Origin of the sequence: Bradyrhizobium sp. USDA 4538 (assembly GCF_024171045.1) — a bacterium.
In the GTDB taxonomy this organism is placed as follows: domain Bacteria; phylum Pseudomonadota; class Alphaproteobacteria; order Rhizobiales; family Xanthobacteraceae; genus Bradyrhizobium; species Bradyrhizobium australafricanum.
The window spans coordinates 2,697,633-2,753,230 of sequence record NZ_JALJZE010000001.1 but is presented as its reverse complement, the minus strand read 5'-3'; the positions used below and the strand labels follow the sequence as shown (position 1 = coordinate 2,753,230).

Sequence of the window (55,598 nt, the reverse complement as noted above, 5' to 3'; positions counted from 1 at the left end):
GGCCTGTTCCAGTAGCCCGCCATCACCTGCGGGCCCTTGGCGCAGATTTCGCCGGCCTCGCCGATCGGCAACTCATTGCCGTCATCGTCGCGGATCGAGAGCCAGGTCGAGGGGACGGGAAGGCCGATCGTCCCGGAGAACTCCTCGATCGTGGCAGGATTGCACGTCAGGGTCGGCGACGTCTCCGACAGGCCATAGCCTTCCGACAACGAGATGCCCGTGACCTTCAACCATTTCTCGGCGACCGGCCTTTGCGTCGCCATGCCGCCGCCGTTGGCGATCTTCAGCTTGGAGAAGTCGAGCTTGTCGAATCCGGGCGTGTTCAGCAGGCCATTGTAGAGGGTGTTGACCGCCGGGAAGAAGCTGACCTGGTACTTCGACAGCTCCTTGACGAAGCCCGCCATGTCGCGCGGATTCGGAATCAGCAGATTGGTGCCGCCGGCCCGCATGCCCAGCAGATAGCAGGCGGTGAGCGCGAAGACGTGATAGAGCGGCAGCGCGCAGACGATGACCATCTGTTCGACGATCGGCGGCTTCGCCAACGCCGGCTGCAGCCAGGCGTCGTTCTGCAGCACGTTGGCCAGGATGTTGCGGTGGAGCAGGGTCGCGCCCTTGGAGACGCCGGTGGTGCCGCCGGTATATTGCAGGAAGGCGACGTCATCGAGCGTCAGCGTCGGTTTGTTGAGCTTGGCGGCGCGGCCGGCCGACAGCGCCTCGTTGAAGCCGACGGCGCCGGGAATCGACCAGGCCGGCACCATCTTCTTCACCCGGCGCACCACCAGATTGACGATCACGCCCTTGAGGCCGAGCAGGTCGCCCATGCTCCCGACGATCACGTGCTTGACCGCGGTGTTGGGAAGCACCTTCTGCACGGTGGTGGCAAAGTTCTCCAGCACGATGATCGCCTCGGCGCCGGAATCCTTGAGCTGGTGCTCGAGCTCGCGCGGGGTGTAGAGCGGATTGACGTTGACCACGGCAAAGCCGGCGCGCAGCACGGCGGCGGTCGCGATCGGATATTGCAGCACGTTCGGCATCATCAGCGCGACCCGTGCGCCCTTCTGCAGGCCCTTGCTCTGCAGGTAGGCACCGAGCGCCGTCGACATCCCGTCGAGCTCGCGATAGGTGATCGCCTTGTCCATGCAGATGAACGCCTTGCGATCGGCGAATTTCTTGAAGCTCTCTTCCAGCAATTCGACCAGCGACGAATATTGCGTGACGTCGATATCCGCGGGCACGCCGGCCGGATAATGCTTGAGCCAGATGCGCTCCATGATGGTCAATCCCCTCTCTCAAATTTGGCTGATGTCCCGGATTGCTTCCGGGTTTTCCGACCTTTGGCCGCGTTATTGCAGGCAGTATTGAGCGATGCCGCGGCCAATGGCAAGCCGCTGCGCGTTATCGACGCATTAGAGGAAATGACTGCCGGAAATGACGGGCGGGCGCTCTGCTAACCGGCCGGCTTGGCGTCGGCTTTCGGCTTGTCGGCAGCCTTGGGTTTGTCGGCCGCAGTCTTCGGCTTGGCGGCCGGCTTTGCCGCCGCCGGCTTGCCGGCAGGCTTTGCGGCGGCGGGCTTGTCCGCCGCGGCCGTCTTCGCAGCTGCGGCATCCGGCTTGGCGTTGGCGTGACGGGCGGGCTTGGCCGCCGGCTTGCTATCCGACTTGGAGGCGCCCTTGGTGTCGGCCTTCGCGTCATCGGCCGCATCGGGCTTCTTGCCTGCGACGCGGCTGTGCTTGCCCTTGGCGCGCTTGACCGGCTGCATCTTCTCGGTGTCGGCCTCGACCGCGGCGATCAACGCAGCACCGGTCTTGGTCGGCCCCGTATAAACCACGACCGGCTCGGAGGCCGCGGCCGGCTGCGCCAGCATGTCGGCCGGCTTGGTCGGCATCGCAGCCTGCAGGCCCGAGGCGAAGAAGCTGACGCCGCCGTCGCCATTGGTGCTGGAGCTTCCGGCGCTGGCGACGGTGTCTTCTGCGTCCTCGTCGCTGGCGGGCCGCTTGTGCTTGGGACCGCACATCTCCTCGCGCAGGTTCGGCGGCGTGGAATCGATCGGCACCAGATTGTCGACGGTGCCGAGCGAGGGCCGCAGCCACGCCATCCCATTGTTGGCAAAGCCGCGGTCCAGGAGCTGCGCGGCGCGGATCGCGCGCATGCGGCCCGAGGAGGCGCCGAGCACCACGGCGATCAGCCGCTTGCCGTCGCGCGTCGCCGACGCCACGAGATTGTAACCGGAGGCGCAGATGAAGCCGGTCTTGAAGCCGTCGGCGCCGGGATAGCGGCCGATCAGCTTGTTGAAGTTCTGGGTGATGCGGCGGCCGAAGCGGATCGACGGGATGTGGACGAAATACTCGTATTCCGGCAGGTCGCGGATGATGGCGCGGGCGAGGATCGCCATGTCGCGCGCCGAGGTGATCTGGCCGTCGGCGGGCAGGCCGTTCGGATTGACGTAGCTCGTTTGCGTCATGCCGAGCCTTTGCGCGGTCTGGTTCATCATCCCGGCAAAGCCGTCGATCGAACCGCCGATGCCCTCGGCCAGCACCACGGCCATGTCGTTGGCCGACTTCACCAGCATCATCTTCAGCGCGTTGTCGACGGTGACCTGGGTGCCGGGCCGGAAGCCCATCTTCGATGGCGACTGCGACGACGCGGTCGGCGACACCGTGAGCAGCGTGTCGAGCGAGACGCGGCCGTCCTTGACCGCCTTCAGCGTCACATAGGCCGTCATCATCTTGCTGAGCGAAGCCGGGTACCACGGCATCGTCGCATTGTCGGCCTGCAGCACCTTTCCGGAATCGGCCTCGACAACCAGCAGTGCCTCGGCTTGCGCCATTTGCGGCGAGGCGATGGCGAGCATCGCGACGGCCAGAATCCATTTCAATGACGGGCGAGGAAGGTGCACGAATCCGGTTCCGGTCCTTTGAGACCCGCCTTGAAAAAAGGAGGTCTTGCGATTGTGACGTACGGGTTTCAAGCGTGTCCGGCGCCGCATTGCGGCGATGCAAACCCTATACCGGCTTGCCAGCAGAGAACAGAGGCCGGGGAATTATATCGTGGACGAAATCGGCTGAATTTCGGCAGCCGCCTCAATTGGAAAGGCGGGAATTATGGTGTCTCGATGCCGGCGCGCGCCTGTTCCTGGACCATGAACTGGGCCCGCGCCAGCTCGGCAAAACGCCCGCCTTTCGCCACCAGTTCATCGAAAGTTCCGCTTTCAATCACCCGCCCCTGGTCGAACAGCAGGATGCGGGTGGCGTGGCGGATGGTGGACAGGCGGTGCGCGATCACGAAGGTCGTACGGCCCTTCATCACTTCGTCGAGAGCGGCATTCACCTTGGCCTCGGTGACGGCGTCGAGGGCGCTGGTGGCCTCGTCGAGGATCAGGATCGGCGGATCCTTCAGCAGCGCACGCGCGATCGACAGCCGCTGGCGTTCGCCGCCGGACAGCATGCGGCCGCGTTCGCCGGCATGGGTATCGAACTTCTTTTCGCTGCGCTCGATGAAATCCAGCGCCTGCGCGCGCGCCGCAGCGGTGCGCATCTCCTCATCGGTGGCGTCGGGCTTGCCGACGCGCAGATTGTCGGCGAGCGAGCGGTTGAACAGCAGCGCCTCCTGGAACACCACGCCGATGTTTCGCCGCAGCGCCGTCAGCTTCAGCGCGCGTATGTCCATACCGTCGATCCTGATGATGCCCGATTGCGGATCGAACGCGCGATGCAGCAGCGCGATCGCGGTGGACTTGCCGGCGCCGGTCGAGCCGACCAGCGCGATGGTCTGGCCCGGCAGGGCGGTGAAGCTGAGATCCTCGATCGCCGGCCGCTTGCCGTCATAGGAGAACGAGACGTCATCGAACTCGACGAGGCCGGACAGCCGTCCGGGATCGACCGCGCCGGGCCGGTCGCGCACCGCCGGCACCGCATCGAGCACGTCGAAGAACTCCTGCAGGCGCGGCGCTTCCATGAACACGTTGTTGATGAAGCTGACCACCTGCTCGAGCTTCTGGATCAGCATGGTGGCGAACGAGACGAACATCACGATCTCGCCGACCGTGGTGAGGTCCTGGTTATGCAGCGCGATGCCGACGGTGAAGATCGCGAGCACCGTGATCGTGGTCGAGGCGCGTGTGATCACGGTGACCAGCGCCCACCATGACAGCACCGGCATCTGCACCGCGAGCAGCTTGTCGGCGACGTAGCGCAGGCCCTGCACCTCGGAATCGATCCGCACGAAGCTCTGCACCAGCGCGACATTGCCGAGCGCGTCCGAGGCGCGTGCCGAGAGGTCGCTGTAATAGGCCTCGACCTCGCTCTGCATGCCGTAGGTCTTGCGCACCACCAGCGTGGTCAGCACGGTGAACACGACGCAGAGCCCGAACAGCAGGATCGCCAGCCGCCAGTTGATGTAGAGCGAAAGCGGTAGCAGCACGATCAGCGACATGATCGCGGCGAAATGCTCGCGGAAGAAGCCGAGCCAGAGCCGCCACAGCGCGTCGGTGCCGTTCAGCATCACCTTCATCAGCCGCCCGGAATGGGTGCCGGAATGGAAGGTCAGCGGCAGCTGCAGGATGTGCTCGAAATAATCGGTCAGCACCGCCTGGCGCTGGCGGTGCGCCAGCCGGTCGGCCTGCAGCGCCACGATCGCGCTGCAGCCGATCGTGAACAGGCCGAACGCCGCCCAGGCGACGAGCAGCGGCCATGCCGAGGAGGTCGCGAACAGCCCGGTGACCGGCCGGCCCGACAGCACGTCGACGATCTTGCCGAACAGCACCGGCTCGGCGAATTGCGCGCCGGCGAGCAGCACGTTGGCGATGGCCAGGATCCAGCCGAGCCGCGCCTCCTTGCCGAGCAGTTCGAGGACGCGGGTATAGAGGCGAAGCATGGACATGCCGGCGGCACTCGTCAGCGGTGGGCGCCCGATCAGGCGGGAATGCAATTTAATCAGGGTTCGCGATGCAGGGCCAGCGGTGACAGCGCGTCATGCTCAGGGTGAGGGTGCTTGTGGCGAGCGGCTCCCTACGCCGTCGTCCTGGCGAAAGCCAGGAGGTGGATTCACATCCGAAGTGCAACACTTGAGCAAAGGACTCGGCAGGCGTGCGGTAGTCAAGGCATTTGCGCGGGGTGTTGTTGTAGGCGGCGATGAACTGGCGGAATCTGGCGGTCGAGAGGGTTACGAGATCCGTCTTGCGGGGAATAAAGCGGCGCATCCTGCCGATGGCGTTCTCGATGCCACCCTTCTGCCAGGGGGCATGGGGATCGCAGAAGAAGGTCGCGATCGAGAGGCGGTGCAGCGCCAGGTGACCGGCGAACTCGGTGCCGTTGTCGAAGGTAACGCTCTGGCGCAGCTCTTGTGGAAGGGGCGCGAAGAAGCCCACGAGATGGCGGGCGACACCGCGCGCGACCTTGCTGGCAAGGCGGATGCCGAGCAGCAGCCGCGAGGTGCGCTCGTGCACGGTCAGCACGGCCTGACCGTATTTCGAGAACATCATCAGGTCGGCCTCCCAGTGTCCGGGCACGCTGCGGTCGGCCGCTTCGAGCGGCCGATTTGCCAAGGAAACACGGCCTTCGATGAAGCTTGCGGGGCTGCCGCCCCGCTTGCCGCGGCAGCCGCGCTTGCTCTTGGCGCGCGGCAGATAGCGCCGCCAGTTGAAGTCCGTGGTGCGCCTGAGTTGGCCATAGATGAAGCGGTCGATGGTCTCGTGGGAGATCACCTTGCGCCCGCACTCGCGGGCCAGCCGGCCAGCGACCTGCTCGGGCGACCAGCCGCGGCGAAGGCGTTGCAACACCGCGCGGCGCAGGCCGGGCTCCCGTTCGAGGCGTCCGCCCGTCCAGCGCCGCGCTCGCATCTGGTGCTGGGCATAGCTCGGCTTGTAGCCGACCTGGCTCCCCCGATTGCGCCTCAGTTCCCGAGAGATCGTTGATGGCGAGCGATCCAGAGCTGCCGCGATTTGCCGGACCGAGCTGCCATTGGCCGATAGGCAGGCAATCTCGCATCGGTCGTCCAGAGAGAGCTGCTTGTAAGTCCGCCCCATGGCAACACCTCCTCAAGGAAGTGTTGCACTTCGTTTGTGAACTCAGGGGACCCATAGCCACCGAATTGATTGGGAGCGGGATAGTGGCCCCAGCGTCGCGCAACAACAAACGGCTGGGGTAATGGGTCCTGGCTTTCGCCAGGACGACGCTGAACATTTGGTGCCGCTTCGCATGCTCTCAATTCACCAGGCGGCCGTCGATCGGCGGCAGGAAAGCCTCGTCGAAGATGTCGGCGGCGTGCGGCCGCTTCTGGAATTTGAAGTCCTCCGCGAGCTGGTCGACCGCGCGCTCGAAGCGCTCCGCCTCGATTCCGCCGATGCCGTCGCGCTTCACCTCGCTGGTCAGGATGTTGTCGCGGATGATGGCGTTCAGCCGCTCCAGCTCCAGATCGCGCGAGCCGCCATCCATCCGGCTCGCGACCTCGCCGGCGGCGCGGGCCGGATCCTTGATCGCGAGGTTGGTGCCGCCGATCGCCGCGCGCACGAATCCTTTCACCGCATCCGGCTTCGCGGCGGCAAGGCGCGGGCTGACGATCACGGCAAAGCCGTAGGCCTCGCAGCCATAGTCGGCGAAGCGCAGCACCGCGAGATCGTCGGCGGGCACGCCGCGATCGCGCAAATTGATCGCCGAGAGATAGGAGAAGCCGGTAACGGTATCGACCTGGCCGGCGGAGAGCATCGGCTCGCGCACCGCGGCGCTGATTGTGCTCTGCTTCACGCTCGACAGCTTGATGCCGTTCTGCTTCGCGACCGCGGGCCACAGCCGGATCGAAAGATCGCCCTCGGCGACGCCGAGGCTCTTGCCCTGCATGTCGCTCAGCGTCCTGATGCCGCGGCTCTTGCGCGCGATGATCGCATAAGGCGCCTGGTTGAACAGCACGAACACCGCCTTGACGGGCGCAGCACCGGGCTTGTCGCGAAAGCGGATCAGCGAGTTGATGTCGACGAGGGCGAAATCGCTCGAGCCGTCGGCGACGCGCGCGATGGCATCCGCCGAGCTGGTCGCGACGTTGGTGCCGACCGCAAGGCCCTCGGCGCTGAACAGGCCGCCGGATAACGCCATCACGAAGGGCGCGGCGGCGGCATCAAGCGGACGGTCGAGCGTGAACTGGATGGTGAGCGGCGGCGGCGGATCGCTGGCGCGCAGCGGCGTCAATGCCGGCCACACGCCCCCCGAAAGGCCGATCATGCCGGCCAGTATCCAGCGGAGAACGGTGGTCCGACTTACCTGCATCATGACATCCGGGAGGCGAGACAAAGTGCCGCGCCGGCGCGCCTGCTTCATGACATCGAATGCGCCAGAGCAAGCGTCAATTTCAAGCGTTATTTGCAGGCATTTTGCCCCAGGCAAGGTGAACGGTCGATGACTGCCAGGCTTCGGCTTGCCATGTTTTCACCTCAGGTCGTTCAGCTTGCATTCGGTTTGGGGAACCTAATCTGGAGGCAGTGGGTTAGCTAACCAAGGCCCGTCGGGCCGGCTTCCACAAAGGATGACTGCAATGTTTGCGCGAAAAGGTGTTTTTTCGTCCATTGGCCGCGCAGCCACATTGGCAACGGTTGCCGCGGTGGCGTTGACGGCCGTCGAGCCGACGATGGCGTTCGCAGGCTCTGCTCAGACAGGCAAGGTGACCGCTGTGACGACGTCACAAGGCACGAGCGGCGCGACCGACATCAGTGCCCGCCGTCGCTACTATGGCGGCGGTGGCGCAGCGGCTGCGGCGGCGTTCGCCGGGATCGTCGGCACGGGCCTCGCGATCGCCGCTGCTCAGAGCCGCCGCGACTATTACGACTCCTACGGCTACTATGGTGGCCCGGGCTACTACGGTGGTCCCGTCTACTATGGTGGCGGCCCGGTCTATTATGGCGGCGGACCGTACTATGGTTACCGCGGCTATTACGGGCGCCGCTCGCAACTGCCGTATCAGCCGTACTGACGGCGGTCGGCGGTTCTCAGAACTGTCACAAAGCATCCAATCCACCGGCCGCGGGCCGGTGGATTTTTTCGTCGTCGCCGTTAACACGCTGGCGACGCGTTTCGATTAGGCTCGAAGCATGAGTGATTCGATCGAGCGGCTTTACCAGGCGGTGATCGCGGCCAAGGATCTTGATCCGGCTACGTCGCGCACGGCACGGCTGTTCCAGCGCGGCCCGGCCAAGATGGCCAAGAAGCTCGCCGAGGAAGCGATCGAAGTGGTGATCGACGCCGTGAGCGGCAAGTCGGATGCCGTCATTCGCGAAAGCGCCGACCTGTTCTACAATCTCGCCGTTCTCTGGGCGTCGGCCGGCGTGAAGCCGGAGGATGTCTGGCGCGAGATGGAGCGGCGCGAGCGGCTGCTCGGGATCGCCGAGAAGCTGCCGAAGTCGCCGGTCAAGCTGCCCAAACCCGCGCCGGTCCCGGTGGTTCGGCGCCGAATTGTCGCGCTGGAGAACCGGCTGCGCAAACGGTAGCCGTAAATCAACCAGATTCAGCTCAATCCCGGCATGGACAAATCCGCTCCATGATGGTTCATCGCGCCCATGTTGAAACGGATTTACGACTGGTGCGTCGACGCGGCCGACAGGCCCTATGCGCTGTGGATTCTCGCGGCCGTCGCCTTCGCTGAGAGCTCCTTCTTCCCGATCCCTCCCGACATCATGCTGCTGCCGATGTCGCTGGCGCGGCCGAAGCGCGCGTGGTGGTTCGCCGCGGTCTGCACGGTGGCGTCGGTTGCCGGCGGCGTGCTCGGTTACGCGATCGGCGCACTGCTCTACGACTCGCTCGGGCAGTGGCTGATCCATCTCTACGGCCTCTCCGACAAGGTCGACGCGTTCCGCGCCTCCTACGCCGAATGGGGCGCCGTGATCATCCTGCTGAAGGGACTGACGCCGATCCCCTACAAGCTCGTGACGATCACTTCGGGCTTTGCCGGCTACAACATCTGGCTGTTCATCCTGTGCTCGATCGTCGCGCGTGGCGGCCGCTTCTTCTTCGTCGCGGTGCTGCTCAATCGCTATGGCGATTTCATCCGCGCCGAGCTCGAGAAGCGGCTCGGCCTGTGGGTCGCGATCGGCGCGATCGTGCTGGTGCTGGGCTTTGTTGTCGCATTCAAGCTGATCTAGCGACCGACCGCTTGCGGCTTTGCCTGCGCGCGGCTTCGGGTTACGCTCAGCGCGATGGCTGATGGAATTGCGGACCTGCTCGATCCTGCCGGGCTCACGCTTGTCAGGCCCACGCGCGCAAGGGCGCGCATTGCGCTGGCCGGTCTTGTGCTGTCGGGTCTTGCGCTGCCGATGACACTGACGACCCTCGACCACAGCCGGGCCCAGACAGCGCCGCCGACGCTTGGCGTGCAGTCGCCGGCGCAGCCGATCGCGCCTTCGCAGGAGCAACAGATCGAGCTGCCGCCCGCGCCGGTCGAGCGCGAGAATCCCGGGCTGATCAACGAAATCGGAAAGCTGTTCGAGAAGTCGAAATCGGCGCTGCCGCCGCTGAAGAGCCCCGGCGAGACCATCAACGATTTGTCGAACATCGCGCGCCCCTCGACGGTGGTGACCGGACGCGCGGCCTGCGTGGTGGCCTCGAACGGTGCGCCGGACTGCAAGATCGGCGCCGACCGGCTGTGCCAGAGCAAGGGGTTTCGGGAAGGTAAGGGCATCGATACCGACGCCTCCGAGAAATGCTCGCCGCTGGTCTATCTGCCGGGCCACAAGCGCGGCCCGAACGACTGCAGGACGGAAAATTTCGTGACACGGGCGGTCTGCCAATAGCGGCGGCCAGGCTTTGCGTCTGGGATGCCAGGCGCCCGCGAAAACACGGTTTCAGGATGAGGATTTGTCATCTTTTTTGCAGCGCCAAAACGCAATACTTGACACTGGAAAGATTGCCTTGTTGGTATGACGATCAGCATTCGAGACCAATCAACGACCAACACTTGAGGATCCGCTTCAAATGTCCATGCCTGCTCTGTTCAAGGGCCGCCTGTCTCTTCCCGTGATCGGGGCGCCGCTGTTCATCATCTCCGTGCCCGACCTCGTTATCGCGCAGTGCAAGGCCGGCGTGGTCGGCTCGTTTCCGGCGTTGAACGCGCGGCCGCCGGAGCTGCTCGACGAATGGCTGTACCGGATCAAGGAAGAGCTCGCCGCCTATGACAAGGCGCATCCGGAGCGGCCGTCGGCGCCGTTCGCGGTGAACCAGATCGTGCACAAGTCGAACAACCGGCTCGATCACGACATGGCGCTTTGCGAGAAGCACAAGGTGCCGATGATCATCTCCTCGCTCGGCGCGCGCGAGGAGCTCAACCAGGCGGTCCACGGCTGGGGCGGCATCGTCTTCCACGACGTGATCAACCAGAAGTTCGCGCACAAGGCGATCGAGAAGGGCGCCGACGGCCTGATCCTGGTCGCGGCCGGCGCCGGCGGTCATGCCGGTACGCTGTCGCCGTTCCCGTTCGTGGCGGAGACGCGGCAGTGGTTCGACGGGCCGATCGCGCTGTCAGGCACCATCTCCAACGGCCGCGCCATCCGCGCGGCGCGCATCATCGGCGCCGACTTCGCCTATATCGGCTCGGCCTTCATCGCGACCAAAGAGGCAAACGCGGTCGAGGGCTACAAGGACATGATCACCAATTCGTCCGCCGAGGACATCGTCTACTCCAATCTGTTCACCGGCGTGCACGGCAATTATCTGAAGCCGTCGATCGTCGCGGCCGGCATGGATCCGGAAAACCTGCCGACCTCCGATCCCTCGAAGATGAGCTTCGGCACCGATGCAACCGGCGAGCGCGCCAAGCCGAAGGCCTGGAAGGAGATCTGGGGCTCCGGCCAGGGCGTCGGCAGCATCTCCAAGGTGGTGCCCGCAGCCGAGCTGATTGGCCGGTTCAGGAAAGAGTATGAAGACGCGGTCGATCCGGCGCTCGCCTGATGGAGCCGATCTTTCGCGTTGACGGCGACCGCGTCGTCACCAGTCCTGACGCCGCGGGTCCGTGGGATCCGCGGATGCAGCACGGCTCCGCACCGGCAGCGCTGGTGGTGTGGGCGGCCGAAGCCCTCCCGACGCCGGTGCCGATGCGCGTCGCGCGCGTCACCATCGACCTGATGCGCCCGGTGCCGGTGGCGCCGCTGACCGTCTCGAGCGAGATCTTGCGCGACGGCCGCAAGATCCAGCTCTGTGGCGTCAGGCTGCTTGCCGACGGCGTTCTCGTGGTTTCGGCCAGCGTGCTCAAGATCAAGCAACAGACGGCGGAATTGCCGCCCGACATCACCCCGCTTGCCGTTGATCTGCCGGGCCCCGACGAAAGTATGATCGAGCCGGGCAACCTTGCGAACAGTCCGTTCGTGAAATGCATCTCGATGCGGGCCGCGCGCGGCCGCTTCGGCGTGATGGGACCTGGCGCGATCTGGTTCCGCGTCGACCGCCCGCTGATTGCGGGCGCCGCCGTCTCGCAGGCGATGCGGGCGGTGGTTGCCTCGGACTTCTCCAACGGCACCTCGCCGGCGCTCGATTTCAGCCAATGGACCTTCATCAACGCCGATCTCTCGGTGAGCCTGGCGCGCGAGCCGGTCGGCGACTGGATCCTGCTCGACGGCCAGTCCTGGATCGGGCCCGACGGCGCCGGGCTTGCAATGTCGCGGCTCGCCGATCAGCGCGGCTATTTCGGCCAGGCGGTCCAGAGCCTGGTCATCGAGCGGCGCTAGGACGCGCTCGTTGATCCTGCGGCCACGGCCGAGGGGCAGTCCCAAGCGACTGCCCCTGCGGCAAAAATAACTCCGCTTCCCGGGAACGGTTGGCGGCAGGTGCGAGTTTCGCTCCCGTTAGGGGGTCCCATGATGCGTATTGATCCCGCCGCCGGCATCGTGGCCATGGCCGTCCGGCGGTTGTGTGATGTGCCGGACGGTGTCGACGCCCGGCCGCCGCAGGGACAGACGCGATGAAGCCTGGTCCGTCCTCGGAACGCGCGGTCATCCTCGCCGCGAGCGAGCGGGACGCCGTCAAGACTGCCCACCTGATCAAGGAAGCTGGCTATTACGCCAACATCTGCGGTGATCTCGCCGAGCTCGAACGCCAGATCGCAAGCGGAGCGGGCCTTGCCATCATTGCCGACGAGGTGATCAGTGCCGCCGATCTCGCCGGCCTGACGCACTGGCTGAACGAGCAGCCGTCATGGTCGGATTTTCCTATCGTACTGATCAGCGAGAAGGGGGGACCCGAGCGCAATCCCGAAGCCGCGCGGCTCGGCCGGGCGCTCGGCAATGTCACCTTCATCGAGCGGCCGTTTCATCCGACCACGCTGGTAAGCCTGGTCGCCGCGACGGTGCGCGGCCGCCGCCGCCAATACCAGACCCGTCAGATCCTCGAGGATCTGACCGAGAGCGAAGGTCTGCTGCAGACCGCGCTCAATGCCGGTCATCTCGGCGCGCTCGAGCTTCACCTGCCGGATTTCGAGCTCGAGGCGTCGCCGACCTGCAAGACATATTTCGGGCGCAGGCCGGGCGATACCTTCACCTATCAGGATCTCCTGGCCGCGGTGCATCCCGACGACCGCGCGCGCCGGAGCGAGATCGTCGAACAAACGTTGCGCACCGGCTCGGATTATCAGATCGAATACCGCAACATCTGGCCCGACGGCACCGAGCACTGGGTTGACGTGCGCGCGCGTGCGGTGCGTCGGCCCGACGGCGGCATCCGCTCGCTGGTCGGCGTTTGCTCCGACATCAGCGCACGCAAGACCGCGGAGATCGAGCGCGAGGCATTGCTGGCGCAGCTTGCCGCCGAGCGCACCGCACTCGCCGAACTCACCGCGACGCTGGAGCAGCGGGTCGAGCAGCGCACCGCCGACCTGATGAAGGAGGTCGCGGCGCGCGAGCGGGCGCAGGAACAGCTCCGCCATGCCCAGAAGATGGAGGCGATCGGCCAGCTCACCGGCGGCGTCGCGCACGACTTCAACAATCTGTTGATGGCGGTGATGGGCAATCTCGATCTGCTGCGCAAGCGCTTGCCGGAGGACCCACGCCTGCGTCGGCTGGTCGACGGCGCATTGCAGGGCGCCGAGCGCGGCGCGTCGTTGACGCAGCGGCTGCTGGCATTCGCGCGGCAGCAGGATCTGCGCGCGGTGCCGGTCGATCTCGGCGCGCTGGTGCGCGATATGAGCAATCTGCTCGAGCGCTCGCTCGGACCGCGCATCATGCTGCGGCTCGACATTCCCGAGGGGCTGCCGCTTGCCTGCGTCGACAGCAACCAGCTTGAGCTCGCGGTGCTAAACCTTGCGATCAATGCGCGCGACGCGATGCCGGATGGCGGCGTGATCGAGATCCGCCTCGCGGCCTGGCAGGCGAAGAATGATCCGGCGCTGCAGCCTGGCGACTATTTGAAGCTCTCGGTGATCGACAGCGGCACCGGCATGTCGCCGGACGTGCTGAAGCGCGCGATCGAGCCGTTCTTCTCGTCGAAGCCGGTGGGCAAGGGCACCGGGCTCGGCCTGTCGATGGTGCATGGGCTCGCCGTGCAGCTCGGCGGCGAGCTGGAGCTGTCGAGCGCGGTCGGCAAGGGCACCACGGCTGCACTGGTGCTGCCGGTTGCAACGGCGGTGCCGGAGGTCGAGAGCCCGGCGCCTGCAGCGCAGACGGTCAAGCGCTCGGCGGTGATCCTGCTGGTTGACGATGATCCGTTGATCGCGATGTCCACCATGGAAATGCTGGAGGACCTCGGTCACCGCGTGATCGGCGTCAATTCCGGACCGCAGGCGCTCGAAATCCTCAGGAGCGACCAGGAGATCGACCTGATGATGACCGATCACGTGATGCCCGGCATGACCGGCATCGAACTCGCCGCCGCTGCGCGCAAGGTGCGGCCGCAGCTTCTGGTGCTGCTCGCCACCGGCTATGCCGAACTGCCCGACGGCACCCAGGTCGACCTGCCGCGGCTGGCCAAGCCCTACCACCAGGATCAGCTGCGCGACCGGCTCGATCAGTTGCTCGGGCAGGGCACCGGTCAGCAAGCTGCTGCCGCCAGCGCCGACAGTCTCGCCACGCCTTCCACTCTGTCCCCGTCACCCTGAGGAGCCGCGAAGCGGCGTCTCGAAGGGCGCCGGCCCGGCTGCTGCCGCAAGCGGAGATAGCGCAAGCTGAAACATCGGGGCCGTGCATCCTTCGAGGCTCGCTCCGCTCGCGCCTCAGGGTGACGGTGCGCACAGCTCCATCCGCGTCATTGCGAGCGAAGCGAAGCAATCCATAGCCCGGCAGGTCGGAGAGATGGATTGCTTCGTCGCTTCGCTCCTCGCAATGACGGCGGAGCAAAAGCGTCTCAACCTCTCAGGATGACGGGACCAGCAATCGTCGTGCGAGCATCCTACCCCACCATGCGGTCGCGGCCGCTCCAGAAGCGCGCCTTCAGCACCTTCTTGTCGACCTTGCCGACGCCGGTCATCGGCAGCTCCTTGACGAACTGGATCTGCTTCGGCGCGTGCGCCGAGCCCTTCTTCGCCTTCACCAGTCCGATCAGCTCGTCGGCGTCGGGCGCAGCGCCCTCGCGCGCGACCACGACTGCGGTGACGGCCTCGCCCCATTTGTCGTCGGGCACGCCGACCACGGCGACCATCGCGACGTCGGCGTGTTGCGACAAGACATCCTCGACTTCGCGCGGGAAGATGTTGAAGCCGCCGGAGACGATCATGTCCTTCTTGCGGTCGAGGATGAACATGTAGCCGCGCTCGTCCATGCGCGCGATGTCGCCGGTGTGCAGCCAGCCGCTCTTCAGCGTCTCCGCCGTGATGTCGGGCCGTTTCCAGTATTCGGCCATCACATGCGTGGCGCGCACGCAGATCTCGCCGGCCTCGCCGGTCGCGACCTCCTCGTCGTCCTGATCGAGGATCTTGACCTGGCAGGCGGCGATCGGGAAGCCGCAGGACAGGAACAGGTTCGGTGTCTTCGGGTCATGATCCGCCTTGCGCAGCACCGAGACCGGATAGCATTCGGTCTGGCCATAAAGCTGCGAGAACACCGGGCCGATCCGCTCGATGCCTTCGACCAGCCGGCTCGGCGACATCGCGGACGCGCCGTAGAGCAGGAGTTCGAGCGAGGAGAGGTCGGTCTTGTCGAGCGCGGGATGATCCAGCATCACATAGATCATGGTCGGCACGAACAGCGTGAAGTTGATCTTCTCGCGCGCGATGGTCGTGAACACGGCCTCCGGATCGAACCCTTTCAGCATGTGCACGGTGCCGCCGCGCATCAGCGTCGGCAGCACTTTGGTGCCCGCGACATGGCTGATGGGGGCCACGGTGAGGTAGCGCGGCGTCTCCGGAATCTCGAAATCGGCGAGGATCGCGGCGGCGAAGCCGCCATATTCGCGGTGATAGCGCAGCGCGCCCTTGGATTTGCCGGTCGTGCCACCGGTGTAGTTCAAGGTCGAGATGTCGTCGGCGCGGGCGAAACTCTTCGCGCTTGCGCTGCCGGCGTCCCCAGCCACCTGCAACAGGTCGGCGCCGTAATCCGCCGGGCCGAGCGTGAACACGGTCTTCAGGCCCTGCGCCTTCGCCGTGAGCTCGCCGCCGCGATCGCGAAACGTGATGCCGTCGACGATCAGCATCTGCGCTTCGGAATCCTCGATCTGGAACAGCTGGTCGTCGAGCGAGCCCAGCGGATGCAGCCAGGTGATCGCGAGCCGCGACAATTGCGCGGCGACGCCGGCGCACCAACTGTCGGCGCGGTTGGCGGTGAGCAGCGCGACGCGGGTGCCAGGCGCAAAGCCGAGCCGCATGAACACGCTCTGCATGCGTCCGATCAGGTCGGTCGCGCCCTGATAGCTGAGCGAGCCGCCCGGCCATGCGAAGGCGGTGCGCGATGGATAGCGCGCCAGCGCCCGCAGGGTCTGTTCGCACACCGCCGGAAATGCATAGAGCGGATTGCTCATCTGGTTGTCCCTCCCGCCTTTGTCTTTGGCTTTTGTCGTGCCAATGTTGGCGGCAACGCTAACACAATGACGATGGGAAGAAACAACTTGTCCGCCGATCCTCTCGCGCGTTTTCGCGGTCGCCTGCGGCTGCCGCTGATTGCAGCACCGATGTTCCTGGTTTCCGGTGTCGAACTGGTGGTAGCGGCCTGCCGCAACGGCGTGATCGGTTCGTTTCCGACGGTGAATTGCCGTGAGACGGAACAGCTCGATGCCTGGCTCGGCGACATCGCGCGCCGCCTGCAGGCGCATGCCGATGCCAGCGGTAGAGCCGCGGCGCCGATCTGCCCGAACCTGATCGTGCATCGCTCCAACACGCGGCTGGCCCAGGATCTCGCCGTGCTGCTGCGGCACAAGCCCGAGCTTGTGATCACCTCGGTCGGCTCGCCCGCGCCGGTGCTTGGCCCTCTGCACGATGCCGGCGCGCTGGTGTTCGCCGACGTCGCCTCGATCCGCCATGCCGAGCGCGCAGCAGCAGCCGGCGCCGACGGGCTCGTGCTGCTCACTGCGGGTGCGGGCGGCCAGACCGGCTGGCTCAATCCGTTCGTGTTCGTCCGCGCTGTGCGCGGCTTCTTCGATGGACCGATCGTGCTTGCCGGCGGCATCAGCGACGGCCACGCGCTCCGCGCCGCAGAGGCGCTCGGCTGCGACCTCGCCTATATGGGCACCAAGTTCATCGCGACGCGCGAGAGCATGGCGGACGGCAGGTACAAGCAGATGCTGGTCGACTCCACCGCCGACGACGTCATGCTCACGACGGCGTTCACCGGCCTGCAGACCAACATGCTGCGGCCCTCGATCGAGGCCGCCGGTCTCGATCCCGACGACCTGCCGGCACGCGGCGCGATAGACATCGGCAAGGACATCGACATCGGCGCCCGCGAAAGCCGCCCCAAACGCTGGCGCGATATCTGGAGCGGCGGTCATTCCACCTCCGGGGTGACCGGGGTGCTCGGCGTCGACGAACTCGTGGCGCAGACGATCGCGGAGTATGAGGCGGCGAGCGCGCGGGTGCGGCTCTAGAGTCGCTGCTTTGACGCGTTCCCTTCGCGCCAACCGGTTGCTCGAAAGCGCGCTGGTTCGCGAAATAGCAGCACTCAAATCCCGCCCATCCGCTTAACGCGACATTAACCATGCCAGTCCCAACAATAGCGTCACGGGTCGCCACGGCTGGTCGCCCGGCAGTTTGTGGGAATGCGACATGGCCTTTGAGGCGCTCTCCAAGACCCCGGCATCGCTCGACGAGCTCCGGACCCGGGTGTTTTACGCCCTGCAGCGGCATCCGCTGTGCCGTCAGGTCGAATTCGACATTGTCAGCACGCCGCGCACCCGCCGCACCAACTGGACGGTCAGCATGCACACGGTCCAGCCCGGCGCGCTCTGGACGGCGCATGAGATCGTCGCCGATATCCAGGAGGCCTATGAGCTCGACGTCGCGGCCTGATTTTCCGGCCGTTTCGGGACAATTTCACCTATTTGGCGTCGTCACGGCACGGTACCGCCGCATTTCGCGCGCAGTTTGCGGTGACACCGGCCGGCAATGGAGTAGTTTTTGACCAGAGCCATCACCCTCGCCGCGCTGACATGCTTCCTCCTCGCCAGCGCCGCGGTAACAGCCATTTTGGGCCGTGACAGCCTGCCGGCGGCGCAGGCCGACATTGGACCGGTCGCCAACCGTGCCAGCAAGCAGGACAAGCTCGCGGTCAGCACGCTTGCCGCGGCCTCGTTTGAGGCACCCCAGCCGATTGAGCCTTCCGCCAATCCGTCTCCGCTCCTGTTGCGGGCCCAAGCCGCGATTCCGGGCGCGCCTGACACGGTGCGCCAGGCCTATGCCTCCATCGAGCCGACCGATGTCGGCCTGCCGAAGATCACCGACCCCGTCGATGCGGCTCAGCCGAAGATCGCCGAGCCCGCACCCGCGCCGGTCGCCCCGGCGCCGCCGAAGTCCAAGGCAGCCGCCAAGCCGGCGCCGCAGAAGAGCTACGCGCTGCTGAGCGACGCCCAGATCGCCGGCATCAAGGACCGGCTGAAGCTGTCGTCGTCGCAGGAATATTACTGGCCGGCGGTCGAGACCGCATTGCGCGCCGTCGCCCGCAAGATCCACGCCAAGCGCCAGGGCGATCTCGCATCCGGCAGCATGCCGATCGATCCGGACTCCGAGGAGGTCCAGCAGCTGAAGTCGGCGGCGATGCCGCTGCTGTTCCAGCTCCGCGAGGATCAGAAGAACGAGGTCCGTTCGCTGGCGCGCCTGATTGGCCTCGAACGTGTCGCTGCGATGATCTGAGCGGCAGGGTCCGGCCGAAGCGGATCTGCGCTCCTTGTGCTCTAGCGGGCCTCCAGCGGCCGCAGCTTCTCCACCTTACCCTGGGTTTCGACGAGCAGCTGTTTCATGAAGTCCTTGTTGCGCTTCAGCCAGGGCTCGAGCGTCTGCCTGACGTCGCTTGGCGACTTCTTCTCGATGGCTTGCGCCAGCCGGGTCTGAAACGTCCCCCAATCCTTGAACATCTCCTTCAGCAGCGCATCGTCGGAGATGTTGATGGCCGACTTGATGTCGCCGACGGTTTCGAGCTCGCGCATATTGCCCTGTCGCAGGCGGCAGACCACCAGCCTGCTGAGTGACATCCTCGAGGATGCCAAGCGGCCGCCATTGGATCGGCTGCGTTCGCTGGTGCACGCCTTCATCCGCTCCGAATGCGAGGAGGCCGCGGTGCGCGTCGCGCTCAGCGACGCCGCGCCGCTCTATCGCGATGCGCCCGAGGCGCGCGCGGCACGGGCATCGGGCGAGCGCATCGTCGAAGCGTTCATGCGCGCGGCATCGCCGAAAGCGTCCGGCGCGGTGCGCGCGATGGCCGGCGATTTGATCACGACGACGCTGAGCACGGTGGGCAAGGATTTTTCCGAGAGCCCGCGAACGCCCGCCGAGATCGCGACCTATGCCGACGCCATGGCCGACATGTTCTGCGCGTATCTGAGGAGTCTCGGAAAGCGCTGAAGTTCACAGATAGTGCTTGGCGACCAGCAGAAACCCGAGCACGCCGCCGGTCACAGCGAAAACCGTCACGCCATTGCAGAGACTGACGTAAGCGGCCGACCAGTAAGAAACAGTCTGAGCGGCCGTCGCAACTTTTTTCGACTTCTGGGGCAAGCCAATTGGCTCCTGAAAAAGGCGCCGCCATCTGGTCAACACAGATGACGGCGCCCGTCTGAGGGCTTCAGGGCGAAACCCTGCTGCAGCGTAAGGTGCGATCATGAACGGTTCGTATACCGCCCGGCTGTCGCAAGCTCGCATGTCAGCTGAAGCGTCGAGGTTCCCTAAAGCATCATCCGGAAAAGTGCGCAGCGGTCTTCCGAAAAGATCATGCTCAAACAAGAGGCCAAAGCGCGATGACGATTCGACCCAATCTCATCGCGCTTTAGAACGAAGCGTAGGCATTTCGAAATGCGATGGCGCCAGCCAGCGAGCGCGGCCGCGTGCGCACGGCATGCCCGTCGTTGCCGCTCTGCACGATCCACTGGCCGTTCTCCTGACCCACGATCTTGCCGACGTGGTGACGCCAAACCACGATGGTGCCGACCGAGGGGCCGCCGACATTGGTGCCGTAGCTTGCCCAGGATCGGGCCAGATTGAATTGCGGACCGGGATCGCTGCCGACCTGGGTGCGCATGAACCAGCCGCACCACGCAGCTGGGCGACCGGAATGTGCAGAGTGCCGATGGTGATGGTGACGGCCGCGGGCTTCGGCAGTTGAAGCGAACGCCAAAAGAACCGCCACAGCGGCGAGAAGTTTACGCATTACAAAGTCCTTCTTGCTGTTGGCAGACCATCCATGTTGTGGGGGGAAGCGCAGCGATGATCTGCGATTGGCTTGCGAAGCGACCGCATCGGTCAGGCGACGCATAACGAAGGCGGGGCATGGCCCGCGCAGGCGTTTAAGAAACGGGCTATGGCCAAAATATGGCCGGTACGTCCCGTCAGGCGGCCGCGACACTGCCGAAGACGTCAGGCTTGGTCCACGCAATGGCTGCTAATTTGATCACCGCGGTTGTGCTCTCGGACAGCGACGCGTTGTCGAGCCGGCTAGCCTAGGATCGGCTGCCGATCGTGAGTCAGTGCGGTGTGGTGATTGTAAACAGTCCGTCTTCGCTTTCGCGTTGCTCGAGCTTCGCCGGACACGCTTCGCCCTTGCAGGCTTCGCGGCCGCGCCACGCGAAGCCTGCAAAGGCGAAGCGTGGTGCACCATTCAGAATACAAATGCGCAATCTACCTAATTCAAATACCTGTATAATTCTGCTGCGGACAAGGTCGACACGTTTCCGACCTATCGCTTGGTCTTGTGAAGGACCAATTTGCCCTGCGAAGCGACATCACCCCACCTGGCGGACCAATTGAGTTCCGAGGCGGAGGGTCGCTCAGTGCCTTTCTGATCCCAAGCTCCCTGTAGCGCAAATAGAGCCCCTTGGGGATCGGCACATCGCAAGATCCAGCAACCGTCGGGCAACTCGATTGGACCTTGGAGGACCCGGCCCCCGCCAGCATCAACGCGCTTGGCAGCCGCACCGATGTCGTCGACATTGAAGTAATAGAGCCAGCAGGGTTGCGATACGCTCGGAAGTTTGGTGAGCATTCCGCCGATCGTCTGGCCGGCCGCCGAAAACAATTCGTACAGGTCGGCCGGCCCGGTTTCAGCGTGAGCCTTCTGCCAGCCAAGAAGCTCGCCGTAAAACGGGAAGATCTTGTTCCGGTCTTCAGCCAGCAACTCGTGCCAGCCCACGCGCCCAGGCTCGTCCAATCCGCTGGGTTGCCGTTGGCCATATGTCAGCCCGGAAACCAGTGCAAACGTCGCTCCTTGCGGATCGGCGACCACCGAAATTCGGCCAATATTGCTGGCGGTCGGCGTTACCAGAATGGCGCCCCCACGACGGCGGATCTGCACGGCTTTCGCATCCACGTCATCGACGGCGATGTAGCCGACCCATCTCGGCCTCGCTCCCAATCGCAGCCCCTCTTCCGGGAGAGGCATGAGTCCAACTGCCGGGGCGTCGCCTGCAGTAAGCAGCGTATAGGCGAATTCCGGAGTCGACGCATCTTCCACCGCCCAGCCGATGACCTTGCCATAAAAATCAGCTGCTGCCGGCATGTCCGTCGTCAGCAACTCATACCAGGCGAAGCGTCCGAGTTGATCGACCAAGCTAATTTCCCCGTTCAAGCGGGCCGACGATTGCGCACTGCATCAAATTGCACCCGTTGCAATCCGCTCCACGGGCGCGGATTGTCGATTTAATCGACCAAATTGCGCGATATCGTTCATGAAGATGAATGCAATCAGAACGAGCTCTATTACATTTTGTGTATACCGTAATTCTTGTCTGCCTCGTTCGCTCGGCGTAAGATCGTGCTTCGGAAGTCCTTTCTTCCAAACTGGGAGGATGCGGCCATGCAGCGGGCGAAGCAAGCTTCGAGAAAGAAGCGAACGACCAACGCCGCGGTACCGGCGCTGGGATTAGCCGGTCTGACTTTTTCGCTCGCGGGCAGCGCATATGCCTCCGCCGTGCCCTCCGGCGACGTTCAACACAAGCCGAACTTCGCGCCGGGCCATATGACGACGCTCAGTGAGGAAGAACTCGCCGACGTCAGTCTCGCCACCTTCCACCTCAATCTCATCGACGATGAAAGCGTCGGAGGCCGCGTGCTGCTCGCGCGGGGATGCGGTGGTTGCCGTGGCTGCGGAGGCGCCAGAGGTTGCGGAGGCTGCAGGGGGTGCGGAGGATGCAGGGCCTGCAGAGGCTGCCGCTGCGGTGTCGGTTGCGGTGGATGTGGCGGCTGCGGCGTTGGTTGGATCGGCGTAGGCGTGCCATTGGTCTCATGCGCAGGCTGCTGTGCATCCTGGGGCCGCTGCCGCTGGTGCTAGCGCTCACTGACTGGGCGTCGACACGTCGCGATTTCATTGGCCGGGCGCCCGAACGACCCGGCCAATTTTTTGCTTTCGTTATACATTCGCCGCGCCTGGCTGATCAGCTTGCCGACGGTGGGCGAGTGTGATCCAAATTGCTCGCAGAATGCCGGTGGCCGAACGCGGCGCACAAGTCGCGCAATGCCATGGTTTGCCGCGCTCCGGCGATCGGAAGTGACTGCAACAGGATCAGCGTGCCGCCCCGATGACAGTCAATGGCAAGAGCCGCACCGCGAGGCAGAGCCGCAAGGGCATTTTGCGATTCGCGCCGAACTTTACCGCTTATGTGATTCCTCCCGATGTGGTCTGCCTCTACTCCGAGAACCGCAAATTCTTCCTGCATGGTGATCTCTATTGTGCGGTGGCCGCGGCGATCGGCAAAAATGGTAAGGCTGCACCAGAGATCGTTCGGCAGCTCTCAAAGAATTTTCCCGCCGACAAGATCGAGGAAGCGATCAGGCGGCTGCTGGAGCGCCGATATGTCGTAAGCGGAGCGCCGCACGCGTTCGCAGGCGCCGTCGATGGATATTGGGCGAGTCTCGGCCTGCCCCCAGAGGTCGCAAAACAGAATCTCCGCGATTGCCCCGTGCGGGTCGAAGCCATCGATGTCAAAGGCGCCAACGAACTTGCCGCGGCCTTGAGCAAGCTCGGTGTTCGGATCACCAAGCGGTCGCCCAAGCTCACGATCACACTGGCGAACGACTATCTTGACCGGCGGCTCGTCGAATTGAACGGAAAGCGCTTTGGCGATGGGACGCCCTGGCTGCTGGCGCAGCCGTCCGGCGTGTTTCCGCTGGTGGGACCCGTGTTCAAGCCGGGCGAGAGCGCCTGCTGGACTTGCCTGTTCGATCGCATGATACGCAATCGGGAGATCAAGGGATTTCTCGATCGCAGAGCGGCGCAGGTGGTCGCCGTATCGCCCCTGGTCGGCGACGCCGTCGGACAGATCGGCATCCACTTCGCTGCTGTTGAAATTGCAAAAGCGATTGCCTCGGGATTTCGTACCGATCTGCGCGATCACATCGCAAGCTTCGACCTGACCGGTGCCGTCATTGCCAAGCATTACGTCGCGCGACGCCCGCAGTGTCCTACCTGCGGCAGCAGGAAGCTGCAGAGTCCGCGCCGGGCGGCAGCGCCGATCGAGATCGCGGAGGGCGGAAAGCTCGTCATGACCAGCGGCGGTTACCGCGCCGTGACGTCGCGAGCCACCGTAGCACGGTTCCGCAAGCACGTCAGTCCGCTGACCGGCGTCGTCTCGCGGCTCGAGCGGATCGAGGCCGATCTGCCGATGAACACGAACTTTTTCGCCTACCACAATTTCTCGGCGCCGGCCTGGAACGTCGACCAGCTCAGATCCGGATTGAGCGGCGGCAGCTTCGGCAAGGGCTCCACAGCCGAGCAGGGCGAGGCCAGCGCGTTGATGGAGGCGATCGAGCGCTATTCGGGTATTTTCCAGGGCGACGAGATCAGGACGAAGCGCCGCTTTGTCGATTTCGCTCCCGGCGCCGCTCTTCTTCCCAACGAAGTACAGCTTTTCAGCAACGCGCAGTTTCAAAACAGACATACCTCGCAGCCGGACGATTCACATCTGGTGCCTGAGCCGCTCGATCCCTCGACCAAGACGGAGTGGTCGCCGGTCTGGTCGTTACGGGACAAGTGTTTCAAACATCTTCCAACGGGCCTCTTGTACTTCTTCTATGGCGGCTTCCACACGGATTCCAACGGATGCGCGGCCGGCAACACCCGGGAGGAAGCCATCGTTCAAGGCTTCCTCGAACTGGTCGAACGCGACGCCTACGCGATCTGGTGGTACAACCGGCTGCAACGTGCAGAAGTCGACCTCGCGCAATTCGAAGATCCCTATGTGCGGGATCTGCAAGCCCAGCTTGCCGATGCGGGGCGCAGGCTTTGGGTGCTCGACATCACCAGCGATCTCGGTATTCCCTCTTACGTGGCGATCATCCATTGGATGCAGAACGGACACGAAAATATCGAATTCGGTTCCGGCTCACATTTCGATCGCCGCATAGCCCTGCTGCGTTCCCTCACCGAACTGACCCAGTTCATGTCGATTGGCATGATGGGCGGCGGAAGTGGCGAGAAGCCGACGCTGGACGGTGTCACGCCGCTGCGACTGGACGATTATCCGTTCCTGATCCCCAGCGACAATCCGATCGTGCCGTCGGCGCCGAGCCTCAAGGTTCACGACAACGCGCGCGACCAGGTCAATGCCTGCATCGAGATTGCCACCGGCGCGGGATTTGATTTCCTCGTGCTCGACCAGACGCGGCCCGATGTCCAGGTGCCCGTCGTCAGAGTGCTCGTTCCGGGGTTGCGACATTTCTATCGCCGCTTCGCGCCCGGCCGACTTTACGATGTTCCGATGAAGCTCGGATTGCTGAATCGTCCGCGACTGGAAAGCGAGCTCACGCCATTCCTTCCACACACCTGAAGGCTGGCTCGTTGCGCAACTTCCGGAAAACGAAGCTCAGGAAGATCGCACCCGTCATCGTCGCCCGATTGAACGGTCGTTGCTCCCTTCACATGCAGGCGGACGGAAGCATCGCTGCAGGCTTGGGCGGCTACTCGATCAATCTGGGACAATTCAGTGCGGCAGCGGTCGACCGTGCGGGACATCTCACCAGCGGCCTGCCGCTCGCCTCCTTTGCGGGCAAAGGCGTCCTCGCGAGGCAGGTTCATGCCCTCGTGCGGCGACTGGCAGGGCATGGACTTCTCGAATACCGCTTATGCTCTCCGCGTGACGAGCAAGACCTCGTGGTCATCGAGCCGCAGGTCGCCGAATACTGGCCACAACGTGCAAAGCTGGGGAACGGTGATACCATTGTGCTGTCGCGCTTCGCCTATCTGCGCCGGCGCGGCAGCGAGATGGTGCTGGAATCACCGCGCGCCGGCGCGCTGTTTCGGATTTTCGATCCCGCCATCGCTGCCACCCTCGCTGCCCTGTCGCGGCCTCAGAAGATCAGCGAGCTTCGCCGCCATGCGGCCTCCGCGAACCTCGATCTGCTCGGATTGCTGCTCGACAGCAAGATGCTGATTAGGCTCAATGCGAAAGACGGCGACGGCCTTCGGGTGAATGAAGGCGACGGCAATCTCGTTCTCTGGGACTTCCACGATCTCGTGTTTCATACGAGGAGCACGGAGGGCCGGCACACCAATCCAGTTGGCGGCGCGTTCACCCATGCGGGCGTCGTTCCACCGCTACCCGCGGTGCGCCCGCCTTGGCCCGGCAAGAAGATCGACCTCGGCAAATTCTCCACGTCGGGGTCTGTCTCGCACTTCGCGAAGCTGTTGCGCGAACGCCATTCAATACGAGATTTCGACGACCAGCATCCGGTCACGCTCGCCGAGCTCGCGCAGTTTCTCGACACGACAGCCCGCGTGCTGTCGGAATGGAAGATCGGCGCAGATTTTGACGGCGGTCCCGAGGTCACCTACAGCGCAAGACCCTATCCGTCGGCAGGCGGCGCGTATGAGCTGGAACTATACTTGGCGGTCTTGAACTGCGGGGAGCTTGCACGTGGACTTTACCACTATGACGCGGGCAGCCACGCGCTTGTCGCGATCGACACCTCCGCCCAACAACTCCAAGCGCTTTCTACGGCGGCCGAGTTTGCCATGGACGCATCCGGTCCACCGCAGGTCTTGATCACGATCGCCGCGCGCTTTGGGCGGATCTCCTGGAAATACAGCTCAATCGCATATTCGTTGATCCTGAAGGACGTCGGCAACCTGATCCAGACGTTCTATCTGACGGCGACCGACATGGGCCTTGGTGGCTGCGCAATCGGCACCTGCAACATCGATCTGTTTGCAAAAATGACGGGGCTTGAATTCCACGTGGAGGGCCCGGTCGGTCAATTCGCGCTCGGACGCGGCAGGAAACCGGCCCCCTCTAGCTAAGGGGAGGTCTTTGGAATGTTTACGGCCTGGATCGCACGCGAATGGCGCCCAGCGGCAGGATTCGGCTTCGCCCTTCGGGCTACGCCGGGACGAGCCTTCATGCGGATGGCTTGTCGGCTACGGCTGCGCTGAATGGTGCCCCTGGCCGGAATCGAACCAGCACTCCTTGCGGAACTCGATTTTGAGTCGAGCGCGTCTACCAGTTCCGCCACAGGGGCATTCGCAACGGTCCCGGCCGGGAAGGCCGGGGTCGCGAAGCGCGGCGGACTATAGCGGGCGGCCCGTCATGGTCAACCCGCGCGGGCGGGATGTCCCGCACCCCGGCAGCGGAATTTCCGGTGGGTGTGACCCCGAGGACGACGCAAGGCCGTTGCCGTCCGTATGGCAGTCACGGAAGAGTTTGCCCGGCGGCGGCAGCCGCTGCCACTGTCCCCAAGCCTGGCCGCGGCTGCGGCAACCTACTTCGAGACGGAGGCGCGAGCGTAACGGTATTGTCCGGTTCGTCGATCTCGATGACGTACATGAACGCAGGCTGCTCAATCCGAGTCTTTTCTTTTCCGATGAGTTGCAGGCGGCGATGACCCAGTGGGGCCTGCGCGTTCCCACGCATCACCGACTGAACGCGATCTGACCGCGGCGGACGGCGGCCGTCACGGTCAACCCGCGCGGATGTGATTGTCCCGCGCCTCGACAGCGGTATTTTCACGCGATACGACCGCAATCGACGACCTTGGAGCAGGGCCCATGACCCTCCCGAACGATGCTCCCCGGAGGACCGACGTGACGATTGCCACCGCCCATCCGTCGCATGCTTCCGCCGCCGGCAATCCGGCGCTGACCTCGTCGCTGGCGATTGCCGTGATCGCGGCGGCGACCCTGGCCGGCGCCTGGTTCTTCCAGCTCGTGCTGGAGATCACGCCCTGTCCGCTCTGCCTCGAGCAGCGCTATGCCTATTACCTCGCGGTGCCGCTCGGCGCCCTGGTGGCGCTCGCGGCCGCCCGCGGCGCGCCGCGTCCGGTGCTGCTCGCGGGCCTTGCGATCCTCGGCCTCGCCGCGCTCGCCAATGCCGGGCTCGGCACCTATCACGCCGGTGTCGAATGGGGGTTCTGGCCGGGGCCGACCGATTGCACCGGCCCGATGGTGGATTTCGGCAAGGCTGGCTCGCTGCTGGACCAGCTCGACAAGGTCAAGGTGGTGCGCTGCGACGAGGTGCAGTGGCGCTTCCTCGGCATCTCGCTGGCCGGTTACAACGTGCTGATCTCGCTCGTGATGGCCGCGATCGCCGGCTGGGGCGTGATGCGAGCCGCGCGGGCATAAGCCCGTAGGGTGGGTAGAGCGAAGCGAAACCCACCATCCTTGCTGCGGAACGAAGCCGATGGGTTTCGCTGCGCTCTACCCATCCTACGCTTCCACGGATAAAGCCCGCCCGTCTCTCGATCCGTCATGCTGAGGAGGCTGCGAAGCGGCCGTCTCGAAGCATGCACGGCCCGGCCGGTGGCCGTTCATCCCTCGAGACGCGCGGAGCCTGTCATCGGGCCGCGCTTCGCGCGGACCCGGTGGCGCTCCTCAGGATGACGGTTGGTAGAGCTAATCGTCGACGTCGTCCTGCGGCCGGCCGAACAGATGGATGATGCCCGGCGTCGAGATGGTGACGAACAGGAAGCGCGACAGATGATGCGCGCCGACGAAGATCGGGTCGATGTGCAGCGTCAACGCCAGCGCCAGCATCGCGTCCATCGCGCCCGGCGCGAAGGCGACCACGACATCGGCGAGCCGCACATGGGTGGTGAAGCCGATCACCGCGACGAACACGGCCGAGATCAGGATGGCAATCGCAAACGAGCCGAGCCCGGCATTGACGTGGCTGAGCAGGGTCGAGGTTTTCATCCGCGCGAAGCGGGTGCCGATGATGGCGCCGATGCCGACCAGCGCGACGTTGCGGAGCCAGGGCGGCAGGCCGCCATCGACCAGCCCGGAGCCGTGCAGCAGGCTGGAGGCGAGCATCGCGCCGAACATCCAGCTGGCGGGGAATTTGATCCAGCGCAGCAGCAGCGAGACGCCGATCGATAAGGCGACCAGCGCGACGAGGCCGAACGGCGAGGCGACCGTCGTCGGCAATGGCGGCGGCGCTGCATGCGTCACCCCGGTCAGCGCCAGCACCAGCGGCAGCGCCGCGGTCAAGATGATCACGCGCATGGTCTGCACCACCGCGATCGCCGCGACGTCGGCGCCCTTTTCCGCGGCGAGGATCGTGATCTGCGACAGCGCGCCCGGGCTGCCGGCAAGGAAAGCCGAGGTCTGGTCCCAGCCATGGATGCGTTGCAGATAGAGGCTCGAGCCGAAGGTCGAGCAGAACGTCGCCAGCGCCAGCAGGCCGATGGTGAGCGGATAGGAGCTCATGTGCTGCAGCAATTGCTGTGACATCAGCGAGCCCAGGGAGATGCCGAGCAACAGCAGCACCGATTGCGTCAGCACCGCCGGCACCGCGAGCGGCCGTCCGGCCAATGCGGCGATCGCGACCGCGACCATCGCCCCCGAGATCAGGCCGCCCGGCAATTCTGCCCACAGAAACAGCAAGCCGCCGACGGTGCCGATGACGAGGGTCTCGAGCCCGTTCAGGACTTTGCTGCGGTCGGGAATGGCCGTTGCCATCGAAGCGCGGATCAGGGTCACGCCGCCTTATGGCAAATTCGCGTGAACGCGACAAATGCATCTCGCGCTTGCAGCATTGCGCTCCGGCTCGCCCGGCGCACAGATTTTCACCCTTCGAAACGGGCCGGGGATTGCGATCAGTATCGCCACAAATTCGTCATGACGGGGCAGAAGCGCGAAGCGCGTCTTCGCGCAGGTGTCCCGGCCATCCACGCCTTTCCCACGCGCAATCCAACACGTAGATGCCCGGCACAAGGCCGGGCATCACGGGTTCGTCGAGGGATCGAGCGCAGTTGCGACTGCCCTCCCCGATGGGAAGAGCGAATCGCATCAAACCTGCCCGGATGTTTACTTCGTCGCCGCGGGCGCAGCGGCGGCGCCGCCCGACTTCTCCTTCTTGCACTCGGAGCGGAATTTCTTGCGCTCCTTGCCGTGCAGCCCCTTGGCGTCGGCTTCCTTCGAGCATTCCAGCGACTCGGCGGTGCGCGGCTTCTTCTCGGCCGGCGCCTTGGTCTCGGCCTTCGGAGCGGCGTCCTTGGCGGCGGGCGCGGCCGTTTGCGCGAAAGCTCCGCCCATCAGCAGCAGGGAGGCCAGGGCGGTTGCGGACGCGAGCGTGGAAATCGTCTTCATGGGGCACCTCGTGAGGGAAAGAGGGCCGAAACGTCGCGCGACGATGCTGAACCGTGGATGAACATGCAGCGGTCCCGCCGCCACAATATTTTAACGCGCAGGCGCGCAGGCGCGTTGTCGCAAGTCGGGGTTGCGCTAGGATAATGGTCTTACGCCAATGCTCCCCACGGGAAACCAACGGGAAACCAGGGATGACGGGAGACCAGCGATGACCATTCAAACCAGATTGTTGTGCGTGCTTGCGGTGTCGGGCTTTGCAGCCTTTGCGGCGAGCGCGCCGGCGCAGGCCCTGACCGCGCAGGAATGCAGCGCCAAGTACCAGGCGGCCAAGTCGGCCGGCACCCTCGGCGGCCAGAAGTGGAATGATTTCCGCAAGGCGCAGTGCGGCGCCGACGCGACCCCGGCTGCGGCGCCCGCCGCTCCGCCGCCGGCAGCCGCCGCGCCCGCTCCGGCCGCGCCGAAGGAAGCCAAGCAGGCGCCCGCCGCGGCACCGGCGGCGCCGGCAGGACCCGCCGTATTTCCGAACGCCATCGATCCCAAATACGCCAAGGAGTCCGGAGGCAAGGGACGCATGCACACCTGCGTCGACCAGTACAACGCCAACAAGGCCACCGGCGGCAATGGCGGCCTGAAGTGGATCCAGAAGGGCGGTGGCTATTACAGCGAATGCAACAAGCGCCTGAAGGGCGCCTGAGCGAGCCGACCGAGTCTGGCGAGCGGCCGGCGTAAGCCGGCCGCTTTCTGTTTGCACCGGCTCTATTGGCTGCAGCTCTCTCTACGGGTTTTCCGTGAGCAGCTTGTCCGCCGACTGCGCCAGCAATTGCGCGCGCTTGCGCGGGCCGCGCTCGAGAAACAGCAGGCTCTGGCCGAAGATGAAGCAGTAGAACAGGAAGGCCTGCGCATCGGCCTCTTCAGTCGGCAGCCCGGTGGCGCGATAGAGCTGGGCGACATTCTTCAGCCGCGCGGCATCGACGCTCGCGGCGGCGGCGGCGGCGGCCTCATCGGTGCGCGCCCATTGCCGGATCGCGAGCTCGACCGCCATCGCCTCGGTGTTCATGCGCTCCGAATACAGCGTGATGATCGCCTTCAGCCGCTCGCGCGCGCTGGCGCCGTCGAGCGCGGTGTGCTTCTCGATCGATGCGATGCGGCCGTCGCGCCAGCGCGTCAGCATGGCCTCGAGCAGCGCAGCGCGATCCCTGAAGCGGCGGTAGAAGCCGCCCTTGGTGACGCCGAGATTCTTCGCCAGCACCTCGACCCGCACGCCGTCGACCCCGCTATGCGCGAGTTCGGCGAAGCCGGCCGCGACCCAGACGTCGCCTTTGCTTTCAGTCATGCGATCTCCGCGCATCATTATGCGCAATGGGATCGTCATCACGCATTAATCGCTTGTTTGTGCATGGCCTTTTCGGAAAACCGCTTCGCACTTTTCCGGATCATGCTTTGATACGGTACCGTATTGCTAGCCTGCTTCGTCCCTGATACGCTACCGTATCAAAAATCGAAGGAGGGATCCGATGGAGGGCGAGGCGACCTATCGCGGCACGGTCTATCCCTGGCACTGCGACCATATCGGCCACATGAACGTCATGTGGTATGTCGGCAAGTTCGACGAGGCGAGCTGGAACATGTTCGCGCGGCTCGGCCTGACGCCGAGCTACCTGCGCGAGTCCAGCCGAGGCATGGCCGCCGTGCAACAGAACATCTCCTACAAGCGCGAGCTGCTCGCCGGCGACCTCGTCGAGGTCAAGAGCCGGTTGGTCGAGTTCCGCGACAAGTCGATCCGTATCCTGCACGAGATGCGCAATGCGGAGACCGGCGAGATCGCCGCGACCTGCGAGATCGCGGCCGTGCATATCGACCGTGCCGCGCGCAGATCGACGCCGTTCGCGCCGGCGATCCGCTACGCGGCGATGCCGCATCTCGTGCCGTCCGAGCCCGCAATCGCGTGACCGCCATGCCGCGTTTCGAACCGAAGAATCCCGATTACCGTGCGGTCGCGACCGATACGTTCGCACGCCAGCGCGCGATGCAGACGCTTGGTATCTCGATCGCGCGCATGGAGCCCGGCGAGGTCGATCTCGCGATGCCCTATGCGCCGGAATTCTGCCAGCAGAACGGCTTCGTGCATGCCGGGATCATCACCGCGGGCCTCGACAATGCCTGCGGCATCGCCGCCTTCACGCTGATGCCGGCCGGTTCGGACATCCTCACCGTGGAGTTCAAGACCAATCTGCTGGCGCCGGCCCGCGGCGAGCGATTCGTGTTCCGCGCCGTCGTGGTCAAGCCCGGCCGCACACTGACGGTCTGCGACGGCCGCGCCTACGCGATCCAGGACGGCGTCGAGACGCTGGTCGCGACCATGAGCGGAACGCTGATGGCGCTGGCGCGGCGGGAGTCGCCGCCGACGGGTGGAGCTCTATCTCCGTCACCCTGAGGAGCCGCAAAGCGGCGTCTCGAAGGGTCGACGGCCCCATCGTTACGACGAAGGAGTGCGCGGGCTTGTCCGGGCCGTGCATCCTTCGAGGCTCGCAAGAGCTCGCGCCTCAGGATGACGGTGGTGCTGAGCGGGTCGAAGCGCGTGTTGCTTTCGCAGGGACGACGATTGTGGATGCAGGCCGCGCCACACACCCCGTGTCGTCCTGGCGAAAGCCAGGACCCATTACCCCGAATCTCAATTGTTGCGCTGGCTGAGGCCACGATCCCGGTCATCACCGAATGCGGTGGTTATGGGTCCCTGCTTTCGCAGGGACGACAGGCGGGGATGACGGTCTGAGAAGGTGTGACCGATTTGAGAGCGGCGGCGCCCAAGATCTGCGCACGCATCCAAGACCCGCGCATTGACAAGCTCCTGCCACACCGACCTGATAGGCGGATGTCTCGCGTGAGCTTCCCACCATGATCGCCAGCCTCAGCCTGATCCTGCTCTGCCAGCTGGTCGGCGAGGTCGCCGTGCGCGCGCTGGCGGTACCGGTGCCGGGCCCGGTGGTTGGCCTCGTGCTGCTGCTGTTGCTGCTGTTGGCGCGCGACCGCTTTCCGGCGCTGGCGCGCGGGCCGCTCGGCGATGACGGCGTCGAGAGCGCGAGCCGCGGCATGCTCGCCAATCTCTCGCTGCTGTTCATTCCCGCCGGCGTCGGCGTGGTGCAGAAGCTCGATCTGCTCGCCGAGCACGGCATCGCGGTCCTGGTGATCCTCGCGGTTTCGGTCATCGTCACCCTGCTGGCGACGGTTGCGACCTTCGTTGCGGCGAGCAGTTTGTTGTCGCGCGAGGAGGAGAGGCCGTGAACGACAATCCGTTCTCGCTCTGGGTCTATCTCTCGCAGTCGCCGCTGCTCTGGCTGACAGTGACGCTGTTGACCTATGCTGCGGCCGACGCGGTGTCGCTGAAGACAAGGCGGCACCCGCTCGCCAATCCCGTGCTGCATTCGGTGTGGATCATCGGCGTATTCCTGCTGCTGACCCGAACCTCCTACACCACCTATTTTGCCGGTGCGCAGTTCGTGCACTTCCTGCTCGGGCCGGCGACGGTGGCGCTCGCGGTGCCGCTCTACGAGAATCGCCGGCGGGTCGCGGCGGCGATCCTGCCGATGCTGGTTGCGCTCGCGATCGGCTCGCTGACGGCGATCGTCTCGGTGGTGCTGCTGGCGCAGGCGTTCGGGCTGCCGCGCGACGTCATCCTGTCGCTGGCGCCGAAATCGGTCACCGCCGGCGTCGCGATGGGCATCAGCGAATCCCTGCATGCCGATCCCTCGCTGACCGCAGTGTCGGTGATCCTCACCGGCATCATGGGGGCGATCATCGTCACGCCCCTGATGAACTTCACCGGCATCACCGACTTTCGCGCCCGCGGCTTTGCGGCGGGCATCGCCGCCCATGGCATCGGCACCGCGCGCGCCTTCCAGGTCGACGAGGTCGCCGGCGTCTTCGCCGGGATCGCGATGAGCCTGAATGCGCTGGTCACCTCGCTGCTGGTGCCGCTGGCTGTGACATATCTGCTGCGCTGAGCATGATCCGGAAAAGTGGGAACCGGTTTTCCCTCGCGACAAACGCAACGCGTTTGCGCGGAGATCATGCTGATATAGAGAGTCCGGCTGCAGGGCAGTTTTGTGCTATTGGTATGGCGTTGAGCAGCAAATCCTTCTAGGGTCGCCGGCTCAAACGCGAGTCTGTTCCCCTTGGTCTTCTCCGCAACTCAAAGCGTGCTTGGGCTGGCATCGGGCATGCTGGTCGGTTTTTCGCTGGGCCTGGTCGGCGGCGGCGGCTCGATCCTTGCCGTGCCGTTGATGGTCTACGTGGTCGGCGTGCCGGAGCCGCATGTCGCGATCGGCACCTCGGCGATCGCGGTCGCCGCCAACGCCGCGGTCAATCTCTCCAACCACGCCCGTGGCGGCACCGTGATCTGGTCCTGCGCGCTGGTGTTCGCGCTGTCGGGCATGCTGGGCGCATTCGGCGGCTCCATCCTCGGCAAGATGCTGGAGGGGCAGAAGCTGCTCGCGCTGTTCTCGCTGGTGATGCTGGTCATCGCGGGCCTGATGCTGAAGAACCGCGCGCGGGTCGGGCTGACCGACGTCAAGATCTCGATGTCCAACATGCCCGCGATCATCGGCCTCGGACTTGCCACCGGAACCATGTCCGGCTTCTTCGGCATCGGCGGCGGCTTTTTGATCGTGCCGGCCCTGATGCTGGCGACCGGGATGCCGATCATGAACGCGGTCAGTTCCTCGCTGGTGGCCGTCACCGCGTTCGGCATGACCACGGCCCTGAGCTATGCGTGGTCCGGGCTGGTGTCGTGGGGCCTGGCGGGGCTATTCGTCGCCGGCGGCATCGCGGGCGGCCTGCTCGGCACAAGCAGCGCCCGCCACCTGTCGGAACGGCGCGGCGCGCTTAATATCGTGTTTGCGACTGTGATTATCGTGGTGGCGATCTATATGCTGCTGCGTAACATCAATGTGTCCTGAACGTAGAAGGGCGCAGAGCTCTTGCGAAAGCCAGCCATGAACCAAATGACGAAATCGCCCCTGATCAACGCCGGTGCCACCCGCCGCGGCGCGCTCGGCCTGATCGGTGCCGGCATCGCGCTCATGGCCGCGGGCGCCGCGCGCGCCGAGGACGACAATGTCCTGACCGAGGAGCAGGTGCTGCGCGATCCGGATATTCCGGTGATAGGCAACCCCAAGGGCGACATCACCATCGTCGAATGGTTCGATTACAACTGCCCCTATTGCCGCAAGCTCGCGCCGGAGCTGCGCCAGGTGGTGCAGGACGACGGCAAGGTCCGCCTCGTGCTGAAGGATTGGCCGATCCTCGGGCCGGTCTCCAAGGTCGCGGCGCGGATGGCGCTGGCGGCGAAGTACCAGAACAAGTTCGACGTCGCGCATGAGGCGATGATCTCGGTCAATTCGCGCATCACCGAGCCGCGCATCGCCGAGTTGCTCTCGGGCGCCGGCCTCGACATGGACCGCCTGAAGAAGGATCACGACGCCAACGCCAAGGCGATCGATGCGATCCTTTCCCGCAACAACGAGCAGGCGCTGGCGTTCGGCTTCAACGGCACGCCGTCATTCATCGTCGGCAAGTACCGCGTACCGGGCGTGCTCAGCATGGATCAGTTCGAGCAGGTGATCGCCGACGCCCGCAAGGCCAATATGGGCCGCAAGACCGAGCAGAATTAGCCTTTGGCCCCTGCTGTTGAGGAGCGCTGACAGGTCCATGCGAAGTGCTCGTTTCGTTGGTTTTCGTCATGGCCGGGCTTGTCCCGGCCATCCACGTCTTTTCTGTCGAAGCGAAGCAAAGACGTGGATGCCCGGCACGAGGCCGGGCATGACAAGTTTTGCGGATATGATTGTGTCGGCTTGAAAACAATCGTTACTTCGCCGCGATCTTGTCCCACTGCTCGCGGGTGCGCGTCTTCAGCAGGTTCCAGTCATGCGCTGCGACGTCCCAATTGACGATGGTGCGCGTGTCCTGCGCCACCTCGCCATTGGCGCCGCTCGACGTCCGCATCGAGTCATAGACATAAACGCCGCATGTCAGCAGCAGCGCGCCCAAAATCATGCCGAAAAAGGTCCGCATCGCTCAATCCCTCCGGTGTCGGAAGCATAACGTTGCGGGGCTCGCTGTGGTTCCGGCGATCGATCAACTGCGCGCGAACGCCCGCATCACGTAATCGATGAACACGCGCACGCGCGGCGAGAGCTGGCGGTTGCGCGGATAGAGCAGGTTTACCGGCACCGATGGCGGCGGACATTGCAGCAGCACCGCGACCAGCGTTCCGTTTGCCAGATCGGTTTCGGCGTGGAAGCGCGGCACCTGCACGAGGCCGAGGCCGAGTTTCGCGCTCGCCAGATAACTCTCGGGGCCGGTCACCGACATCGGCGCCGGCAGTGGAAACTGCTTCAGCGTGCCGTCGATCACGAACTCCATCGGCCGCAGGCGTCCCGTGGTCAGCGAGCGGATGCCGATCATGCGATGGCCGCCGAGCGCGAACGGATCGACGGGCGTGCCGAAACGCGCAAGGTAATCCGGCGTCGCGCAGGTCAACCGCTCCAGCATCGTGACCTGCCGCGCGATCATGTCGCTATCGGGCAGCTTGCCGAAGCGCAGCACGCAGTCGACGCCTTCGCGGATCAGATCGACCCAGCGGTCGCTCTCGCTCATGTTGATCTCGATATCAGGATATTCGGCGAGGAAGCCCGGCAGGTTCGGCAGCAGGAAGTGCCGCGCCAGCGTGCCCTGCACCTCGAGCCGCAGCAGTCCCTTCGGCCGCGCGCCGCCGAAGGCGCCCTCGGCGTCTTCGAGATCCGCGATCAGCGACAGGCAGCGGCGGTAGTGCGCCTCGCCGTCGAGCGTCGGGCGCACCGTGCGCGTGGTGCGCTCGAGCAGCCGCACGCCAAGTCGCGCCTCCAGCCCCCTCACCGCGTCCGTTACCGTTGAGCGCGGCAGACCCAGATCCTCGGCGGCGAGCGAAAAGCTGCGCCGCTCGACCACCCGGGAGAACACGCGCATCGCGTCGAAACGGTCCATCTATTATCCGATAATTCCGAATAGTGATGCCAGAAAATGCATGATTATCCGGTCAGCGCCAAGGCCTAGTGTTCTCCCATCGAACGCGGCGCTGCCGCATCACCTGATGGGAGACTGAAAATGACCAACCAAACCAACAAGGTAGCTCTGGTGACGGGTGCCTCGCGCGGGATCGGCGCGGCGGTTGCCGAACGCCTCGCCAGGGACGGCTTCACCGTCGTCATCAACTACTCCGGCGACGCCAGGTCCGCCCAGGTGGTGGCCGACAGGATCGAGGCCGCCGGCGGCCGGGCACTGACCGCGAAGGCCGATGTCAGCGATGCCAACGCGGTGCGCGGCATGTTCGACGCGGCGGAAGCCGCCTTCGGCGGCGTCGACGTGCTGGTCAACAACGCCGGCATCATGAAGCTCGGCAAGATCGCCGACAGCGACGATGCCGCGTTCGACCAGCAGGTCGCGGTCAACCTGAAGGGCAGCTTCAACACCATGCGCGAGGCGGCGCGCCGGCTGCGCAACGGCGGACGCATCGTCAACTTCTCGACCAGCGTCGTCGGCACCAGGCTCGAGACCTACGGCATCTATGTCGCGACCAAGGCCGCAATCGAGTCGTTGACCGCGATCCTGTCCAAGGAATTGCGCGGCCGCGGCATCACCGTGAATGCGGTCGCGCCCGGGCCGACCGCGACCGATCTGTTCCTGCACGGCAAGTCGGACGAGCTGATCGACCGCTTTGCCAAGATGGTCCCGCTGGAGCGGCTCGGCACGCCCGATGACATCGCCAATGCCGTGTCGTTCCTCGCCGGCCCCGACGGCTCCTGGATCAACGGCCAGGCGCTCCGCGCCAATGGCGGCCTGGTCTGACGCCCGCACATCTCCAACCCAACTCGCATTCAACCGACTTCACAAGGATACGTGTCATGAAACAGGTCATCGTCATTACCGGCGCTTCGAGCGGCTTCGGCCGCCTCACCGCCAACGCGCTCGCCCAGGCCGGCCACACCGTCTACGCCTCGATGCGCCACACCACCGGCCGCAACGCCGCCGCGGTCGCCGATATCGAGGAGTTCGCGCGCGACAACAAGGTCGACCTGCGCTCGCTCGAGCTCGATGTCGGCTCGCAGGCGTCGGTCGATGCGGCGATTGCGCAGATCGTCGCCGAGGAAGGCCGCCTCGACGTCGTAATGCACAATGCCGGCCACATGGTGTTCGGCCCGGCGGAGGCGTTCACGCCCGAGCAGCTTGCCGAGCTCTACGACGTCAACGTGCTATCGACCCAGCGCGTCAATCGCGCGGCGCTGCCGCAGCTGCGCAAGCAGGGCAGGGGACTCGTGGTCTGGGTGTCGAGCAGCTCTTCGGCCGGCGGTACGCCGCCCTATCTGGCGCCGTATTTCGCGGCCAAGGCCGGCATGGATGCGATGGCGGTGATCTATGCCCGGGAGCTTACACGCTGGGGCATCGAGACCTCGATCATCGTGCCCGGCGCCTTCACCGGCGGCACCAATCACTTCGCGCATTCCGGCCGTCCCGCCGACGAGGCCCGCGTCGCCGAATATGAGGCCGGTCCCTATGCCGGCTTCGGCGAGGAGATCATGAAGGCGTTCGCCGCGATCGTGCCCGAGGATGCCGACGCCTCGCTGGTCGCCGACGCGATCGTCAAGGTCGTCGACGCGCCGTTAGGCAAGCGGCCGTTCCGCGTCCACATCGATCCGACGCAAGACGGCGCCGAAGTCGCATTCGGCGTGATCGACCGCGTCCGCAACGAGATGCTGCACCGGGTCGGCTTCTCCGACCTGCTCAAGCCGCGAGTGAACGGGTAATTTCTCCCCGCAACGTCATTGCGAGGAGCGACAGCGACGAAGCAATCCATCTGCCCGCGTGCTCGGTGACAATGGATTGCTTCGCTCCGCTCGCAATGACGGGATACGATCCCTCAGGTGCTGTCGGCTCGCCCACCATTCATCCACTGCATGATCTCCGCATTGATCTCGCGCGGATAGGTGTGGCTGAGATCGTCGATCTCTCGGTAAATCACCCTGGCGCCGGCGGCCGACAGCAGGCTTTGGGTCTGCCGCGCGGTCTGCACCGGAAACATCCAGTCGAGCCGCCCGTGGGTGATGAAGATCGGCAAGCCGCGCAGCCGCTCCGCGTCGGCGATCTCCGCCATCAGCGGATGGAAGGTCGCGGCAACGGGCGCCAGATGCGTGAAGCGCGAGGCGCCGTCGAGCCCGCTCACATAGCTGAAGGTGCCGCCGTCGCTCATGCCGGTCAGCAGTATGCGCGTCTCGTCGATCGTCCAGCGCGCACGCACCTGGTCGAGGATGCGGTTGAGGTTCGGCGTGTCGGTGTCCTCGCCCATCAGCGCCCAGGTCTGGCCGGTCGCGGTCGGCGCCACCAGGATGGCGCCGCGGCTGCGCGCATCGCGCAGCCAGTTCCACAGGAAGCCGCGGCCATTGCCGCTGCCGCCATGCAGCGCCATCACCAGCGGCCAGGCGCGGTCGGGCGTGTAATACTCCGGCACGTACATCGAGAAGCCGCCGCGGCTGCCCGGCTCGTTGCGCTCGTGGAAGATGCCGGTGTCGGCGTTGGGCTTGGCGGCGAGCTTTGCCTGCAGTTCGGTATCGTCGCGGAGATCGGGCGCGATAAAGAAGCCGCTGACCGGCGGCAGCTCGGTCAGCGGATAGAGCGCCTCCTGCGCCCGCGGCAGATAGCGCAGCGCGCGGAACACGCTGACCAGATCGCCTTCGCCGTTCTGCACCGCGCGCAGTCCCGCATAGCCTGACAGCGCCGGTTCGATCGCGGCTTCCAGCGCGGTCTTGATGTGCGCGAATTTCTCCGGCCAATCGGCGAGCCGCGGCCGCACCGCCTGCAAGGCCTCCTCCGGCTCGCCCGCAATCTGCATCACGCGATCGAAGTCCGGCGGATTGAGGTTGCGCGCGACGAAGGACAGCGATTCCAGCGTCTGCAACAGCGGCGGCAGCACGGCCACGATGTCGTCAACCACCGCCTCGCTCATCGCCGCTGCCTCTTCCCTTTGCCTCAATGCAGCCGCGGCGCCTTCAACAGCTTTATGCGGTCGATCGAGGTCAGCGTGACGTCGAAGGTGACGCCCTCGTGATAGATGGTCAGCGGCACGTCGACGCCGGCCGCGCCGAGCGACCAGAGCTTGCGGTAGAAGCCGGCCTGGCTCGTCACCTTGTCGCCGTCGACCGCGAGGATCACGTCGCCGGTCTTCAGTTCGGCGCGCGCCGCCGGTCCCTTGCTGGCGACGCCGACCACCACGAGGCGGTTGTCGATCTCGGTCGTGAACATGCCGAGCCACGGCCGCGCCGGCTTGTCGACCCGGCCGAACTTGCGCAAATCGTCCAGCACCGGATTGAGCAGATCGATCGGCACGATCATGTTGACATGCTCGGCGTGGCCCGAGCGCTCGCGTTCGAGTTGCAGCGAGCCGATGCCGATCAGCTCGCCGGCGTTGTTGATCAGCCCGGTGCCGCCCCAGTTCGGATGCGACGGAGAAGTGAAGATCGCCTCGTCCAGCAGATACTCCCAGTAACCGGCGAATTCCTGCTTCGCCGCGATCTGGCTTGCGACCGAGCGCGTGCGGCCGCCGGCGCCGCCGAGCACCACATTGTCGCCGACCTGCGTCGCCGCCGACGAGCCGATCCGCAGCGGCTCGAGATCGACCCGGCCGAGCGCCTGCACCAGGCCGAAGCCGGATTCGAAATCGAAGCCGAGCGCGTGGCCCTCGACCGCGCGGCCGTCGCCGAGATGCAGCCACACCGTGGCGGCTTCAGTGATCAGATAGCCGATCGTCAGCACCAGCCCGTCGTCGATCAGGACGCCATTGCCGGCACGCTCGGTGCCGAGCGTCTCGGCGCTGAAAGCATCCGGCGGAATGATCGAGTGCAGCCCGACCACACTCATCAGCGCGCGATCGAGATCGTAGCGGTAATCTTCGGGGCGAGGCTGAAAGGCCGCGGGCACTTTCCATTCGGTCGTGGAGGGCATCAAGGGATCTCCTGGCGTGCAGGGCGCTGGAACCTCAAGGTAGACCGAGGTTCTGCCGGCAGGGAAGATGGAATGATATACCTTGCAGGGCCGCCTGCACAGCTCATGTGGCGTGCAGACCTGCCCCTCGCAAGATAATTGAACCTATTCGGTTTTTGCCGCACGCGCCGGCATGATGCGGAAGGCGCGGTTGTCCTTGATCCACGCGGCGCGCTCGTCGCGCAGCATGGTGCGGCGAACCTTTCCGGAATCGTCGCGCGGGGCGGTGCCGACGCGCTCGAAACTTTCCGGATGCTTGTAGCGGCTGAGCCGGTCCTTCAGGAAATCGCCCATGCCGTCGGCGATCGCTTGCGCATCGGCGCTGTCGGCGAGCTCGAGGATTGCATGCACGCGCTGACCGAATTCCGGATCGGGCAGTCCGACCACGACGCAGGAGCGCACCTCGGGATGCTCGCTGACCGCGGCCTCGACCTCGGCCGGATAGATGTTGGCGCCGCCGCGCAGCACCATGTCGGCGAGCCGGTCGCCGAGATAGAGATAGCCTTCTTCATCGAGCCGGCCGATGTCGCCGAGCGATTCCCAGCCGTCCGGCCGCCGCTTCGGCGTTGCGCCGAGATAGTGATAGGTCGAGCCGGCGCCGTCATTGGGCAGGAAATAGATTTCGCCGGTCTCGCCGGGCGCGACGTCGTTGCCGTCCTCGCCGATGATGCGCAGTTTCGCGGTCTCGCCGATCTTGCCGACCGAGCCCTTGTGCGCCATCCATTCGGTGCCCGAGATCACGCAGGCGCCCTGCCGCTCGGTGCCGCCATAGAGCTCCCAGATCCGCTCGGGGCCGAGCCATTCGATCCACTTCTCCTTCAGCCAGGGCGGCATCGGCGCTGCCATGTGAAACACGATGTTCAGGCTGGAGACGTCGTAGCGGTTGCGCACCTCCTCGGGCAGCGCCCAGATCCGGTGCATCATGGTCGGCACGAAGTTCACCCATTGCACGCGCTCGCGCTCGATCAGCCGCAGCGTCTCCTCGGCGTCGAACTTCACCATGCCGGTGACCCTTCCGCCCCCGAACAGCGCAAAGTGCGAGAGGATGAATGGCGCATTGTGATACAGCGGCCCCGGATTGAGCAGCGAGGTGTCGCGCGCAATGCCGAGCGTCGCCTCGGCCGTGGTCTCGATCACCGCGGGGTTGTGATCGAGGATCACCTTCGGCCGCCCGGTCGAGCCGCCGCTCGTCATCGCCTTCCAGTAGCGCGCGACCGGCGCATCGAGCGGCTCCTCGGAGAATCCGTCCGGCACGAAATTCACCGGCAGCGAATTCGGCGCATTCCAGTCGGCCTCGCCGCCGACCACCAGCGACGGTCTCAGAATCTCGAGCACGGCAGCGGCCTCGCCGCGCGGCAGCCGCCATGACAGCGAGGTCGGCGTCGCGCCGCACTTCCACACCGCGAAGGTCGTCTCGAAGAACGCGTTGCTGTTGGGCAGCCCGATCGCGACGAAGTCGCCGGGCTTGACGCCCTTGGCGGCGAAGGCGCGCGCCCGTGCATTGGCGCGGCGCTCGAGCTCGAGCCAGGTCAGCGCATCCGCGCCATGACTGATGGCGATCGCATCCGTGGGCTTGCGTTCGGCATACCAGCGCGGCACGTCGGCGAGGGGGATCAGCATGGTCGTTTCCGTCGGAAAAGGCGGCTTGAAGCGCTCTTGTTGCAGGGATGTGGCCAAGGCCACGGCCGCCACTTCACCAACAGTGCAGTCTCCGTGTCAAGCCGGCGGCTGTCCATGCGGCCGGTATCCCGCTGATGGAATTGCAGAATCCCTGTTCGCTAAAAGCCCCGTCAAGATTCCGGTAAAGTTCAAGCGATCGCGCTAAGCCAGGCTTTACGGGGGGCCGGCATTGTGGCCGTTGCGGTTCTGTGCCGGGCGCGTCGAGCGACGTGCACGGCGTGCAATGTCTTTCAATGACCAATGGCTTCAAGGACGGCGACGATGGCGAGCAATGGAGCACGGATCAAGGTCAGTCGCGAGCCGCGGCGCCAGCTCAACAATCGTGCGGCCTGGATCACGATCGACGACGGCGCGACCGAGAGCGAATGCGCCGTGGTCGACATCTCGCCGGGCGGCGCCAAGATCACCACCGAGGTCGAGTTCGAGGTGAATGACCGCCTCGCGCTGACGCTGCTCGCCGATCACGCCAAGCGCTACCCTTGCGAGGTGGTCTGGCGTCGCGGCAAGACCTACGGGCTCAAATTCGTGACGGCCGAAGTCGAGCCGGTTGAACCTGCCGCGGAGCCGGCCGGCGCGACCTAGCGCGGCGTTTCATCAATCAATGTTCGAATGGACGTTCGGCGCAGGCCATCGCCGATCGGATCGGGCGCGCGTTCAATGGCTCACGCCAGGACGTCCCGCGCAAGCGTGGCTCACGTCAACGTCGCTGCGGATTGTCGGCATTGCCGGTGGTGGTGCCCGTCGGGCCTCCCGGAAGCGCCGGTGCGGCGCTGCCGCCGCCGGTGCCGGAAGACGGTGCGACGCGCTGGCCGGACTGTGTCGGGAGCGCAGTGCCGCCGACGCCGTTCGACGGCGCGGCGCGGTCGCCCGGCCTGGGCGGCAGCGGGGTGCCGCCGGTGTTCTGCGCGAGAAGCGGGGCCGGTGCGAGGACGAGGCCGGCGGCGACGACGATGGCAAATTTGGTCTTGAACATGCGCTGGTCCGAGATGGCGCGGTGAGGCTGCAGCGACAGGCACAGCCGCGACGGAGACGAGAGATCCGCCAAGCCCGCGAGATTGCGATACCAACATAACGTCCGCCGCATTTGATGCGTTCCCGGACGCCTCGCCAGGACGAAGCAAATATCCGTGTAATGAACGGTCTCCACCGATCGCGGCGACGCCTCGCCGGTGTTGCGGATCTTTCGACATGAAGTTTGGACATTCATGTCGCGAGAATGCGGATGTGTGACTCACAGACCTCGCCACACACTCAATGTCGTCCTGGCGAAAGCCAGGACCCATTACCCCAAATCCCAATTGATGCGCGACGCTGGGGCCGCGATCCCGTTCATCATCAAATGCGGTGGTTATAGGTCCTGGCATTCGCCAGGACGACGAACGGATAGCGCCGTGTGCCCGTCCTACGGGTTCACGCAAACACAGTCGAGCCCGGCAATGACGACTGGTTGGCCAGGCGCCGTCGTCCTAGCGTTCCGTCAGCTTCAGCTCGATACGGCGGTTGCGCTTGTAGGCCTCTTCGGTCTGCGCGGTGTCCAGCGGCTGGAATTCAGCAAAGCCGGCGGCGACCAGTCGCTGCGCCGGCACGCCGAGCGAGACCAGGTACTGCACCACCGAGATCGCGCGCGCCGAGGACAGCTCCCAGTTGGACTTGAACAGCGGGCTGTTGATCGGCCGCACGTCGGTGTGGCCGTCGACGCGCAGCACCCAGGCGATCTCGGGCGGAATCTGCTTGTCGAGATCGATCAGCGCGCTCGCGACCGTTTCGAGCTCGGTCTTGCCCTCGGGCAGCAGCGTCGCCTGGCCGGTGTCGAAGAACACTTCCGACTGGAACACGAAGCGGTCGCCGACGACGCGGATATCGGGACGGTTGCCGAGGATCGCACGCAGCCGGCCGAAGAATTCCGAGCGGTATTTCGACAGTTCCTGCACCCGCTGCGCCAGCGCGACATTGAGGCGCTGGCCGAGATCGGCGATGCGGTTCTGCGATTCCTTGTCGCGCTTCTCGGAGGCGTCGAGCGCCTCTTCGAGCGCAGCGAGCTGGCGGCGCAGCGCGCTGATCTGCTGGTTCAGCAGCTCGATCTGCGCCAGTGCGCGCGACGATACGGCCTTCTCGGATTCCAGCGCCTTGTTGAGCTCGTTGGCGCGGCCCTGCGCGTCGCTGCCGGAACTCGCGAGCCCCTCATAGAGCCCCTTCATGCGGTCGCGCTCGCCTTCCGCGGAGGCGAGGCCGGCGCGCAGCTGCGCCACCTGGTCGTCGAGCGTCAGCTTGGAGAGCTTCTCCAGCGACAGCAGGTCGTTGAGCTGGGCGATCTTGGCGGTGAGCTGTTCCAGCGCCTTGTCCTTGCCGGTGACCTCCTGTGACAGGAAGAACTGCACGACGAGGAACACCGACAGCAGGAACACGATCGACAGCACCAGCGTCGACAATGCGTCGACAAAGCCGGGCCAGTAGTTGAAGCCGGATTCGCTGCGGCGCGAGCGGGCGAGGGCCATGGGTGTCTCCTTGGGCTTGCTCCCCGGCTAGCTTTTCTCGGGCTGGCGGGCGAGGCGTTCGAGCAGCCGCTTGATCTCGCGGTTCTGCTCGCCCTGGCCGTCGGCCCATTCCCGGATCATTTGCTGCTCGGTGCGCATATGCGCAACCAGCCCCTGGATCGCCTCGGCAAGATTGGCCATCGCGGCCGTGGTGCTGCGGCCGCCGCCGCCTTCCTCGAGCGCGGTGCGGAGCCGGTCGATCGCGCCCTGCATGTTGCCGGAAACGCCGGCTTCATCGCCGGAAATGCCGCGCACGGTGCCGGCGAGCCAGTCCTCGAGGTCGGTGTAGAAGCGGTTCTGGGCCTGGCTCGACTGCAGGTCGAGGAAGCCGAGGATCAGCGAGCCGGCGAGGCCGAACAGCGAGGACGAGAACGAGATGCCCATGCCGCCGAGCGGCGCGGCGAGGCCCTCCTTCAGCGTATCGAACAGCGCGCCGGAGTCGCCGCCGACCTTGAGCCCGTCGATCACCTTGCCGACCGAGCCCACCGTCTCGATCAGGCCCCAGAACGTGCCGAGCAGGCCGAGAAACACCAACAGGCCGGTCATGTAGCGCGAGATGTCGCGGGCTTCATCGAGCCGGGTTGCGATCGAATCGAGCAGATGTCGCATGGTCTGCTGCGAGATCGACATCCGCCCCGAGCGTTCGCCGCCGAGGATCGCGGCCATCGGGGCAAGCAGCGTCGGGCGGCGCTCGACCGCAAGGCCGGGATCGGCGATGCGGAAATTGTTGACCCAGGCGACCTCGGGATAGAGCCGGATCACCTGGCGGAACGCCAGGATGATTCCGATCAGCAGCACCGCCCCGATCAGGGCGTTCAGCCCCGGATTGGCAAAGAAGGCGGTGACGATCTGCTTGTACAGCACGACCCCGACCAGGCCGCAGAGCACCAGGAACACCAGCATCCGCACCAGGAAGATACGAGGCGAGGACAGCTTGCTCAATTCGATCTCCATGTCGGAGCGGGAAGGAGGCATTGCCGGGTCATCCGTTCGCGAAGGCCGCATCTGCGAGCAATATGGCACAGCGGCGGAGTGAGGAAAGCCGATTCCAGGGGCAGCAAACAGGACCTTGAGTTGGAATCTCGTGGGCCGTTGCCGCTTTGCACGGCTTTCCGACCGCTCGGCGCATCACCATCCGCTGAACTGCACACCCCACCCGCAGATCGCGAAATGAGGTCGGCTTGCACGCGTCGTTCGGTGAGGCGAACGCGACGATGGTGATTCGGTCCGATGGTCTCGGTGTTGCGAGGTGCGGCATTCCGCGCAGGCAAAATAGCGGGGTTCCCGCTCACGCAGACCTTAATGCATTCCCACAGCCTGCGATGGAACCCGCTCACAATGCGGTGACAAGACAAAAGATGCCGCGAAATCATAGTGATAGCATTCTGTGACATTGAGCCGCCCAAAAACGCATTGCGTCGCAGCAAGCAGATTTTATTTTCATCGCAGCAACGCGAGCGGTGTCGCCGTGACACCGCCGTTCGTTTGTTCAAACCTTTCAGGGGCGATTATCTCAATGTCTGGACTTCGCGCGCAATCGGCATGCATTGCTCTGATGCTGGCCGTGACGGCGCCACTGCTTGCAGGCTGCGACGAGCCGAACACCGCAACCGCCGCCGTGCAAGCACCCGAGCCGGACGTCAGTGTCGTCACCGTGAAGCCGCAGGCGCGCGCGATGCTGCGCGAGCTGCCGGGCCGCATCGCGCCGACCCGTGTTTCCGAGGTACGCCCGCGCGTCTCGGGCATCGTGGTCAACCGCATGTTCCATCAGGGCAGCGAGGTGAAGGTCGGTGATCCCCTGTACCAGATCGATCCGCGCCCGTTCGAAGTCGAATTGCAGTCGACCGAGGCGGCGCTGGCGCGCGCCAAGGCCGTGCTCGAACAGGCCGCGCTGCAGGCCCGCCGTATCGCGACCTTGACCAGCCAGCGCGCGGCGCCGGAAGCCGAGAACGAAAAGGCGATCGCGACGCTGAAGCAGGCCGAAGCCGATGTGCAGGGACGCGAGGCCGAAGTTGCGCGCGCCAAGCTCAATCTGGATTATGCGACGATCCGCGCGCCGATCGACGGCACCATCGGCGCGGCGCTGGTCAGCGAGGGCGCGCTCGTCGTGCAGAACGACGCCGCGAGCCTTGCGACCATCCAGCAGCTCGATCCGATCTACGCCGACTTCCAGCAGTCGGTGACCGAGATGAACCAGCTCCGCCGTGCCTTCGAGAGCGGCGATCTCGACCGCATCGCGCCCGACGCGATGAAGGTGCGCCTCGTGCTCGACGACGGCTCGATCTACCCGCTGCCGGGCAAGCTGCTGTTCTCCGACGCCAAGGTCGACGCCTATACCGGGCAGGTGACGTTGCGCGGCGAGTTCCCGAACCCGCATCGCATCCTGCTGCCGGGCATGTATGTGCGCGTGCTGATCGAGCAGGGCATCGACAGCGATGCGATTGCCGTGCCGCAGCAGGCGATCCAGCGCAATGGCGGCGGCGGCAGCGAGGTGTTCGTCGTCAAGGCCGACAATCACGTCGCGGTGCAGCCGGTGCGCACCGGCTCGCTGCAGGGTGGTTCCTGGTTCGTGACCGATGGCCTGAAGGCCGGCGACAAGGTCGTCGTCGAGGGGTTCCAGAAATTCGCCGCCGGCGACAAGGTCCGGCCGCAAGCCTGGCGCGAGGTCGACGCAGCTGCAGCACCGACGGATTCGCACCAGACCGCGCACGCAGTGCGGTGATCCGACATGCCTAGCTTCTTCATCGACAGGCCGATCTTCGCCTGGGTCGTCGCGCTGTTCATCTGTCTGATCGGCGCGATCTCGATTCCGCTCCTCGCGGTCGCGCAATATCCGATCATCGCACCGCCCTCGATCTCGATCTCGACCAGCTATCCCGGCGCGTCGCCGGAGAACCTCTACAACAGCGTGACGCGGCTGATCGAGGAGGAGCTCAACGGCGCCGCCAACATCCTGAACTTCGAATCGACCTCCGATTCGCTCGGCCAGGTCGAAATCATCGCCAACTTCAAGCCGGGCACCGACACCAGCCAGGCTTCGGTCGAGGTGCAGAACCGCCTCAAGCGCGTCGAGGCGCGGCTGCCGCGCGCCGTGATCCAGCAGGGCATCCTGGTCGAGGAAGCCTCGTCCGCCGTGCTGCAGATCATCACGCTGAACTCGACCGACGGCTCGCTGGATGAAGTGGGCCTCGGCGACTTCATGATCCGCAACGTGCTGGGCGAGGTGCGCCGCATCCCCGGCGTCGGCCGCGCCACGCTGTATTCGACCGAACGCAGCCTGCGAATCTGGATCGATCCGGCCAAGCTGGTCGGCTACGGCCTGTCCGCCGACGACGTCAACAAGGCGATCACGTCGCAGAACGCCCAGGTCGCCTCTGGCAGCATCGGCGCCGAGCCGAGCACCGATACCCAGAAGATTTCCGCGCAGGTGCTGGTGAAGGGCCAGCTGTCCTCTCCCGACGAGTTCGGCGCCATCATCCTGCGCGCCAACGCCGACGGCTCGACGGTCCGCCTGCGCGACGTCGCGCGGATCGAGATCGGCGGCCTCAGCTACCAGTTCAACACCCGCCTCGACGGCAAGCCGACCGCCGGCCTCTCGGTGCTGCTGTCGCCGAAGGGCAATGCGCTGGCGACCGCGAGCGCGGTCGAAGCCAAGATGAAGGAGCTGTCGCGCTTCTTCCCGGCCAACATCTCCTACGAAATCCCCTACAACATCACGCCGGTGGTCGAGGCTTCGATCAAGAAGGTATTGACGACGCTGGTCGAGGCCGTCGTGCTGGTGTTCGTCGTGATGTTCCTGTTTCTGCAGAACATCCGCTACACCATCATCCCGACCATCGTGGTTCCGGTGGCGCTGCTCGGCGCCTGCGCCACGCTGATGATCGCGGGTTTCTCGATCAACATGCTGACGATGTTCGGCATGGTGCTGGCGGTCGGCATCCTCGTCGACGACGCCATCGTCGTGGTCGAGAACGTCGAGCGCATCATGGCGGAGGAGGGTCTGCCGCCGAAGGAAGCCACCAAGAAAGCGATGTCGCAGATCACCGGCGCCATCATCGGCATCACGCTGGTGCTGATGGCGGTGTTCGTGCCGATGGCGTTCTTCCCCGGCTCGGTCGGCATCATCTACCGGCAGTTCTCGGTCACCATGGTGGCGGCGATCGCGTTCTCGGCGCTGCTCGCGCTGTCGCTGACGCCGGCGCTGTGCGCGACCTTGCTCAAGCCGGTCAAGAAGGGCCACGGCCATGCCAGCAAGGGCGTGTTCGGCTGGTTCAACCGCGTGCTCGACACCAGCCGCGCCGGCTATGTCAGCACGGTGCAGGCCGGGCTGAAGCGCACCGGCCGCCTGATGCTGATCTATCTGGTGCTGTTCGCAGGCGTCGCCTACGGCTTCGTGCGGTTGCCCGGCGGCTTCCTGCCGGTCGACGACCAGGGCTTCATCACGACCGACGTGCAGACGCCGTCGGAGTCGTCCTATGCCCGGACCGAAGCCGCGGTCGAGCAGGTCGAGAAGTACCTGAAGGATCGCGCCGGTATCGAGAACGTCACGTTCCTCACCGGCTTCAGCTTCCTCGGCCAGGGCATGAACACCGCGCAGGCCTTCATCACGCTGAAGGACTGGTCGGAGCGCGGCCCGAAGGATTCGGCCGCCGCCATCGTCGCCGACATCAACCGCGACCTGTCGTCGATCCGCGACGCCAGGATCTCGGCGTTGCAGCCGCCGCCGATCGACAATCTCGGCAACTCCTCGGGCTTCTCGTTCCGCCTGCAGGACCGCGGCCAGAAGGGCTATTCGGCGCTGATCGCCGCGTCCGATCGCCTGATCGCTGAGGCCAATGCCAGCCCGATCCTGCAGAAGGTCTATGTCGAAGGCCTGCCGCCCGCGCCGCAGGTCAATCTGATGATCGACCGCGAGAAGGCGGGCGCGTTCGGCCTCACCTTCGAGGACATCAACAACACGATCTCGACCAATCTCGGCTCGAACTACATCAACGACTTCCCGAACCGCGGGCGCATGCAGCGCGTCATCGTGCAGGCCGACAAGACCAGCCGCATGAACGCGGACGACATTCTCAACTACAACGTCAAGAACAGCCGCGGCCAGCTGGTGCCGTTCTCGGCCTTCGCCACCATCGAGTGGACGAAGGGGCCGACGCAGATCGCGGGCTTCAACTACTATCCGGCGGTGCGCATCTCCGGCGAGGCGCGGCCGGGCTTCACCTCGGGCGATGCGATCGCCGAAATGGAGCGGCTCGCCGACAAGCTGCCGCGTGGCTTCGGCTATGAATGGACCGGCCAGTCGCTGCAGGAGAAGCTGTCGGGCTCGCAAGCGCCGTTCCTGCTCGCGCTGTCGGTGCTGGTGGTGTTCCTGCTGCTCGCCGCGCTCTATGAGAGCTGGACCATTCCGCTCGCGGTGCTGCTCACCATTCCGCTCGGCATTCTCGGTGCGGTGGTGGCGGCGACGATGCGCGGGCTCTCAAACGACGTCTATTTCACCGTCGGCCTGATCACCATCATCGGTCTTGCCGCCAAGGACGCGATCCTGATCATCGAGTTTGCCAAGGATCTGCGCGCGCAGGGCAAGCCGCTGGTCGAGGCGACCATCGAGGCCTGCAGTCTCAGATTCCGCCCGATCCTGATGACCGGTCTTGCCTTCGTCTGCGGCGTGCTGCCGATGGCGATCGCGACCGGTGCCGGCGGCGCCAGCCAGCAGGCACTCGGCACGTCAGTGATGGGCGGCATGATCGCGGTGGTGATCCTCGCGCTGCTTCTGGTGCCGGTGTTCTTCGTCAGCGTGCAGCGCGTGCTGGCCGGTGACCGCGAGAAGGCGCCGGGGCAGGGTGAGGTATATGGCCCGCCCGCGCCGGCAAGGATCGGTCACTGATATCAGGGGTCGGTGCTGCTCAGATCAGCGGCTTGCTTTCGCAGGCCGACCAATCCAGATTGCAGCTCTGGATTGAACGGGAAGCGTTTGGGCAACCCGGGGATTGAGGGCATGCGATGCGGCCGAGCGATATTGCGATCTCGAATTATCGCTCGATCCGGCGGCTCTTCATGCCCATCCAGCCGCTGTCCGTGTTCGTCGGCGAGAACGGCGTCGGCAAATCCAATCTCTACAAGTCCCTGTCGCTGTTGCGGGATGCTGCGACCGGCCGGATCACGCGCACGATCTCCGACGAAGGCGGGTTGAATTCCGTCTTCTGGTCCGGCCATCGCAGACGCGGAGACGATGCGCGTCTGCGGTTGGCCGTGAGGCTCGACCACGTCAGATATTCCATCGAGCTCGGATTCCCGAGCCCGGTCGTGGCGGCATTTCCCGGTGAGCCGATGATCAAGTCCGAAACGATCGAGGCGACCCACGGCAAGAAGACAATACTGATGTTGGAGCGCACCAACTCACTCGTCAGTGTCCGCGATGAGAACGGCACTTGGAGCCAGCACAAGGATGCGGTGCTGCCGTCGGAAACCGCGCTGGCCGGATTTTCGGATGGTAAGGGAAGTCCCGAGATCGACCTGATCCGAAATGCAATGCTGAGTTGGCGATTCTATCACGACTTCCGGACCGATCCGGCGTCGCCGATACGAAAGCCGTGTCTCGCGATCACGACACCTTCGCTGAGCGCCGATGGCCACGATCTGGCTGCCGTGTTGGCAACCCTGTTCACGATCAGGCAGGATGCCGGCGATCTGCAGGATGCGATCGAGGACGCATTTCCGGGCGCCGAACTGCGGGCTTGGGAAAAAAATGGGCTATGTGAATTCCAGTTGCAACTGGAGGACATGCCGCGTCCCTTCAAGGCGCACGAACTATCCGATGGAACGCTGAAGTATATCTGCCTGCTCGCCGTGTTCATGGGCTATCGGCTGCCGCCGTTCATCGCGCTGAACGAGCCCGAGACCAGCCTGCATCCCTCGCTGCTGGCGCCATTGGCCCGGCTGATCGCCAAGGCATCGCGCCGCGCCGACATCTGGATCGTCACCCATTCGGAGCCTCTGATGGAAGCGCTGCGCAGCGAAAGCGCGGTGCCGCTGCGCCGGGTGATCAAGACGAAGGGCGCCACGACCATCGAGGGCCTGTCCCTCGGCGGTGAATTTCGTGACGGGCAGGACGACGATGATGAGGATGATGACGATTAAATCGCGCCGTCGCGTTACTGCCCGAGCGGCTTCAGGATCTTGATCAGCTCGCCATGCACGAACTCGTTGCCACAGACGATGTGGCCGGTCTGCAGCGGGTCGTCATTGCCCTGGATGCCGGAGACGGTGCCGCCGGCTTCGCGGACCATCAGCAGGCCGGCCGCGACGTCCCAGGCCTGCAGATTGCGCTCCCAATAGCCGTCGAGCCGGCCGGCAGCGACAAAGGCGAGGTCGAGCGAGGCGGCGCCGAAGCGGCGGAAGCCCGCGACCTTGGTCTGCAGCGCGGCCATCTCCTGCAGCGCCAGCTGGTGACTACCGCGGCCGATATGCGGCAGGCCGCAGGCCACAACGCATTCGTTGAGCTGGCGGCGGCCGGCGACGCGCAGGCGCTGGTCGTTGAGGAACGCGCCCTTGCCGCGCTCGGCGATGTAGAGCTCGTCATTGGCGGGATTGTAGATCACGCCGGCGATCACGGTGTCCTCGCGCTTCAGCCCGATCGAGATCGCGAATTGCGGGATGCCGTGCAGGAAGTTGGTGGTGCCGTCCAAGGGATCGACGATCCAGGTGTGGCTCTTGTCGCTGCCTTCGCGCTTGCCGCCTTCCTCGCCGAGGAAGCCGTAGCCGGGCCGGGCCTTTTCGAGGTCGGTGTAGAGCATCTCCTCGGCGCGCTTGTCGGCGAGCGAGACGAAGTTTGCCGGCCCCTTCAGCGACACCTGGAGATGTTCGATCTCGCCGAGGTCGCGCTTGAGGCTGCGGCCGGCGCGGCGCGCGGCCTTGACCATGACATTGATGAGAGCGGAATAGAGCATGATGAGAACTTGTGACCCGAGAAATGTGAAAGTCGATCAGGCGGCGCACGCAAATCCGTCATCCTGAGGTGCGAGCGCAGCGAGCCTCGAAGGGTGCACGGCCCCGGACCGGGCCGTTCATCCTTCGAGACGCGCTTTCGCGCACCTCAGGATGACGGATCAGGAGGGAGCGACCTAGCCGCCCGAGTCTCCGGACTGGGTGCCCTCTGGAAGTGGCGCCGTCAAGGCGTCATTTGACGTTGTTTCCGATCCATTTTCGCGCGGCTGCCTCGGCCTTGGCGCGGTCTTCCGGGCTCATATCGGCGAGGATGTCGTCGAGATCGGGGTCGCCCTTGCCGGCGGTCTTGGCGACCGTGTGCCATTTCAGCGCCTCGACCTTGTCCACCGGGGCGCCGGCGCCGGTCGCCAGCACATGGGCGAGGCGGTTTTGCGCGATCGCGCTGTTCTGCCGGGCCGCCTTGCGCAGCAGCGCCACCGCCGCCGGCACGTTCCGCGGGGTGCCGGAGCCGTTGTAGAGGGCGATGGCATATTCGACCTCGGCATCGACATTGTCGGCCAGCGAGGCCGCCTGCAGCAGCCGCGCCGCCTTCTCGAGGTCCTTCGGCACGCCGGTGCCTTCCTTGTAGAAGGTCGCGAGCGCGTATTGCGCCTCGGGGCTGCCGGCGTCGGCGGCCATTCGCAACAGCTCGGCGGAGCGGCGGAGGTCCTGCGGCAGGGTCTGGCCGTCGAGATAGAGCAGCGCGAGATTATAGGCCGCTTTCGGCTCGCCGAGCTTGGCCGACGACGCCAGCAGCTTGACCGCGGCATCCTTGTCGACCGTGCCGCCGCGGCCCGCGATCTTCATCATGGCGAGCGCGAACATCGCCTCGCGGTCGCCGGCATCGGAGGCGCGCTTGTACCACTCGTCGGCCTTGACGTAGTCGCGCTTGACGCCGAGCCCATTGGCATAGAGCTCGCCCAGCATCGTCATGGCCTTGGCATCGTTGTTGTTCTGCGCGCGCGCGGTCGCGAGATCGAACGCGGTCTTGTACATGCCGCGCTGATAGGCGCCGTAGACGAGGTCGACATTGGGATCGTCGACGGCCTGGGTCGGGGTCGGCGAGGGCGTCGGAGATGCGGCAGGCTTCGGCGTCGCTGAGGCGGCGGGCTTCGGCGCCGGCTTCTTCGCGACCGGCGAATGCACCTTCGGCTTCGGAGCCTCCTTCTTCGCGGGCGGCGTCTGTGCCGGCGGCGTGATCGAGAGCTGCGCCATCGCGCCGCTCGCCAGCATCGTGCAGCCGAGCGCAACACCTATCGGACGCAGGCATTTCATTCCGGCGTCATCCCTCGGCCTTTCCGTCGGCCTTGGCCTTGCCGAATGTGCCGGCATGCGCCCGCGCAATCGCGTCGCCGATCTCGGCGAGCGCCGCCTTGGCGCCGCGCGGATCGGACCAGATGGAGTCTGCGACCAGCACGAAATCCGCGCCGGCCGCCGCGAACGTCTCGGCTTCCTCGCGCGAGGTTGCAAAGCCGATGCAGGGCGGCTCGAACAATTCGTCCCACCATTCCAGCCGCTCGGCGATGGCCTCGCGCGAGGGCCGCTGTCCGTTGGCGTCGGGCTCGCCGAACAGCACATAGTCGGCACCGGCTTCGCCCGCGGCCATGGAATCGTGGCGGGTCGCGAGTCCGCCGACGCCGACAATGCGGTCGGGTTTCAGCGCCGGCGCCGCCTCTTCCATCGCGGCGACGCCGGTCAGATGCGCGCCGTCGGCGCCGGCGCGGGCCACGATATCGGGATGACCGTCGATCAGCAGCGCCGCGCCGGCGTTCTGGATCGCGGGCGCCAGCGCCTTGATGGTGGAGATCATGCTGCGCGGATCGCTCTCGCGCAGCCGCACCAGCACGGCCGCGACATCGGCCGCGGCAAGCAGCTCGGTGAGCTCGGCCGCAAGCCGCGCAGGCTCATCGACCGCCGGCGTTGCCAGATAGAGGCGCGGCGTCGGCCGCGGCGGAACGGGCTTGGTCGCCAACTATGCCGCCTGTTTCTCGAGGCCGGCTTCCCAATTGCCGGTGCTCGCGAGCCCGTTCATCCGGGCGCGATGCGAGAAGGCGCGCTGGCCCGCGGGGACGTTGTCGGGCTTGCCGGACCACGCCTTCTGCGGCGCCGCCTGCAGCGCGCGGCCGTAGGAGAAGGTCAGCCGCCAGGGCAAATTGCCGATCTTGTTCATGGCGTCGAGATGCGCGGTCGCTTCCTCGTCGCTCTGGCCGCCGGAGAGGAAGGCGATGCCGGGCACCGCGGCCGGCACGCAGCTCTTGAGCAGGCGGATGGTCTTCTCGGCGACTTCCTGCACCGGCGCCTGCTTCGGGCACTTCTTGCCCGAGATCGCCATGTTCGGCTTTAGGATCATGCCTTCGAGCGCGACGCGCTGCACCCGCAATTCCTGGAAGGTGCGGTTCAGCACGCGCTGCGTCACCTCGTAGCAGCGGTCGATGTCATGATCGCCGTCCATCAGCACTTCCGGCTCGACGATCGGGACGATCTGCGCGGCCTGGCACAGCGCGGCGTAGCGCGCCAGCGCATGGGCGTTGGCACGGATCGCGGTCTGGGTCGGGATTCGCGGTCCGATATCGATCACGGCGCGCCACTTCGCAAAGCGCGCACCGCGCTCGTAATATTTCTTCAGCCGCTCGGCGAGCTTGTCGAGGCCGACGGTGACGAGTTCGCCTGGGCAGTTCGGCAGCGCCTGCGTGCCCTCGTCGACCTTGATCCCGGGGATCGCGCCGGCCTGCTCGATCAGCTTGACCAGCGGCGTGCCGTCCTTGGCATTCTGCCAGATCGTCTCGTCGTAAAGGATGACGCCGGAGATGTATTTGCTCATCGCCTCCTGCGAGCGGAACAGCATCTCGCGATAGTCGCGGCGATTGTCCTCGGTCGAATCGACCTTGATGGCGTCGAACCGCTTCTTGATGGTGCCGGAGGATTCGTCGGCGGCGAGAATGCCCTTGCCCGGGGTGACCATGGCAAGCGCGATTTTGTTGAGGTCGGAGAGGTTCATCGGGGCGTCCTCCAGAGCCATTGCCTTTGCAAACCAAAATAGGCGGTTCTCGGGCAAATGCCTAGAAAACGTTCGTCGCGGCTGAGATCGCGCGTAGATTTGGCTTGTTCTGTTCACCTCGCCCCGCTTGCGGGGAGAGGCATAGGCCGCCTTCGGCGGCCGTCGGCAAAGAACGCCGAAGTCGAGCTTCGGCTATATTGCATCGCTAGATGCAATCCGGGTGAGGGGGTACAGG

The 55,598-nt window shown here is 65.3% G+C and carries 51 protein-coding genes, 1 tRNA gene and 1 pseudogene (1 of these 53 only partly in view); 27 read left to right on the top strand and 26 right to left on the bottom strand.

The features are described 5' to 3' along the window. The 5 genes from J2R78_RS12205 to J2R78_RS12185 all read right to left on the bottom strand — a co-directional run. A protein-coding gene (locus J2R78_RS12205) for a long-chain fatty acid--CoA ligase (RefSeq protein ID WP_253604610.1) crosses the window boundary here: on the bottom strand, nucleotides 1-1,271 show its 5' portion. Its footprint begins 412 nt before the window's first position; the window shows 1,271 of its 1,683 coding nt (coding positions 1-1,271); the start codon lies at nucleotides 1,269-1,271; its stop codon lies off the left edge, out of view. A 176-nt stretch (nucleotides 1,272-1,447) separates the two neighbouring features. Continuing rightward, nucleotides 1,448-2,896, bottom strand: coding sequence for a D-alanyl-D-alanine carboxypeptidase family protein (locus J2R78_RS12200; protein WP_375166780.1), 1,449 nt, complete (start codon nucleotides 2,894-2,896; stop codon nucleotides 1,448-1,450). Nucleotides 2,897-3,099: 203 nt separating this feature from the next. Further along, on the bottom strand, nucleotides 3,100-4,878 hold the full coding sequence (locus tag J2R78_RS12195; protein WP_253604608.1) for a glucan ABC transporter ATP-binding protein/ permease: 1,779 nt from the start codon (nucleotides 4,876-4,878) through the stop codon (nucleotides 3,100-3,102). Nucleotides 4,879-4,927: 49 nt separating this feature from the next. Then, entirely contained in the window at nucleotides 4,928-6,022 is a 1,095-nt protein-coding gene (locus J2R78_RS12190) for an IS30 family transposase (protein WP_253604606.1), read from the bottom strand. A 178-nt stretch (nucleotides 6,023-6,200) separates the two neighbouring features. After that, a complete protein-coding gene (locus tag J2R78_RS12185; RefSeq protein WP_253609807.1) occupies nucleotides 6,201-7,256 on the bottom strand; it encodes an ABC transporter substrate-binding protein in 1,056 nt (351 codons plus the stop codon). Nucleotides 7,257-7,521: 265 nt separating this feature from the next. Between J2R78_RS12185 and J2R78_RS12180 the strand changes: the two genes are divergently transcribed. From J2R78_RS12180 to J2R78_RS12150, 7 genes are all read left to right on the top strand, one after another. Beyond that, complete coding sequence (locus J2R78_RS12180; RefSeq protein WP_253604604.1) at nucleotides 7,522-7,956, top strand: hypothetical protein; 435 nt, start codon at nucleotides 7,522-7,524, stop codon at nucleotides 7,954-7,956. A 118-nt stretch (nucleotides 7,957-8,074) separates the two neighbouring features. After that, nucleotides 8,075-8,470 carry a phosphoribosyl-ATP diphosphatase gene (hisE, locus tag J2R78_RS12175; protein WP_028342591.1) on the top strand — a complete coding sequence of 132 codons (396 nt, stop codon included), beginning with the start codon at nucleotides 8,075-8,077 and terminating at the stop codon, nucleotides 8,468-8,470. Between the two features lie 69 nt (nucleotides 8,471-8,539). Then, entirely contained in the window at nucleotides 8,540-9,121 is a 582-nt protein-coding gene (locus J2R78_RS12170) for a YqaA family protein (RefSeq protein ID WP_253604602.1), read from the top strand. A 54-nt stretch (nucleotides 9,122-9,175) separates the two neighbouring features. Further along, complete coding sequence (locus J2R78_RS12165) at nucleotides 9,176-9,769, top strand: hypothetical protein (RefSeq protein WP_253604601.1); 594 nt, start codon at nucleotides 9,176-9,178, stop codon at nucleotides 9,767-9,769. A gap of 181 nt (nucleotides 9,770-9,950) precedes the next feature. Continuing rightward, a complete protein-coding gene (locus J2R78_RS12160; RefSeq protein ID WP_253604599.1) occupies nucleotides 9,951-10,922 on the top strand; it encodes a nitronate monooxygenase family protein in 972 nt (323 codons plus the stop codon). Next, complete coding sequence (locus J2R78_RS12155) at nucleotides 10,922-11,695, top strand: thioesterase family protein (RefSeq protein ID WP_253604597.1); 774 nt, start codon at nucleotides 10,922-10,924, stop codon at nucleotides 11,693-11,695. Before J2R78_RS12160 ends, J2R78_RS12155 begins: the two co-directional genes overlap by 1 nt. Nucleotides 11,696-11,928: 233 nt before the next feature. Further along, the gene (locus J2R78_RS12150; RefSeq protein WP_253604595.1) at nucleotides 11,929-14,055 is read left to right on the top strand and encodes a hybrid sensor histidine kinase/response regulator; all 2,127 of its coding nucleotides are present in this window, start codon (nucleotides 11,929-11,931) and stop codon (nucleotides 14,053-14,055) included. 290 nt (nucleotides 14,056-14,345) lie between these two features. Here the strand turns inward: J2R78_RS12150 and J2R78_RS12145 are convergent, their stop codons facing one another. Next, on the bottom strand, nucleotides 14,346-15,908 hold the full coding sequence (locus J2R78_RS12145; protein ID WP_253604593.1) for an AMP-binding protein: 1,563 nt from the start codon (nucleotides 15,906-15,908) through the stop codon (nucleotides 14,346-14,348). 66 nt (nucleotides 15,909-15,974) lie between these two features. Here J2R78_RS12145 and J2R78_RS12140 point away from each other — a divergent pair, with 66 nt between their 5' ends. From J2R78_RS12140 to J2R78_RS12130, 3 genes are all read left to right on the top strand, one after another. Beyond that, complete coding sequence (locus tag J2R78_RS12140) at nucleotides 15,975-16,970, top strand: NAD(P)H-dependent flavin oxidoreductase (protein ID WP_375167015.1); 996 nt, start codon at nucleotides 15,975-15,977, stop codon at nucleotides 16,968-16,970. 178 nt (nucleotides 16,971-17,148) lie between these two features. Next, nucleotides 17,149-17,391 carry a hypothetical protein gene (locus tag J2R78_RS12135; protein ID WP_076825188.1) on the top strand — a complete coding sequence of 81 codons (243 nt, stop codon included), beginning with the start codon at nucleotides 17,149-17,151 and terminating at the stop codon, nucleotides 17,389-17,391. Nucleotides 17,392-17,499: 108 nt separating this feature from the next. Continuing rightward, entirely contained in the window at nucleotides 17,500-18,231 is a 732-nt protein-coding gene (locus tag J2R78_RS12130; RefSeq protein ID WP_253604590.1) for a hypothetical protein, read from the top strand. 41 nt (nucleotides 18,232-18,272) lie between these two features. Here the strand turns inward: J2R78_RS12130 and J2R78_RS12125 are convergent, their stop codons facing one another. Then, complete coding sequence (locus J2R78_RS12125) at nucleotides 18,273-18,569, bottom strand: hypothetical protein (protein ID WP_253610078.1); 297 nt, start codon at nucleotides 18,567-18,569, stop codon at nucleotides 18,273-18,275. Between J2R78_RS12125 and J2R78_RS12120 the strand changes: the two are divergent. After that, nucleotides 18,541-18,939: pseudogene (locus J2R78_RS12120) on the top strand (TetR/AcrR family transcriptional regulator); the annotation flags it as partial. The gene J2R78_RS12125 and the pseudogene J2R78_RS12120 overlap by 29 nt on opposite strands. A gap of 3 nt (nucleotides 18,940-18,942) precedes the next feature. Here J2R78_RS12120 and J2R78_RS12115 read toward each other — a convergent pair. The 3 genes from J2R78_RS12115 to J2R78_RS12105 all read right to left on the bottom strand — a co-directional run bounded on the left by J2R78_RS12115 (nucleotide 18,943) and on the right by J2R78_RS12105 (nucleotide 21,136). Next, the gene (locus tag J2R78_RS12115; RefSeq protein WP_141340215.1) at nucleotides 18,943-19,197 is read right to left on the bottom strand and encodes a hypothetical protein; all 255 of its coding nucleotides are present in this window, start codon (nucleotides 19,195-19,197) and stop codon (nucleotides 18,943-18,945) included. 163 nt (nucleotides 19,198-19,360) lie between these two features. Next, complete coding sequence (locus J2R78_RS12110) at nucleotides 19,361-19,612, bottom strand: hypothetical protein (protein ID WP_253604589.1); 252 nt, start codon at nucleotides 19,610-19,612, stop codon at nucleotides 19,361-19,363. Nucleotides 19,613-20,266: 654 nt separating this feature from the next. Then, on the bottom strand, nucleotides 20,267-21,136 hold the full coding sequence (locus tag J2R78_RS12105) for a VOC family protein (RefSeq protein WP_253604586.1): 870 nt from the start codon (nucleotides 21,134-21,136) through the stop codon (nucleotides 20,267-20,269). Between the two features lie 967 nt (nucleotides 21,137-22,103). Between J2R78_RS12105 and J2R78_RS12100 the strand changes: the two genes are divergently transcribed. Beyond that, nucleotides 22,104-24,350 carry a TOMM precursor leader peptide-binding protein gene (locus tag J2R78_RS12100; RefSeq protein ID WP_253604584.1) on the top strand — a complete coding sequence of 749 codons (2,247 nt, stop codon included), beginning with the start codon at nucleotides 22,104-22,106 and terminating at the stop codon, nucleotides 24,348-24,350. A 92-nt stretch (nucleotides 24,351-24,442) separates the two neighbouring features. Beyond that, nucleotides 24,443-25,819 carry a SagB family peptide dehydrogenase gene (locus tag J2R78_RS12095; protein ID WP_253609806.1) on the top strand — a complete coding sequence of 459 codons (1,377 nt, stop codon included), beginning with the start codon at nucleotides 24,443-24,445 and terminating at the stop codon, nucleotides 25,817-25,819. Nucleotides 25,820-25,952: 133 nt separating this feature from the next. Here the strand turns inward: J2R78_RS12095 and J2R78_RS12090 are convergent. Further along, nucleotides 25,953-26,037: transfer RNA gene (locus J2R78_RS12090), tRNA-Leu, on the bottom strand. 526 nt (nucleotides 26,038-26,563) lie between these two features. Between J2R78_RS12090 and J2R78_RS12085 the strand changes: the two genes are divergently transcribed. Beyond that, on the top strand, nucleotides 26,564-27,136 hold the full coding sequence (locus tag J2R78_RS12085; RefSeq protein ID WP_253604583.1) for a disulfide bond formation protein B: 573 nt from the start codon (nucleotides 26,564-26,566) through the stop codon (nucleotides 27,134-27,136). A 270-nt stretch (nucleotides 27,137-27,406) separates the two neighbouring features. Here J2R78_RS12085 and J2R78_RS12080 read toward each other — a convergent pair whose 3' ends face one another. Continuing rightward, nucleotides 27,407-28,492 carry an AbrB family transcriptional regulator gene (locus J2R78_RS12080; protein ID WP_375167014.1) on the bottom strand — a complete coding sequence of 362 codons (1,086 nt, stop codon included), beginning with the start codon at nucleotides 28,490-28,492 and terminating at the stop codon, nucleotides 27,407-27,409. 327 nt (nucleotides 28,493-28,819) lie between these two features. Next, the gene (locus tag J2R78_RS12075) at nucleotides 28,820-29,101 is read right to left on the bottom strand and encodes a PsiF family protein (RefSeq protein WP_168857374.1); all 282 of its coding nucleotides are present in this window, start codon (nucleotides 29,099-29,101) and stop codon (nucleotides 28,820-28,822) included. A 208-nt stretch (nucleotides 29,102-29,309) separates the two neighbouring features. Between J2R78_RS12075 and J2R78_RS12070 the strand changes: the two genes are divergently transcribed. After that, entirely contained in the window at nucleotides 29,310-29,795 is a 486-nt protein-coding gene (locus tag J2R78_RS12070) for a hypothetical protein (RefSeq protein ID WP_253604582.1), read from the top strand. An 81-nt stretch (nucleotides 29,796-29,876) separates the two neighbouring features. Here J2R78_RS12070 and J2R78_RS12065 read toward each other — a convergent pair whose 3' ends face one another. After that, nucleotides 29,877-30,434 carry a TetR/AcrR family transcriptional regulator gene (locus tag J2R78_RS12065; protein WP_028342569.1) on the bottom strand — a complete coding sequence of 186 codons (558 nt, stop codon included), beginning with the start codon at nucleotides 30,432-30,434 and terminating at the stop codon, nucleotides 29,877-29,879. Nucleotides 30,435-30,615: 181 nt separating this feature from the next. Here J2R78_RS12065 and J2R78_RS12060 point away from each other — a divergent pair, with 181 nt between their 5' ends. From J2R78_RS12060 to J2R78_RS12035, 6 genes are all read left to right on the top strand, one after another. Then, nucleotides 30,616-31,050 (top strand): thioesterase family protein, encoded by a 435-nt coding sequence (locus tag J2R78_RS12060; RefSeq protein WP_253604581.1) that lies wholly within the window; start codon nucleotides 30,616-30,618, stop codon nucleotides 31,048-31,050. A gap of 5 nt (nucleotides 31,051-31,055) precedes the next feature. Next, the gene (locus J2R78_RS12055) at nucleotides 31,056-31,535 is read left to right on the top strand and encodes a PaaI family thioesterase (RefSeq protein WP_253604580.1); all 480 of its coding nucleotides are present in this window, start codon (nucleotides 31,056-31,058) and stop codon (nucleotides 31,533-31,535) included. A 461-nt stretch (nucleotides 31,536-31,996) separates the two neighbouring features. Then, nucleotides 31,997-32,383 carry a CidA/LrgA family protein gene (locus tag J2R78_RS12050; RefSeq protein WP_018269670.1) on the top strand — a complete coding sequence of 129 codons (387 nt, stop codon included), beginning with the start codon at nucleotides 31,997-31,999 and terminating at the stop codon, nucleotides 32,381-32,383. Beyond that, nucleotides 32,380-33,102: an LrgB family protein gene (locus J2R78_RS12045; protein WP_253604578.1), complete on the top strand. Its 723-nt coding sequence runs from the start codon at nucleotides 32,380-32,382 to the stop codon at nucleotides 33,100-33,102. Before J2R78_RS12050 ends, J2R78_RS12045 begins: the two co-directional genes overlap by 4 nt. 216 nt (nucleotides 33,103-33,318) lie before the next feature. Continuing rightward, a complete protein-coding gene (locus J2R78_RS12040) occupies nucleotides 33,319-34,056 on the top strand; it encodes a sulfite exporter TauE/SafE family protein (RefSeq protein WP_051003131.1) in 738 nt (245 codons plus the stop codon). A 36-nt stretch (nucleotides 34,057-34,092) separates the two neighbouring features. Further along, a complete protein-coding gene (locus J2R78_RS12035) occupies nucleotides 34,093-34,770 on the top strand; it encodes a DsbA family protein (RefSeq protein WP_229192658.1) in 678 nt (225 codons plus the stop codon). A gap of 193 nt (nucleotides 34,771-34,963) precedes the next feature. On the opposite strand, the gene J2R78_RS12030 is transcribed toward J2R78_RS12035, so the two are convergent. Together J2R78_RS12030 and J2R78_RS12025 are read right to left on the bottom strand one after the other, a co-directional pair. Then, nucleotides 34,964-35,170, bottom strand: coding sequence for a hypothetical protein (locus tag J2R78_RS12030; RefSeq protein WP_253604576.1), 207 nt, complete (start codon nucleotides 35,168-35,170; stop codon nucleotides 34,964-34,966). Nucleotides 35,171-35,233: 63 nt separating this feature from the next. After that, nucleotides 35,234-36,121: a LysR family transcriptional regulator gene (locus J2R78_RS12025; RefSeq protein ID WP_253604575.1), complete on the bottom strand. Its 888-nt coding sequence runs from the start codon at nucleotides 36,119-36,121 to the stop codon at nucleotides 35,234-35,236. A 120-nt stretch (nucleotides 36,122-36,241) separates the two neighbouring features. On the opposite strand from J2R78_RS12025, the gene J2R78_RS12020 reads away from it, so the two are divergent. Both J2R78_RS12020 and J2R78_RS12015 read left to right on the top strand, forming a co-directional pair. Then, complete coding sequence (locus tag J2R78_RS12020; protein ID WP_253604573.1) at nucleotides 36,242-36,982, top strand: SDR family oxidoreductase; 741 nt, start codon at nucleotides 36,242-36,244, stop codon at nucleotides 36,980-36,982. A 56-nt stretch (nucleotides 36,983-37,038) separates the two neighbouring features. After that, nucleotides 37,039-37,938 carry an SDR family oxidoreductase gene (locus J2R78_RS12015; protein ID WP_253604571.1) on the top strand — a complete coding sequence of 300 codons (900 nt, stop codon included), beginning with the start codon at nucleotides 37,039-37,041 and terminating at the stop codon, nucleotides 37,936-37,938. A 113-nt stretch (nucleotides 37,939-38,051) separates the two neighbouring features. Here J2R78_RS12015 and J2R78_RS12010 read toward each other — a convergent pair whose 3' ends face one another. The 3 genes from J2R78_RS12010 to J2R78_RS12000 all read right to left on the bottom strand — a co-directional run bounded on the left by J2R78_RS12010 (nucleotide 38,052) and on the right by J2R78_RS12000 (nucleotide 41,788). Continuing rightward, the gene (locus tag J2R78_RS12010) at nucleotides 38,052-39,134 is read right to left on the bottom strand and encodes a phospholipase (protein ID WP_253604569.1); all 1,083 of its coding nucleotides are present in this window, start codon (nucleotides 39,132-39,134) and stop codon (nucleotides 38,052-38,054) included. Between the two features lie 23 nt (nucleotides 39,135-39,157). Continuing rightward, nucleotides 39,158-40,129, bottom strand: a complete 972-nt coding sequence (locus J2R78_RS12005; protein WP_057016190.1) for a S1C family serine protease — start codon at nucleotides 40,127-40,129, stop codon at nucleotides 39,158-39,160. A 144-nt stretch (nucleotides 40,130-40,273) separates the two neighbouring features. Continuing rightward, a complete protein-coding gene (locus J2R78_RS12000) occupies nucleotides 40,274-41,788 on the bottom strand; it encodes an AMP-binding protein (protein WP_253604567.1) in 1,515 nt (504 codons plus the stop codon). A 321-nt stretch (nucleotides 41,789-42,109) separates the two neighbouring features. Between J2R78_RS12000 and J2R78_RS11995 the strand changes: the two genes are divergently transcribed. Then, nucleotides 42,110-42,430 (top strand): PilZ domain-containing protein, encoded by a 321-nt coding sequence (locus tag J2R78_RS11995; protein WP_253604564.1) that lies wholly within the window; start codon nucleotides 42,110-42,112, stop codon nucleotides 42,428-42,430. A gap of 115 nt (nucleotides 42,431-42,545) precedes the next feature. Here J2R78_RS11995 and J2R78_RS11990 read toward each other — a convergent pair whose 3' ends face one another. The 3 genes from J2R78_RS11990 to J2R78_RS11980 all read right to left on the bottom strand — a co-directional run bounded on the left by J2R78_RS11990 (nucleotide 42,546) and on the right by J2R78_RS11980 (nucleotide 45,357). Continuing rightward, nucleotides 42,546-42,932: a hypothetical protein gene (locus J2R78_RS11990; protein ID WP_253604562.1), complete on the bottom strand. Its 387-nt coding sequence runs from the start codon at nucleotides 42,930-42,932 to the stop codon at nucleotides 42,546-42,548. Between the two features lie 382 nt (nucleotides 42,933-43,314). Beyond that, nucleotides 43,315-44,343, bottom strand: a complete 1,029-nt coding sequence (locus J2R78_RS11985; protein WP_057016193.1) for a peptidoglycan -binding protein — start codon at nucleotides 44,341-44,343, stop codon at nucleotides 43,315-43,317. Nucleotides 44,344-44,370: 27 nt separating this feature from the next. After that, nucleotides 44,371-45,357, bottom strand: a complete 987-nt coding sequence (locus J2R78_RS11980) for a flagellar motor protein MotA (RefSeq protein WP_092087987.1) — start codon at nucleotides 45,355-45,357, stop codon at nucleotides 44,371-44,373. Nucleotides 45,358-45,898: 541 nt separating this feature from the next. Here J2R78_RS11980 and J2R78_RS11975 point away from each other — a divergent pair. From J2R78_RS11975 to J2R78_RS11965, 3 genes are all read left to right on the top strand, one after another. Further along, nucleotides 45,899-47,104 carry an efflux RND transporter periplasmic adaptor subunit gene (locus J2R78_RS11975; RefSeq protein ID WP_253604559.1) on the top strand — a complete coding sequence of 402 codons (1,206 nt, stop codon included), beginning with the start codon at nucleotides 45,899-45,901 and terminating at the stop codon, nucleotides 47,102-47,104. A 6-nt stretch (nucleotides 47,105-47,110) separates the two neighbouring features. Next, entirely contained in the window at nucleotides 47,111-50,266 is a 3,156-nt protein-coding gene (locus J2R78_RS11970; RefSeq protein WP_253604556.1) for a multidrug efflux RND transporter permease subunit, read from the top strand. A gap of 116 nt (nucleotides 50,267-50,382) precedes the next feature. Beyond that, entirely contained in the window at nucleotides 50,383-51,519 is a 1,137-nt protein-coding gene (locus tag J2R78_RS11965; protein WP_253604554.1) for an AAA family ATPase, read from the top strand. A 14-nt stretch (nucleotides 51,520-51,533) separates the two neighbouring features. Here the strand turns inward: J2R78_RS11965 and J2R78_RS11960 are convergent, their stop codons facing one another. The 4 genes from J2R78_RS11960 to J2R78_RS11945 form a co-directional block, all read right to left on the bottom strand. Further along, complete coding sequence (locus J2R78_RS11960) at nucleotides 51,534-52,328, bottom strand: inositol monophosphatase family protein (RefSeq protein ID WP_225163992.1); 795 nt, start codon at nucleotides 52,326-52,328, stop codon at nucleotides 51,534-51,536. Nucleotides 52,329-52,557: 229 nt separating this feature from the next. Next, complete coding sequence (locus J2R78_RS11955) at nucleotides 52,558-53,640, bottom strand: tetratricopeptide repeat protein (RefSeq protein WP_253604552.1); 1,083 nt, start codon at nucleotides 53,638-53,640, stop codon at nucleotides 52,558-52,560. 7 nt (nucleotides 53,641-53,647) lie between these two features. Beyond that, a complete protein-coding gene (locus J2R78_RS11950) occupies nucleotides 53,648-54,337 on the bottom strand; it encodes a thiamine phosphate synthase (RefSeq protein WP_253604550.1) in 690 nt (229 codons plus the stop codon). Continuing rightward, entirely contained in the window at nucleotides 54,338-55,363 is a 1,026-nt protein-coding gene (locus tag J2R78_RS11945) for a class I fructose-bisphosphate aldolase (RefSeq protein WP_076825042.1), read from the bottom strand. It lies immediately after the preceding gene. Nucleotides 55,364-55,598 lie beyond the last annotated feature (235 nt).

Excerpts from the sequence above, each read along its gene's own strand:
- J2R78_RS12195 (WP_253604608.1), bottom strand. The coding sequence starts at position 4,878 with ATGTCCATGCTTCGCCTCTATACCCGCGTCCTCGAACTGCTCGGCAAG.
- J2R78_RS12190 (WP_253604606.1), bottom strand. The coding sequence starts at position 6,022 with ATGGGGCGGACTTACAAGCAGCTCTCTCTGGACGACCGATGCGAGATT.
- J2R78_RS12185 (WP_253609807.1), bottom strand. The coding sequence starts at position 7,256 with ATGCAGGTAAGTCGGACCACCGTTCTCCGCTGGATACTGGCCGGCATG.
- J2R78_RS12180 (WP_253604604.1), top strand. The coding sequence starts at position 7,522 with ATGTTTGCGCGAAAAGGTGTTTTTTCGTCCATTGGCCGCGCAGCCACA.
- hisE (WP_028342591.1), top strand. The coding sequence starts at position 8,075 with ATGAGTGATTCGATCGAGCGGCTTTACCAGGCGGTGATCGCGGCCAAG.
- J2R78_RS12170 (WP_253604602.1), top strand. The coding sequence starts at position 8,540 with ATGTTGAAACGGATTTACGACTGGTGCGTCGACGCGGCCGACAGGCCC.
- J2R78_RS12165 (WP_253604601.1), top strand. The coding sequence starts at position 9,176 with ATGGCTGATGGAATTGCGGACCTGCTCGATCCTGCCGGGCTCACGCTT.
- J2R78_RS12160 (WP_253604599.1), top strand. The coding sequence starts at position 9,951 with ATGTCCATGCCTGCTCTGTTCAAGGGCCGCCTGTCTCTTCCCGTGATC.
- J2R78_RS12155 (WP_253604597.1), top strand. The coding sequence starts at position 10,922 with ATGGAGCCGATCTTTCGCGTTGACGGCGACCGCGTCGTCACCAGTCCT.
- J2R78_RS12150 (WP_253604595.1), top strand. The coding sequence starts at position 11,929 with ATGAAGCCTGGTCCGTCCTCGGAACGCGCGGTCATCCTCGCCGCGAGC.
- J2R78_RS12145 (WP_253604593.1), bottom strand. The coding sequence starts at position 15,908 with ATGAGCAATCCGCTCTATGCATTTCCGGCGGTGTGCGAACAGACCCTG.
- J2R78_RS12140 (WP_375167015.1), top strand. The coding sequence starts at position 15,975 with ATGACGATGGGAAGAAACAACTTGTCCGCCGATCCTCTCGCGCGTTTT.
- J2R78_RS12135 (WP_076825188.1), top strand. The coding sequence starts at position 17,149 with ATGGCCTTTGAGGCGCTCTCCAAGACCCCGGCATCGCTCGACGAGCTC.
- J2R78_RS12125 (WP_253610078.1), bottom strand. The coding sequence starts at position 18,569 with ATGTCACTCAGCAGGCTGGTGGTCTGCCGCCTGCGACAGGGCAATATG.
- J2R78_RS12115 (WP_141340215.1), bottom strand. The coding sequence starts at position 19,197 with ATGATCGCACCTTACGCTGCAGCAGGGTTTCGCCCTGAAGCCCTCAGA.
- J2R78_RS12110 (WP_253604589.1), bottom strand. The coding sequence starts at position 19,612 with ATGCGCACCCAGGTCGGCAGCGATCCCGGTCCGCAATTCAATCTGGCC.
- J2R78_RS12100 (WP_253604584.1), top strand. The coding sequence starts at position 22,104 with ATGACAGTCAATGGCAAGAGCCGCACCGCGAGGCAGAGCCGCAAGGGC.
- J2R78_RS12095 (WP_253609806.1), top strand. The coding sequence starts at position 24,443 with ATGCAGGCGGACGGAAGCATCGCTGCAGGCTTGGGCGGCTACTCGATC.
- J2R78_RS12085 (WP_253604583.1), top strand. The coding sequence starts at position 26,564 with ATGACCCTCCCGAACGATGCTCCCCGGAGGACCGACGTGACGATTGCC.
- J2R78_RS12075 (WP_168857374.1), bottom strand. The coding sequence starts at position 29,101 with ATGAAGACGATTTCCACGCTCGCGTCCGCAACCGCCCTGGCCTCCCTG.
- J2R78_RS12070 (WP_253604582.1), top strand. The coding sequence starts at position 29,310 with ATGACCATTCAAACCAGATTGTTGTGCGTGCTTGCGGTGTCGGGCTTT.
- J2R78_RS12065 (WP_028342569.1), bottom strand. The coding sequence starts at position 30,434 with ATGACTGAAAGCAAAGGCGACGTCTGGGTCGCGGCCGGCTTCGCCGAA.
- J2R78_RS12060 (WP_253604581.1), top strand. The coding sequence starts at position 30,616 with ATGGAGGGCGAGGCGACCTATCGCGGCACGGTCTATCCCTGGCACTGC.
- J2R78_RS12055 (WP_253604580.1), top strand. The coding sequence starts at position 31,056 with ATGCCGCGTTTCGAACCGAAGAATCCCGATTACCGTGCGGTCGCGACC.
- J2R78_RS12050 (WP_018269670.1), top strand. The coding sequence starts at position 31,997 with ATGATCGCCAGCCTCAGCCTGATCCTGCTCTGCCAGCTGGTCGGCGAG.
- J2R78_RS12040 (WP_051003131.1), top strand. The coding sequence starts at position 33,319 with ATGCTGGTCGGTTTTTCGCTGGGCCTGGTCGGCGGCGGCGGCTCGATC.
- J2R78_RS12035 (WP_229192658.1), top strand. The coding sequence starts at position 34,093 with ATGAACCAAATGACGAAATCGCCCCTGATCAACGCCGGTGCCACCCGC.
- J2R78_RS12030 (WP_253604576.1), bottom strand. The coding sequence starts at position 35,170 with ATGCGGACCTTTTTCGGCATGATTTTGGGCGCGCTGCTGCTGACATGC.
- J2R78_RS12025 (WP_253604575.1), bottom strand. The coding sequence starts at position 36,121 with ATGGACCGTTTCGACGCGATGCGCGTGTTCTCCCGGGTGGTCGAGCGG.
- J2R78_RS12020 (WP_253604573.1), top strand. The coding sequence starts at position 36,242 with ATGACCAACCAAACCAACAAGGTAGCTCTGGTGACGGGTGCCTCGCGC.
- J2R78_RS12015 (WP_253604571.1), top strand. The coding sequence starts at position 37,039 with ATGAAACAGGTCATCGTCATTACCGGCGCTTCGAGCGGCTTCGGCCGC.
- J2R78_RS12010 (WP_253604569.1), bottom strand. The coding sequence starts at position 39,134 with ATGAGCGAGGCGGTGGTTGACGACATCGTGGCCGTGCTGCCGCCGCTG.
- J2R78_RS12005 (WP_057016190.1), bottom strand. The coding sequence starts at position 40,129 with ATGCCCTCCACGACCGAATGGAAAGTGCCCGCGGCCTTTCAGCCTCGC.
- J2R78_RS12000 (WP_253604567.1), bottom strand. The coding sequence starts at position 41,788 with ATGCTGATCCCCCTCGCCGACGTGCCGCGCTGGTATGCCGAACGCAAG.
- J2R78_RS11995 (WP_253604564.1), top strand. The coding sequence starts at position 42,110 with ATGGCGAGCAATGGAGCACGGATCAAGGTCAGTCGCGAGCCGCGGCGC.
- J2R78_RS11990 (WP_253604562.1), bottom strand. The coding sequence starts at position 42,932 with ATGCGGCGGACGTTATGTTGGTATCGCAATCTCGCGGGCTTGGCGGAT.
- J2R78_RS11985 (WP_057016193.1), bottom strand. The coding sequence starts at position 44,343 with ATGGCCCTCGCCCGCTCGCGCCGCAGCGAATCCGGCTTCAACTACTGG.
- J2R78_RS11980 (WP_092087987.1), bottom strand. The coding sequence starts at position 45,357 with ATGCCTCCTTCCCGCTCCGACATGGAGATCGAATTGAGCAAGCTGTCC.
- J2R78_RS11975 (WP_253604559.1), top strand. The coding sequence starts at position 45,899 with ATGTCTGGACTTCGCGCGCAATCGGCATGCATTGCTCTGATGCTGGCC.
- J2R78_RS11970 (WP_253604556.1), top strand. The coding sequence starts at position 47,111 with ATGCCTAGCTTCTTCATCGACAGGCCGATCTTCGCCTGGGTCGTCGCG.
- J2R78_RS11965 (WP_253604554.1), top strand. The coding sequence starts at position 50,383 with ATGCGGCCGAGCGATATTGCGATCTCGAATTATCGCTCGATCCGGCGG.
- J2R78_RS11960 (WP_225163992.1), bottom strand. The coding sequence starts at position 52,328 with ATGCTCTATTCCGCTCTCATCAATGTCATGGTCAAGGCCGCGCGCCGC.
- J2R78_RS11955 (WP_253604552.1), bottom strand. The coding sequence starts at position 53,640 with ATGAAATGCCTGCGTCCGATAGGTGTTGCGCTCGGCTGCACGATGCTG.
- J2R78_RS11945 (WP_076825042.1), bottom strand. The coding sequence starts at position 55,363 with ATGAACCTCTCCGACCTCAACAAAATCGCGCTTGCCATGGTCACCCCG.